This window comes from Kitasatospora setae KM-6054 (assembly GCF_000269985.1).
In the GTDB taxonomy this organism is placed as follows: domain Bacteria; phylum Actinomycetota; class Actinomycetes; order Streptomycetales; family Streptomycetaceae; genus Kitasatospora; species Kitasatospora setae.
In genome coordinates this window covers 57672-115342 of the sequence record NC_016109.1, presented here as the reverse complement: position 1 = coordinate 115342, position 57671 = coordinate 57672, and the positions used below count along the sequence as shown (strand labels likewise).

At 74.3% G+C, this 57671-nt stretch carries 50 protein-coding genes and 2 pseudogenes (2 of these 52 cut by a window edge); 32 read left to right on the top strand and 20 right to left on the bottom strand.

Translation table 11 applies throughout. The features are described from left to right. The 8 genes from KSE_RS00475 to KSE_RS00440 form a co-directional block, all read right to left on the bottom strand. Positions 1-1758: the 5' portion of a sugar phosphate nucleotidyltransferase gene (locus KSE_RS00475; RefSeq protein WP_014133270.1), read on the bottom strand. The gene continues 738 nt to the left of window position 1, outside the view; the window shows 1758 of its 2496 coding nt (coding positions 1-1758); its start codon is at positions 1756-1758; its stop codon lies off the left edge, out of view. Positions 1759-1907: 149 nt separating this feature from the next. After that, the gene (locus KSE_RS00470) at positions 1908-2249 is read right to left on the bottom strand and encodes an STAS domain-containing protein (protein WP_014133269.1); all 342 of its coding nucleotides are present in this window, start codon (positions 2247-2249) and stop codon (positions 1908-1910) included. Next, positions 2239-4362 (bottom strand): glycogen debranching protein, encoded by a 2124-nt coding sequence (locus KSE_RS45515; protein WP_014133268.1) that lies wholly within the window; start codon positions 4360-4362, stop codon positions 2239-2241. Before KSE_RS45515 ends, KSE_RS00470 begins: the two co-directional genes overlap by 11 nt. Beyond that, entirely contained in the window at positions 4359-6182 is a 1824-nt protein-coding gene (locus KSE_RS00460; RefSeq protein ID WP_014133267.1) for an AGE family epimerase/isomerase, read from the bottom strand. Before KSE_RS00460 ends, KSE_RS45515 begins: the two co-directional genes overlap by 4 nt. Continuing rightward, positions 6179-6790: a DJ-1/PfpI family protein gene (locus KSE_RS00455; RefSeq protein WP_014133266.1), complete on the bottom strand. Its 612-nt coding sequence runs from the start codon at positions 6788-6790 to the stop codon at positions 6179-6181. Before KSE_RS00455 ends, KSE_RS00460 begins: the two co-directional genes overlap by 4 nt. A gap of 127 nt (positions 6791-6917) precedes the next feature. Then, on the bottom strand, positions 6918-7367 hold the full coding sequence (locus tag KSE_RS00450; RefSeq protein WP_014133265.1) for a nuclear transport factor 2 family protein: 450 nt from the start codon (positions 7365-7367) through the stop codon (positions 6918-6920). Between the two features lie 104 nt (positions 7368-7471). Beyond that, a complete protein-coding gene (locus KSE_RS00445; RefSeq protein WP_014133264.1) occupies positions 7472-9169 on the bottom strand; it encodes a thiamine pyrophosphate-binding protein in 1698 nt (565 codons plus the stop codon). 47 nt (positions 9170-9216) lie between these two features. Next, positions 9217-10044 carry a type 1 glutamine amidotransferase domain-containing protein gene (locus KSE_RS00440; RefSeq protein WP_014133263.1) on the bottom strand — a complete coding sequence of 276 codons (828 nt, stop codon included), beginning with the start codon at positions 10042-10044 and terminating at the stop codon, positions 9217-9219. 275 nt (positions 10045-10319) lie between these two features. On the opposite strand from KSE_RS00440, the gene KSE_RS00435 reads away from it, so the two are divergent. The 4 genes from KSE_RS00435 (at position 10320) to KSE_RS00420 (ending at position 15429) form a co-directional block, all read left to right on the top strand. Then, positions 10320-11492, top strand: coding sequence for an acyltransferase family protein (locus KSE_RS00435; protein WP_014133262.1), 1173 nt, complete (start codon positions 10320-10322; stop codon positions 11490-11492). A 105-nt stretch (positions 11493-11597) separates the two neighbouring features. Then, positions 11598-13385 (top strand): maltose alpha-D-glucosyltransferase, encoded by a 1788-nt coding sequence (treS, locus tag KSE_RS00430; RefSeq protein WP_014133261.1) that lies wholly within the window; start codon positions 11598-11600, stop codon positions 13383-13385. Next, positions 13382-14815 carry a maltokinase N-terminal cap-like domain-containing protein gene (locus KSE_RS00425; RefSeq protein ID WP_014133260.1) on the top strand — a complete coding sequence of 478 codons (1434 nt, stop codon included), beginning with the start codon at positions 13382-13384 and terminating at the stop codon, positions 14813-14815. Before treS ends, KSE_RS00425 begins: the two co-directional genes overlap by 4 nt. After that, positions 14806-15429 (top strand): DsbA family oxidoreductase, encoded by a 624-nt coding sequence (locus KSE_RS00420; RefSeq protein ID WP_014133259.1) that lies wholly within the window; start codon positions 14806-14808, stop codon positions 15427-15429. The genes KSE_RS00425 and KSE_RS00420 overlap by 10 nt, the downstream gene beginning before the upstream one ends. 66 nt (positions 15430-15495) lie before the next feature. Here KSE_RS00420 and KSE_RS00415 read toward each other — a convergent pair whose 3' ends face one another. Next, positions 15496-15942, bottom strand: a complete 447-nt coding sequence (locus KSE_RS00415; protein ID WP_051055074.1) for a MarR family winged helix-turn-helix transcriptional regulator — start codon at positions 15940-15942, stop codon at positions 15496-15498. A gap of 204 nt (positions 15943-16146) precedes the next feature. Here KSE_RS00415 and galU point away from each other — a divergent pair, with 204 nt between their 5' ends. The 13 genes from galU to KSE_RS00350 all read left to right on the top strand — a co-directional run bounded on the left by galU (position 16147) and on the right by KSE_RS00350 (position 32187). After that, positions 16147-17061, top strand: coding sequence for a UTP--glucose-1-phosphate uridylyltransferase GalU (galU, locus tag KSE_RS00410; protein WP_014133257.1), 915 nt, complete (start codon positions 16147-16149; stop codon positions 17059-17061). 195 nt (positions 17062-17256) lie between these two features. Then, entirely contained in the window at positions 17257-18273 is a 1017-nt protein-coding gene (locus KSE_RS00405) for a ParB/RepB/Spo0J family partition protein (RefSeq protein WP_014133256.1), read from the top strand. Positions 18274-18362: 89 nt separating this feature from the next. After that, complete coding sequence (locus KSE_RS00400) at positions 18363-19811, top strand: MFS transporter (RefSeq protein WP_014133242.1); 1449 nt, start codon at positions 18363-18365, stop codon at positions 19809-19811. 92 nt (positions 19812-19903) lie between these two features. Continuing rightward, positions 19904-20701: an SDR family NAD(P)-dependent oxidoreductase gene (locus KSE_RS00395; protein ID WP_014133255.1), complete on the top strand. Its 798-nt coding sequence runs from the start codon at positions 19904-19906 to the stop codon at positions 20699-20701. Between the two features lie 50 nt (positions 20702-20751). Continuing rightward, positions 20752-21342, top strand: a complete 591-nt coding sequence (locus KSE_RS00390; protein WP_033260396.1) for a sigma-70 family RNA polymerase sigma factor — start codon at positions 20752-20754, stop codon at positions 21340-21342. Continuing rightward, positions 21342-22568, top strand: a complete 1227-nt coding sequence (locus KSE_RS00385; protein ID WP_014133253.1) for an MFS transporter — start codon at positions 21342-21344, stop codon at positions 22566-22568. The genes KSE_RS00390 and KSE_RS00385 overlap by 1 nt, the downstream gene beginning before the upstream one ends. Positions 22569-22646: 78 nt before the next feature. Further along, on the top strand, positions 22647-24314 hold the full coding sequence (locus KSE_RS00380) for an FAD-dependent oxidoreductase (protein ID WP_033260395.1): 1668 nt from the start codon (positions 22647-22649) through the stop codon (positions 24312-24314). Between the two features lie 141 nt (positions 24315-24455). Next, complete coding sequence (gene manB / locus KSE_RS00375) at positions 24456-25829, top strand: phosphohexomutase domain-containing protein (protein WP_014133251.1); 1374 nt, start codon at positions 24456-24458, stop codon at positions 25827-25829. 902 nt (positions 25830-26731) lie between these two features. Then, the gene (gene wecB, locus KSE_RS00370) at positions 26732-27928 is read left to right on the top strand and encodes a non-hydrolyzing UDP-N-acetylglucosamine 2-epimerase (protein ID WP_014133250.1); all 1197 of its coding nucleotides are present in this window, start codon (positions 26732-26734) and stop codon (positions 27926-27928) included. After that, the gene (locus KSE_RS00365) at positions 27928-28680 is read left to right on the top strand and encodes a hypothetical protein (protein WP_014133249.1); all 753 of its coding nucleotides are present in this window, start codon (positions 27928-27930) and stop codon (positions 28678-28680) included. The genes wecB and KSE_RS00365 overlap by 1 nt, the downstream gene beginning before the upstream one ends. 10 nt (positions 28681-28690) lie before the next feature. Next, positions 28691-29944, top strand: a complete 1254-nt coding sequence (locus KSE_RS00360; protein ID WP_014133248.1) for an FG-GAP repeat domain-containing protein — start codon at positions 28691-28693, stop codon at positions 29942-29944. Positions 29945-30049: 105 nt separating this feature from the next. Next, the gene (locus tag KSE_RS00355) at positions 30050-31309 is read left to right on the top strand and encodes an acyltransferase family protein (protein ID WP_014133247.1); all 1260 of its coding nucleotides are present in this window, start codon (positions 30050-30052) and stop codon (positions 31307-31309) included. Positions 31310-31401: 92 nt separating this feature from the next. Further along, the gene (locus KSE_RS00350; RefSeq protein WP_014133246.1) at positions 31402-32187 is read left to right on the top strand and encodes an alpha/beta fold hydrolase; all 786 of its coding nucleotides are present in this window, start codon (positions 31402-31404) and stop codon (positions 32185-32187) included. Positions 32188-32281: 94 nt separating this feature from the next. Here the strand turns inward: KSE_RS00350 and KSE_RS00345 are convergent, their stop codons facing one another. From KSE_RS00345 to KSE_RS00330, 4 genes are all read right to left on the bottom strand, one after another. After that, a complete protein-coding gene (locus KSE_RS00345; RefSeq protein ID WP_014133245.1) occupies positions 32282-33256 on the bottom strand; it encodes an LLM class flavin-dependent oxidoreductase in 975 nt (324 codons plus the stop codon). Between the two features lie 10 nt (positions 33257-33266). Further along, positions 33267-33827 (bottom strand): hypothetical protein, encoded by a 561-nt coding sequence (locus KSE_RS00340; RefSeq protein ID WP_231873103.1) that lies wholly within the window; start codon positions 33825-33827, stop codon positions 33267-33269. Positions 33828-33874: 47 nt separating this feature from the next. Further along, the gene (locus KSE_RS00335) at positions 33875-34720 is read right to left on the bottom strand and encodes an alpha/beta hydrolase (RefSeq protein WP_014133243.1); all 846 of its coding nucleotides are present in this window, start codon (positions 34718-34720) and stop codon (positions 33875-33877) included. Between the two features lie 245 nt (positions 34721-34965). Continuing rightward, a complete protein-coding gene (locus tag KSE_RS00330; RefSeq protein WP_014133242.1) occupies positions 34966-36414 on the bottom strand; it encodes an MFS transporter in 1449 nt (482 codons plus the stop codon). Positions 36415-36588: 174 nt separating this feature from the next. Between KSE_RS00330 and KSE_RS00325 the strand changes: the two genes are divergently transcribed. The 12 genes and pseudogenes from KSE_RS00325 to KSE_RS39515 form a co-directional block, all read left to right on the top strand. Next, positions 36589-37506 (top strand): helix-turn-helix domain-containing protein, encoded by a 918-nt coding sequence (locus KSE_RS00325; RefSeq protein ID WP_014133241.1) that lies wholly within the window; start codon positions 36589-36591, stop codon positions 37504-37506. Between the two features lie 384 nt (positions 37507-37890). After that, complete coding sequence (locus KSE_RS00320; protein ID WP_014133240.1) at positions 37891-38526, top strand: dTMP kinase; 636 nt, start codon at positions 37891-37893, stop codon at positions 38524-38526. Next, positions 38513-40195, top strand: coding sequence for a GH3 family domain-containing protein (locus tag KSE_RS00315; protein WP_014133239.1), 1683 nt, complete (start codon positions 38513-38515; stop codon positions 40193-40195). The genes KSE_RS00320 and KSE_RS00315 overlap by 14 nt, the downstream gene beginning before the upstream one ends. 167 nt (positions 40196-40362) lie before the next feature. Further along, positions 40363-41220 (top strand): class I SAM-dependent methyltransferase, encoded by an 858-nt coding sequence (locus tag KSE_RS00310; RefSeq protein WP_014133238.1) that lies wholly within the window; start codon positions 40363-40365, stop codon positions 41218-41220. 1 nt (position 41221) lies between these two features. Next, the gene (locus KSE_RS00305; protein ID WP_014133237.1) at positions 41222-42667 is read left to right on the top strand and encodes an NAD(P)/FAD-dependent oxidoreductase; all 1446 of its coding nucleotides are present in this window, start codon (positions 41222-41224) and stop codon (positions 42665-42667) included. Further along, positions 42664-43836, top strand: a complete 1173-nt coding sequence (locus KSE_RS00300) for a hypothetical protein (protein ID WP_014133236.1) — start codon at positions 42664-42666, stop codon at positions 43834-43836. Before KSE_RS00305 ends, KSE_RS00300 begins: the two co-directional genes overlap by 4 nt. Then, the gene (locus tag KSE_RS00295) at positions 43833-44621 is read left to right on the top strand and encodes a DUF6182 family protein (protein WP_014133235.1); all 789 of its coding nucleotides are present in this window, start codon (positions 43833-43835) and stop codon (positions 44619-44621) included. Before KSE_RS00300 ends, KSE_RS00295 begins: the two co-directional genes overlap by 4 nt. Further along, entirely contained in the window at positions 44618-45298 is a 681-nt protein-coding gene (locus tag KSE_RS00290) for a substrate-binding domain-containing protein (RefSeq protein WP_051055072.1), read from the top strand. The genes KSE_RS00295 and KSE_RS00290 overlap by 4 nt, the downstream gene beginning before the upstream one ends. After that, positions 45295-46068, top strand: coding sequence for an alpha/beta fold hydrolase (locus KSE_RS00285; protein WP_014133233.1), 774 nt, complete (start codon positions 45295-45297; stop codon positions 46066-46068). Before KSE_RS00290 ends, KSE_RS00285 begins: the two co-directional genes overlap by 4 nt. Further along, positions 46062-46916, top strand: coding sequence for a class I SAM-dependent methyltransferase (locus tag KSE_RS00280; protein WP_014133232.1), 855 nt, complete (start codon positions 46062-46064; stop codon positions 46914-46916). Before KSE_RS00285 ends, KSE_RS00280 begins: the two co-directional genes overlap by 7 nt. Before the next feature lie 92 nt (positions 46917-47008). Beyond that, entirely contained in the window at positions 47009-48340 is a 1332-nt protein-coding gene (locus tag KSE_RS00275) for a cytochrome P450 (RefSeq protein ID WP_014133231.1), read from the top strand. Positions 48341-48555: 215 nt separating this feature from the next. Then, a pseudogene (locus tag KSE_RS39515) lies at positions 48556-49302 on the top strand (NF041680 family putative transposase); the annotation flags it as partial. On the opposite strand, the gene KSE_RS37970 reads toward KSE_RS39515, so the two are convergent. The 4 genes from KSE_RS37970 to KSE_RS00255 form a co-directional block, all read right to left on the bottom strand. Next, a complete protein-coding gene (locus KSE_RS37970) occupies positions 49274-49465 on the bottom strand; it encodes a hypothetical protein (protein WP_014133229.1) in 192 nt (63 codons plus the stop codon). The pseudogene KSE_RS39515 and the gene KSE_RS37970 sit on opposite strands and share 29 nt — an antisense overlap. A 53-nt stretch (positions 49466-49518) precedes the next feature. Next, on the bottom strand, positions 49519-50094 hold the full coding sequence (locus KSE_RS41865; protein WP_051055071.1) for a hypothetical protein: 576 nt from the start codon (positions 50092-50094) through the stop codon (positions 49519-49521). Positions 50095-50251: 157 nt separating this feature from the next. Next, entirely contained in the window at positions 50252-51739 is a 1488-nt protein-coding gene (locus KSE_RS00260) for a hypothetical protein (protein WP_014133227.1), read from the bottom strand. 221 nt (positions 51740-51960) lie between these two features. Then, on the bottom strand, positions 51961-52476 hold the full coding sequence (locus KSE_RS00255) for a hypothetical protein (RefSeq protein WP_148283038.1): 516 nt from the start codon (positions 52474-52476) through the stop codon (positions 51961-51963). A 420-nt stretch (positions 52477-52896) separates the two neighbouring features. On the opposite strand from KSE_RS00255, the gene KSE_RS00250 reads away from it, so the two are divergent. After that, positions 52897-53316: a hypothetical protein gene (locus KSE_RS00250; protein WP_148283037.1), complete on the top strand. Its 420-nt coding sequence runs from the start codon at positions 52897-52899 to the stop codon at positions 53314-53316. Between the two features lie 820 nt (positions 53317-54136). Here the strand turns inward: KSE_RS00250 and KSE_RS41860 are convergent. Further along, a complete protein-coding gene (locus KSE_RS41860; protein ID WP_148283036.1) occupies positions 54137-54733 on the bottom strand; it encodes a hypothetical protein in 597 nt (198 codons plus the stop codon). Between the two features lie 298 nt (positions 54734-55031). Here KSE_RS41860 and KSE_RS00235 point away from each other — a divergent pair, with 298 nt between their 5' ends. Next, positions 55032-56078 carry a hypothetical protein gene (locus tag KSE_RS00235; RefSeq protein WP_014133222.1) on the top strand — a complete coding sequence of 349 codons (1047 nt, stop codon included), beginning with the start codon at positions 55032-55034 and terminating at the stop codon, positions 56076-56078. A gap of 23 nt (positions 56079-56101) precedes the next feature. Here the strand turns inward: KSE_RS00235 and KSE_RS43740 are convergent, their stop codons facing one another. Next, positions 56102-56623, bottom strand: a complete 522-nt coding sequence (locus tag KSE_RS43740) for a VOC family protein (RefSeq protein WP_033258915.1) — start codon at positions 56621-56623, stop codon at positions 56102-56104. Between the two features lie 91 nt (positions 56624-56714). Here KSE_RS43740 and KSE_RS46285 point away from each other — a divergent pair. Beyond that, positions 56715-57287 (top strand): annotated as a pseudogene (locus tag KSE_RS46285) (choice-of-anchor D domain-containing protein); the annotation flags it as partial. A gap of 29 nt (positions 57288-57316) precedes the next feature. On the opposite strand, the gene KSE_RS41855 reads toward KSE_RS46285, so the two are convergent. Next, a protein-coding gene (locus KSE_RS41855) for a DUF7927 domain-containing protein (protein WP_033258914.1) crosses the window boundary here: on the bottom strand, positions 57317-57671 show its 3' end. Its footprint extends 1751 nt past the window's final position; 355 of the gene's 2106 nt are visible here — the last part of the coding sequence; the start codon falls outside the window, past its right edge — the gene reads right to left on this strand; the stop codon is at positions 57317-57319.

Sequence of the window (57671 nt, the reverse complement as noted above, 5' to 3'; positions counted from 1 at the left end):
CGGCATCAGGCCGCTGTTGACGGTGAGCGCCTCGACGCCGATGCGTCCCAGGACCGAGGGCAGGACGAGCGCGGCGCTCCCGCACGCGGCGTCGACGACCACTTTCAGCCGCCGTTCGGCGATCGCGGACACGTCGACGCGCTCGGCGAGTTCGCGCGCGTAGTCCTCCACCGACGCGGGCGAGGTGTTCAGGCAGCCCAGCTCCCCGGCCAGCACCCGCCGGTACTCCCGGCGCCCGAAGACGCGGTCCAGGGCGCGCTGCGCGCCCTGCGGCAGGTCGGTGCCGTCCGCGCCGAGGAACACGATGTCGACGCTCTCGGGCGTGCCCGGCGTGGTGGTCACCACGATCGCGCCGTCGCAGCCGGCGGCGCTCTCGCGGCGGGCGACGGGCAGCGGCACGTGCCCCAGGTCCCGCACCCCGACGCCGGCGGCGCGCAGCGCGCAGATCATCGCGGGTGCCAGGACCTGCGCGGGTGTGCCGTGGTCGCGGGCGATGGCCACGTGGGCGCCCAGGGACAGGGTCGTGGCGTACGCGCCGGCCAGGCGGACCGCGAGTTCGGTGGTGATCTCGGTGTTCAGCGTGCCGCGCACGCCGCGGGAGCCGAACACGGACTTCGCGCGGCGGGAGTCCCAGATCAGGCAGTCGCTGACGACGGTGCCCGCCTCGACGCTCTTGCCCGGGTAGACGAGGACGCCCCCCGTGACGCAGGAGTCCTCCTCCAGCACGCAGCCGGACCCCAGGACGGCGCCCTCCTCGACGCGGGTGCCGCTGTGCAGGACGGCGCCGCGCCCCACGACCGCGCCGCGCAGGGCGGCGCGCGGGCCGACGTAGGCGTGCGGGTGCACCACGGCGCGCTGCAGGACGGCGCCCTGCTCGATGACGGCGTGGCTGCCGACCACCGTGTGCTGGCCCAGCCGGGCCCCGGCGCCGACCTGGGCGTGGGCGCCGATGTAGAGCGGCCCCTCCAGGACGGCCGCCGGGTCGACCTGGGCGGTGGCGGCCACCCGCACGCCGGGGGCGACCTCGAAGCCGGGCAGGTCCACCCGCACGCGTCCCTCCAGGACGTCGGCCTGGGCCTTCAGGTAGCTGCCGTGGGTGCCGACGTCCTCCCAGTAGCCCTCGGCCACGTACCCGTACACCGGGTGGCCCTGCGCCAGCAGCCGGGGGAACACGTCGCCGGCCCAGTCGACGCTCTCCCCGGCGGCCACGTGGTCCAGGACCTGCGGCTCCATCACGTAGATGCCCGTGTTGACGGTGTCCGAGAACACCTGCCCCCAGGTGGGCTTCTCCAGGAAGCGCTCCACCCGGCCCTGGTCGTCGGTGATGGTGATGCCGAACTCCAGCGGGTCGGGGACCCGGGTGAGGCACACGGTGACCAGGGCGCCCTTCTCCCGGTGGAACCGGATCAGGTCGCCGAGGTCGATGTCGGTCAGCGCGTCGCCCGATATGACGACGAACGGGGCGCCGCCCAGCTGCTCCTGGGCGTTCTTCACGCTGCCGGCGGTGCCCAGCGGGCTGTCCTCCCGCGCGTAGGTCAGTGACATCCCGAGCGCGGAGCCGTCCCCGAACTGCTCCTGGACGAGCGGGGCCAGGAACTGGACGGTCACCACCGTCTCGCGCAGGCCGTGCCTGCGCAGCAGCCGCAGCACGTGCTCCATGATGGGACGGTCGGCGACGGGAAGCAGCGGCTTGGGCAGGTCGGAGGTCATCGGCCGCAGCCGTGTCCCCTCACCGCCCGCCATCACAACAGCCTTCATTACCGGAGTTCTCCCTCGGTCGTTCGGTCAGGACGATCAGGACGGTCACGGTCACGGTCGGGACGGGCGTCGCGGCGGGGTGGGCCGGGCGCCCGCCGCCGCCGGGCGGGCCGGGCGGGCCGCTGCGGCGGGGCGGCGTGGGCGGGGGGTCAGGCGCCGGCGGGGCCGGTGGTGTGGGTGGGGTCGTCGGTGAGGGTCATGGCGGTGTCGAGGCCGGCGGCGGTCAGGGCGCGCCGTACGGCCGTTCCCGCGCCGTCGACGGTGATCTGCGCGCCCCGGGGGAGGAGTTGCTGGGTGTGGGCGAGGCAGCGCACGCCGCCGGCGCAGATGGAGCGCAGGCCGTGTACGCGCAGGACGAGGCGGTTCAGCGGGCGTTGCAGGGCTTGTTCGACGAGGCCGCGCAGGGCGGGTACCCGTCGTTCGGGCAGTTCGCCGGTGAGGTGGATCGTCGCGGTGGAGCCGGTGATGCCGTAGTAGGCCTCAAAGGTCACGTTCGTCACCTGTCTCTGCGGGGTGCGCCACGAGGACCGTGACGCTGTGGCCGGCCAGTGTCAGGGGGCCGGCGAGGGCGGGGCCGGGGGGCGCGCCGGGTGGGTTGATGTCCTGGCCGGGGGGTGCGGAGGTGTCGGCGAACAGGTGCCAGCGGGTGCCGGCGGGGGGCGGGGGCGGGTGGACGGCGCGGGTGTGGCCGCGGGTGTTGGCGGCGAGGAACACGGTGTCCGCGGTGGTCGTCGCGTCGTCGTCCTGGTGGTGTGCCAGCAGGGCGAGCAGGCCCTCGGCGGCGGGGTCCTCGCCGCGCCAGGGCAGTTCGCCGTGCCGGCTCAGCGCGGGGTAGGGCCAGCCGGGGGGTGTGTCGCCGGGCGCGCGGGCGGGGCGGCGCAGGACGGGGTGGGCGGCGCGCAGGGCGAGGCAGGCGCGGACGAAGGCGAGTTGGTGGGCGTTGGTGTCGGCCAGTGTCCAGTCGAGCCAGCCGGTGGCGTTGTCCTGGCTGTAGGCGTTGTTGTTGCCGTGCTGGGTGCGGCCGAACTCGTCGCCGGCGGTGAGCATCGGCACGCCGGGCGCGGTGAGCAGGAGCAGCAGGGCGTTGCGGATCTGCTGGGAGCGCAGCCGCAGGACGGCGGGGTCCTCGCTGGGGCCTTCGCAGCCGGCGTTCCAGCTGGCGTTGTCGCGGGGGCCGTCCTCGCCCCGTTCGCCGTTCGCCTCGTTGTGGGGGTGGTCGTAGGAGGTCCAGTCGGCGAGGGTGAATCCGTCGTGGCTGGTGAGGAGGTTGACGGAGGCGCGGTGGCCGCGTCGGCCGTAGAGGTCGGGGGAGCCGGCCATCCGGTGGGCGAGTTCCTCGCCCCCGTCGCCGGTGCCGGTGAGGAAGCGCCGTACCGCGTACTGGAAGCGGCTGTTCCACTCCATCCACCGTCCGTGGGAGGGGAAGCGGCCGACCAGGTCGAGTCCGCTGGCGTCGAAGGGTTCGGCGATGAGTTTGCAGTGCGCGAGGACGGGGTCGTGGGAGATGGCTTCCAGCAGGGGCGGGTTGTCCAGTGGCCGGCCGTCCTGGCCGCGGGTGAGGATGGGGGCCATGTCGAAGCGGAAGCCGTCGACGCGGAACTCGCTCGCCCAGTGGCGCAGGCAGTCCAGGAGCAGGGCGCGGGTGACGGGGTGGTTGGCGTTGACGGTGTTGCCGGTGCGGGTGAGGTTCAGGTAGGAGCCGTCGTGGTCGTGGAGGTAGTACGCCGTGTCGTGGAGCGCGCGCAGGGACAGGGTGGGGCCGCGGTGGTCGCCCTCGGCGGTGTGGTTGAGGACGACGTCGAGGATCACCTCGATGCCGGCGCGGTGCAGTTCCCGGACGAGTTCCTTCAGTTCGCGCACGGGGCCCGGTCCCCAGGGGTCGGCGGCGTAGGCGGCCTTGGGGGCGAAGAACGCGACCGGGTTGTAGCCCCAGTAGTCGGGCAGCGGCGCTCCGGTGGCGGGGTCGGTGAAGGGGTTGTCGGTCTCGTCGAATTCGAGGACGGGCATGAGTTCGACGCAGTTGACGCCCAGGGCGCGCAGGTAGGGGATCTTCTCGCGCAGGCCGGCGAAGGTGCCGGGGTGTCGCACGGCGGCGGAGGGGTGGCGGGTGAAGCCGCGCACGTGCAGCTCGTAGACGACCAGGTCCTGCGGGGCGATGCGGGGGTGCGGCACGTCCTGCCAGTCGAAGTCGTCGTGGACGATCTTCGAGCGGTAGGCGGGCCGCTGTCCCCAGTGCTCGCCTCCGGCGAGGGCTTTGGCGTAGGGGTCGAGCAGGAGCGGTCCGGGCGGGGTGCCGGGGGAGTGCTGGGCGCGGAAGGCGTAGTGGACGGCGCGCGGGTCCAGGCCGGGGACGGTCATGGTGAAGACGTCGCCGGTGCGGTACTCCTCGGGGAAGCGGATCTCGCGCAGGATCCCGCCGTGCGCGGCGTCCAGCAGGACCAGCCACATGGCGTGCGCGGTCGGCGAGTTGACCGTGAACGTGACGCCGGCGGCGGTGGGGGACGCTCCCGGGCGCAGCGGGTCGCCGGGCAGGACCGCCGGCGCGGGCGGCGCGGGCGGTGCGGGGCGCGGTGGCGGCGTGGTGCGGGTCGGGGGGGCGTTCACGGGCGTTCCGTCGGGCGCAGGCGTACCCGTACCGTCATCGCCCTGTCGTGCGCGGGCAGGCGGACGGTCATGGCCTCGGCGTCGAAGTCGCTCCAGGGGGCTCCGTCGATGAGGACGTGCTGCAGTTCGACGCGGCCGGGCGGCAGCAGGTCGGGGGCCACCCGCAGCAGGGCGCCGGGGTAGTCGGCGTCGCCGCGGGGCCTGAACCAGAGGTCCAGGCTCTCGCCGCGGACCAGCAGCCGGGTGTAGACCTCGGCGAGGTAGCAGAGTTCGGCTTTGTGGTACATCGCCATCGCGTGGTTGCCCTTGAGGCGTTCGTCGCCCATGAGGAAGGGCATGCCGTCGGCGAGGACGGTGAAGTGCACGCCGCCCTCGTCGTGGTCGAGGAAGAAGGCGTTGTAGAACGCGGCGGCCTCGTGGGCGTGGTGCAGGTAGTGGTCCTCGCGGGTGTGTCCGGCGAGGACCAGGTAGGCGAGGATGGCCTGTTCCTGCTGCCACCAGGTTTTGCGGTTGTGCCAGACGAAGGCGTGCCGGCCGTTGTCGGCCTCGCGTTGCAGGAGGTCGTACCAGCCGCCGCGCTGGCCGTCGCGGCCGACGGCGGGCATGGTGTGGGCGAGTTGTTCGGCGAGGCGGCGGTATTCGCGTTTGGGCAGGGCGGCGCCGGTCCGCGTCAGGTTCCAGGCGATCTTCAGGTTGTGGCCGACCACCGCGCGGTTCTGCTGCCAGCCCCAGGTGTGGTCGGGGGTCCAGTCGCCGTGGAAGCGCTCGTTGACGAACGGGCTGGGGTCGGGGCCGCGGTCGGGGAGGTGGACGGCGATCATGTCGCAGGTGTGTTCCAGCATCCGCCGGTAGCGGTCCTCGCCGGTGGCGAGGTACAGGTTGATGAGGTAGGCGGGGGCGTGGTCGCCGACGGAGTTCCAGTTCTTGCGGGAGCGGTTGGGGCCGAGTCCGTCGTGGTGCGGGCTGAGGGTGACCGGGTCGATGTGGGAGTAGTAGCCGCCCAGGCGGGGGTCGTGGAAGTACTTGTCGAAGAGTCTGACCGTTCCTTCGATGTCCGCCTTGATGACGGGGCTGCCGGTGACGCGGTAGGTCTGGGCGAGGCCGACGAGGGCGTAGATCTGTTCGTAGGCGGGGATCGCGCGGTAGTCGTCGCCGAACTCGGAGGCGAACAGCTTGCGCTCCCCGCCGCCCTCGACGTCGACGCCGTGGTACCAGTAGACGGTGTCTTCTGCCTCGTCGTGGAAGCGCAGGTGGTCGTGGAGGTACTGGGAGCCGCGCTCGGCGACCTCCAGGTACTCCTCGTTGCCGGTGAGCATGTAGGCGGTGGCCATCCCGTAGACGAGGCGGGAGATGGTGTCGCTCTCCTGGACGTGGTGCGCGGTGCGGTGCCCGCAGCCGCGGACCTGGGTGCGGTAGTGGGCGAAGTCGGCGGGGCCGTCGCCGAACTGGGAGCGGCGGTAGAACTTCGCCAGCTGGTCCAGCTGGCGTGTCCACCAGCCGGGTTCCTGGTAGGGGTGCGCGGTGGCGGCGTCCCCGGCGAACACCAGCCGGTCGGCCTGGAAGTACAGGTCCGCCCCGTCCGGGTAGACGGGGCCGTGGGCGAAGACCAGGGCTCCGGGGGACAGGTGTTCCCCGATCCGCGCGCTCACGTCGTGGTAGGGCTCGCCGAGGTTGCGCAGCCGCTGGGCGGTGGTGGTCTCGGTGAGGTGGAGGGTGACGTCGCGTCCGTCCAGGGTGCGCAGGGTGAAGCGGGAGCCCTGGTGGCCGGTGACGTAGCCGGCGGTGAGGTCGGAGAAGGAGAAGGGCAGGGCGGTGTTCACTCGGTGCTCCGCGCCGGGACGGAGAGCCGTTCGATGACGGTGCGGGCCAGCAGGTGGCAGTGGTCGGCGGTGCGGGAGGTCACCAGGTCGCGGTCCACCACGAGGTCCTGGTTGAGGTAGACGCCGCCCATGTTGCGTACGTCGGCGGCCAGGTTGTTGTGGCAGGTGACGGGCCTGTCCCGGATCAGTTCGGGTGCGGCGGCGAGCAGTTGCAGCCCGTGGCAGGAGAACGCCTTGACCAGGCTGGGGATGCGGAAGGCGCGGCGCAGGAGTTCCAGCGCGGGGGGTGTCTGCTCGACGTCCTCGCTGAAGCGCAGCCGGTCCGCGACGCTGCCCGCGGGGACGATCAGCGCGGAGTACTGGAGCAGTTCGTGGTAGTCCGCGCCTTCCAGGTCCCCGTCGACGTCGAGCGGGGCGTGGTGCTCGTGGCCGGTGAAGGTGAGGGAGGGCTGCCCCCACAGCCGGGTGAGCAGGCGGACCTCGGCGCCCTCCTCGGCGAAGCGCCGCCGGTAGTAGGCGATCTCGTCCTCGACGAAGTCGCTCTCCATCAGGACGCCTATGCGTTTTCCGGCCAGCCGGCCGGTCGGCAGGGGTTTCACGGTTCTCACGGGGGACTCTCCCGGAAATTGCGTCGTTGCCGGACAGGGGGAGGGCGGGGGACGGGGGCGCGGACGCGGCGCGGGCGGGCGCCGCGGCCGCGGCCCCGTTCCCGGTGGGGGACGGCGACGGCGGCTCTCAGAGCCCGGCGGAGCCGGGCATCGGAGTCAGGGAGTCGACGGTGTAGGCGCGGATGCGGGGGGTGCCGTCCTCCAGGACGACGCTCCAGCTCTGGTGGGCGTCGAAGCCCAGCCAGGTGCTGGTGGCGTCCGGCGCCTTCCACGTCCTGGTCTGCCAGTTGACGAGGACCCGCACCTCGGCGGAGGCGGCGCGGATCTCCTCGACGTCCACGGTGAGCACGGTGTGCGCCTCGTCGAAGAACCGGTGCGTCACCGCGTCGTACCAGGAGCGGAAGCCCTCGTGCCCGTGCGCGGTGCCCTCGGGAAAGCGCATGACCAGGCCGTCGGCGGCCAGGTGGGGCAGGACGTCCTCGACGGGGTCGTGCCGGTCCAGCGCGCGGTACCAGTCCTCCACGAGCCGGCGTACGGCGGCCTCGCTGAGCTGCTGCTGAATCTGGGGCGTGGGCATGGCGCGGTGCTCCTTCGGCTGGTCGGGCGGTCGGTCGCGGGGTCGGGCGGGCGGTTGGTCGGGGGAGTCGGGCGGGCGGCCGGTCGGGCGGGCGGGGCGGTCTCTCATCCGGTCACGAGGTCCACCAGGTACGGCCCGTCGTGGGTGAGCATCGCGTGGACGGCCGGCCCGACCTGTTCCGGCGCGTCGACCCGCTGCCCGGCGACGCCGAGCGAGCGGGCCAGGTCCGCGAAGCGGATCTCGGGGCGCGACAGGTCGAAGGCGTCCGGGTAGGCGTGCGGGGCGATGCCCTGCTCCTGCCAGTACCGTTCGATGTTCAGGTCCAGCAGCCGGTAGCGGCGGTTGTTGCAGACGACGAATCCGGCGCTGACGCCGTAGCGGGCCGCGGTCCACAGGGCCTGGACGGTGTACATGCTGGCGCCGTCCCCGGTGAACCCGACCACCTGGAGGTCCGGGCGGGCCAGTTTGACGCCGATCGCTCCGGGGATGCCGACGCCCAGTGATCCGCCGCGGGTCTGGAAGTAGGTGCCGGGCACCCGCGGCGGCAGGTGGCGGGTCAGCGCGGGGGAGGCGGTGAGCGCCTCGTCGAAGACGGCGAGGTTCGCCGGGGCCCGCGCCGCCAGCTCCCGGGCGAACGCCTCCATCAGCCCCTCCCGGCCCTGCCGGCCGTCCCGGCCGTGCTGGCCGTGCTGGCCGTCCCGGCCGTCCCGCCCCTGCTGGCCGTCCCGGCCGTGCGGGCCGTGCGGGCCGTGCGGGCCGTGCGGTCGCCGCGGGGCGGCGGGCCGGGCCGGGGCGGCGCCGCCGCGGGACGCCAGTTCGGCGCCCAGCGCGCCGAGGGCGAGCGCGGGGTCGCCGGCCAGGCCGAGGTCGACGGGGAAGTTCTTCGCGATCTCGTACGCGTCGGCGTCGATGTGCACGATGCGGGCGCCCGGCGCGAAGGGGTTCGCGAGGCTGGGGAAGACCTCGGGGAACACGTAGGTGCCCGCGATCAGGACGGTGTCGGCGCCGCCCACCACCCGGGCGCTGTCGGCGCCGGACATGTGGCCGAGGTTGCCGGCGAACAGCGGGTGCGTGGTGTCGAAGTTGACCTCGGAGGAGTTCACGCCCCACACCGGCGCGCCCAGCCGCTCGGCGACGGCGGTCAGCTGGCGCTGGGCGCCGCTCGCGGCGATCCCGTCGCCCATCAGGACCAGCGGGGCGGTGCCCGAGGTCAGCAGGCGGGCGGCCTCGGCCACGGCGGCGGGCTCCGGGACGGCGCGCAGGGACGGCACGAGGGTGGCGACGGCGCTCTCGGCGGTGTCCTGGTCGAGGACGTCGGCGGGCAGGACCACCAGGACCGGTCCGCGCGGCGGCGTCATCGCGATCTTCACCGCGCGGCGCAGCACCCGCAGGACGGAGGAGGGGTCGAGTACGCGGGTGGCGTACTTGGTGACCGGGGCGGCCATCGCCACCAGGTCCGCCGCCATCTGGGCGTCCATCGCGTCGTAGCGCACGCCGGCCTCCCCGACCAGGGCGACCAGCGGCGAGCCGCCGCGCTTGGCCTGGTAGAGCATGCCGGCCGCGTTGCCGAGCCCGACGCCGCTGTGCAGCTGGACCACCGAGGGGCGCTGCGCGGCCCGGGCGTAGCCGTCGGCCATGGCCACCGCGACGCTCTCGTGCAGGGCCAGGACGTAGCGGGTGGCGCCGGCGCCGGCGAGGTCGAGGAAGCCCTGCTCGACGGTCCCGGGGTTGCCGAACATGTGGGTGATGCCGTCGGCGGCGAACTGCTCGAACAGGGCGGCCTTGCCGGGCCTTGCGGGCATGGTGGCTCCTCGGGGTCGCGGACCGGGGACTGTGCCGGCCGCTTCGGCTACCAGCCGAAGCGGCGCAGGCCGTTCTCCAGCACCTCGGCGAGGAGTTCGCCGGCGAGGACGGAGTCCGGGGTGGAGCGGGCGGTCACGAAGGGGAAGTCGACGACGACGGAGGTCTCCTTGCCGACGTTGCCGTGGAAGGCGCCGTCGGGGCCGGTGGCGTCGCGCAGGATGTACTCCAGCGGGTACGGCGGGGGGCCCATGTTGAACTCGACGCCGACGAAGCCGGTGCCGTCCTTGTAGTCGTACTCCTTGGGGTGGCCGGTGACGTGCTTGCCCCGCAGCAGGCTGGCGCGGGACTCCGCGTCGCGGGCGAAGGCGAGCGCGGCGACGCCGTAGCACTCGGCGAGGATGGGCTTGCCGGCCGCGACGAACGCCAGGATCAGCTCGTGCAGGCGCTCGTTGTTGGCCAGGTCGACGATCGGACCGCTGCCGCCCACCACGACCATCGCGTCGAAGCTGGCGAGCAGCTCGCCGGTCGCCGCGCCGAGCCGGCGGTTGTACTCCTCCAGGTCGCGCAGGTGGTTGAGCGCGCTGTAGTAGGGGCGCTCCGGGAGCATCTCGGCGAGGCTGAGCGGGTTGTCGAGCCGGCTGGAGTCGTCCATGGCGCGGGCCCGGCGGGCCATGTCGCGGGTGGTGACCGCCCGGCCCAGCGGCGGGTCGATGTACTCGGAGTCGAGGCTGGGGGGCAGCGCCTGGGGGCGCTTGCCGGTCGGGGTGATGAACGCCGTCCGGTAGCCGCGCGCGTCGAACACGTCGAGCGGCCCGACGAGTTCCTCCCCCCAGTACCCGAATTCGGACAGCACCACCAGGACGCGTTTGGACACGGATGTCTCCCCTGTGACGTAAGGACGAGGGCTGTCCCGTCGGCGCGGCCGCCGGCGGCGGGCCGCGGGCCGGGGGCTGGGGACGCCACCGAGTCAAACCCCTGCCCCGGGAGCGGGCAATGACCGCGGGCACGATCGCGGCGACTCTCCCAAGTTGCCCCAGTCGCCGCGAAAGCCCCGCCCCGCGGCCGCCCCCGGCGTTCGTTCTGGTGTTCTGGGACGCCCGCAGTGCGCAGCGCTGCCAACCGCCGCCCGCAGCCGAGGAGCGCCCCTTCATGGCACCCGCAGCCGCCCCACCGGAGCGATTGCCGTCACTGACCGGAACGCGGTTTCTCGCCGCCCTCCTCGTGCTCGCCTTCCACGCCTCCTCCGAGGGGCTGTTCGCCGACCGGGGCACCGCCGGGGTCCTGGCCGCCCTCCTCGGGAAGGCCGGCTGGGCGGGCGTCTCGTTCTTCTTCGTGCTGAGCGGCTTCGTGCTGGCCTGGTCCGCGGGCCCGCACGGGGCGCGGCCCGGTTTCCGCCGGCGCAGGATCGCCAGGATCCACCCGGCCCATCTCGTCACCACCCTGACGGCGATGGCCCTGCTCGTGGCGGGCGGCACCGGCCTCACCTGGGCCGAGGTGGTGCCCAACCTGCTGCTCGCGCAGGCCTGGTTCCCGCAGCCGGAGATCTTCGTCAGCGGGAACCCGGTGAGCTGGTCGCTCTCCTGCGAGCTGCTGTTCTACCTGTCCTTCCCGCCGATGTGGCGCGCGCTGTGCCGCATCAGGGCCGGCCGGCTGTGGTGGTGGGCGGGGGCGCTGGCCGCGGCCGTCGTGTGCGTGCCGCCGCTGGCCGGGCACCTGCTGCCCGGCGGCCCGGTGCTGACGATGCCGGACGGCACCGTCACCCTCCACCAGTACTGGTTCGTCTACGTGCTGCCGCCGGTGCGCGCCCTGGAGTTCGTCCTGGGAGCGGTGATGGCCAGGGTCGTGCGCGAGGGGAAGTGGATCGGCCTGCGGCCGCTGCCCGCCACCGCCCTCGCCGCCGCCGGGTACGCGGCGGCGACCCGGGTGCCCTACCTCTACGGCCTGGCGGCCGCCACCGTCGTGCCGATCGCCCTGCTGGTCGCGGCACTCGCCCACGCCGACCGTACCGGGCGCCGCGGCTGGCTCGCCGCCCGCCCGGTGGTGCGGCTCGGCGAACTGTCCTTCGCCCTGTACCTGGTGCACCGGCTGGTGCTCGGCTACGGCCACCGGGCGCTGGGCGCCGACCGCGGCTGGTCCACCCCGGTGGCCGCCCTCCTCGTACTCGCGGCACTCGCCGTCAGCCTCGCCCTGGCCTGGCTGCTGCACACCCTGGTGGAGATCCCCGCCCTGCGCCGCTGGGCCCGCCCCCGCCCCCGCCCCGCGCCGCCGCGCCCGCATCCCGCCGCGCCCCCCGGCCCCGCCGGCCACGCCTCGCCGAACTGAACCCCGCCCCGCGCCACCCCCGCCCCGCGCCACCCCGGCCGGCCGGCGCCGGCGACCGACCCGGCCGCCGGCCGCGCCGCGGCGCGTCTTCACCTGGAGGAACACGTGAGCACGGACCGCACCCCGTCCGCCGCCCCCGTCCGCCGCCCCGCCCCCGTCCGCCGCCCCGCCCCCGTCCGCCGCCCCGCCGACGCCCGGCGGGCGGCCCCGCCCGGCGGCCTCGGCGCGGCACCCGACTGGTTCAAGACAGCGGTCTTCTACGAGGTACTGGTCCGCTCCTTCCAGGACAGCGACGGCGACGGCGTCGGCGACCTGCGCGGCCTGACCGCCCGGCTGGACTACCTGCAGTGGCTCGGCGTCGACTGCCTCTGGCTGCCGCCCTTCTTCGCCTCCCCGCTGCGCGACGGCGGCTACGACGTCTCCGACTACAAGTCCGTCCTGCCGGAGTCCGGCACGCTCGAGGACTTCACCGCCCTGGTCACCGCCGCCCACCAGCGCGGCATGCGCGTCATCACCGACATGGTCATGAACCACACCAGCGACCAGCACCCCTGGTTCCAGGCCTCCCGGCAGGACCCCGACGGCCCCTACGGCGACTTCTACACCTGGGCCGACGACGACAGCCGCTACCCCGACGCCCGGATCATCTTCGTCGACACCGAGACCTCCAACTGGACGTACGACCCCGTCCGCAAGCAGTACTTCTGGCACCGCTTCTTCTCCCACCAGCCGGACCTCAACTACGACAACCCGGCCGTCCGCGAAGCCATGCTGGACGTCCTGCGGTTCTGGCTCGACCTCGGGATCGACGGCTTCCGCCTCGACGCCGTCCCCTACCTCTACACCCGCGAGGGCACCAACTGCGAGAACCTCCCCGAGACCCACGACCTCCTCAAGGAGGTCCGCGCGCTCGTCGACCGGGAGTACCCCGGACGCGTCCTGCTCGCCGAGGCCAACCAGTGGCCCGAGGACGTCGCCGACTACTTCGGCGACCACGAGCGCGGCGGCGACGAGTGCCACATGGCGTTCCACTTCCCGCTGATGCCGCGCATCTTCATGGCCGTGCGCAAGGAGTCCAGGTACCCCGTCTCCGAGATCCTCGCCGCCACCCCCAAGATCCCGGCCGGCTGCCAGTGGGCGATCTTCCTGCGCAACCACGACGAACTGACCCTGGAGATGGTCACCGACGAGGAACGCGACTACATGTACGCCCAGTACGCCCAGGAACCGCGGATGCGCGCCAACGTCGGCATCCGCCGGCGCCTCGCCCCGCTGCTGGGCAACGACCACCGCCAGATCGAACTGCTCACCGCCCTGCTGCTCTCCCTGCCCGGCTCCCCGGTCCTCTACTACGGCGACGAGATCGGCATGGGCGACAACATCTGGCTCGGCGACCGCGACGCCGTGCGCACCCCCATGCAGTGGACCCCCGACCGCAACGCCGGCTTCTCCCGCGCCGACCCCGGCCGGCTCGGCCTGCCCCCCGTCATGGACCCCGTCTACGGCTACCAGGCGATCAACGTCGAGAGCCAGCGGGACAACAACGCCTCCCTGCTGCACCGCACCCGCCGCCTGCTGGCCGCCCGCCGCCGCCACCCCGCCTTCGGCCTCGGCGAGTTCGAGGAGATCCCCTCCTCCAACCCCGCCGTCCTCGCCTACCTGCGCCGCCACACCCGCGACGACGCCACCACCTCCACCGTGCTGTGCGTCAACAACCTCTCCTCCCGCCCCCAGCCCGTCGAACTGGAACTGCGCGCCCACCGCGGCATCGTCCCCGTCGAGGTCACCGGAGGCGCCGCCTTCCCCGCCATCGGCGGCCGCCCCTACCAGCTCAGCCTGCCCGGCCACGGCTTCTACTGGTTCTGCGTCTGCCCCCAGGAGGAGCCCCGGTGAGCGGCCAGCCCCTGCCCTTCGAGCGCGCCGCCACGGAACGGGCCCTCACCGCCTGGCTGCCCTCACAACGCTGGTACGCGGGAAGGACCCGCCCCCTCGACCACGTGTCCGTCATCGCCGCGCACCCCTTCGGCGGCCCGCCCGGCCCCCGCCGCGGCCCGGCCCGCGGACTCCTCCTGGTGGCCCGCGCCCACTTCGCCGACGCGGGCGCCCCCGAGCACTACCAGGTGCCCATCGGCATCCGCCCCGCCCTGCCCGGCCCCCGCCCCCAGGACCCGCCCCCCATCGCCGTCATCGGCGACACCGTCGTCCACGACGCCCTCGCCGACCACGCGCTCGTCCGCGACCTCCTCGCGCCGCCGGCCCCAGACGGCGCCCCCACCCCCCTCGCCCTGCGCGCCGAGAACACCACCCCCGGCCACCGGCCCCCCGCCGGCCCGCCCGCCACCAGCAGACTCCTCACCGCCGAACAGAGCAACACCTCCGTCGTCATCGACGACCGCTACCTCCTCAAGTGCTTCCGCCGCCTGCACACCGGCCCCAACCCCGAGGTCGAACTGCGCCGCGCCCTGGCCGGCCACCCCGGCCCGCCCCTCACCCCGCCCCTGCACGCCGTCCTCCACGGCCACCTCGGCGAAGCCCCCGTCACCTACGCCGTCCTGCAGAGCTACCTGCCCGACGCCGTCGACGGATGGACCGCCGCCCTGCACCACCTCCGAACCCGACCCGGACAGTCCTTCGCCCGCGACGCCCACGCCATGGGAACAGCCACCGGCGCCGTCCACACCCGCCTCGCCGCCGCCTTCGGCACCCGCCGCCCCACCCCCGGCGAAGCCGCCCGCCTCACCGCGCGCCTGCTCACCGCACTGGAGGACGCCCTGCGCGCCGTCCCCGAACTGGCCCGCCACGAAACCGCCCTGCGCCACGCCTACGCCCAGGCCGCCGACCCCACCCCCGCCACCACCCTCCAACGCGTCCACGGCGACCTCCACCTCGGCCAGCTCGTCCGCTGCGGCCGCACCTGGCAGCTCATCGACTTCGAAGGGGAACCCTCCGCCCCGATGGCCGAGCGCACCGCCCCCCGCCCCCCGCTCGCCGACATCGCCGGCATGCTCCGCTCCTTCGACTACGCCGCCCACCACGCCGCCTGGCAACCCGGCCCCGCCGACCCGCGGGACCTGCGCCGCTGGGCCCGGGACAGCCAGCACGCCTTCTGCGACGGCTACGCCCTGGCCACCGGCCACGACCCCCGCGACACCCCCGCACCGCTGCGCGCCCACATCCTCGCCAAAGCCGTCTACGAGAGCGCCTACGAAGCCCGCAACCGCCCGCACTGGCTGCACATACCGCTGGAAGACGTCGAACGGCTCCTCGACCCCGCGGCATGGCCGCCGCACCGGCCCCCCGGAGATGACACCCCATGGAACTGACCGCCACCAAACCCATCATCGACATCTGGTTCGACTACATCTGCCCCTTCTCCGTGATGACCCGCAAAGTCATCGACGACGTCACCGCCCGGACACCGGCCGACGTCCGCTGGCACCCCTACGAACTCCACGAGAACGGCGTACCGCCCACCGGCAAGACCGACTACCCCGAACACGTCTGGGAGAACTCCGTCCTGCCCATGGCCGAGCGGCTCGGCATCCGCTTCGGCCCCGTCCCCGCCATCGCCCTGCCCCGCACCGCCCTCGCCATGCACGGACACCGCTACGCCCGGGAACACGGCCTCCAAGAAGCCTGGGACACCCGCGTCTTCGACGCGCACTTCCACCACGGCCGCGACATCTCCGACCCCGCCGAACTCACCGCCACCGCCGCCGGCCTCGGCCTGGACCCCGAGGAGTTCCGCGCCCGCATCCTCTCCCCGCAGGCCGCCCTCGACCACCACGACTCCCAGCAGCACACCCGCCGCGCCCTGCGCGTCCACACCGTCCCCACCATCGCCATCGGACCATGGCGCACCGAGGGCGTCCCGCAGGCCGGGCGGCTGCTCGACGTCATCGCCGCGCTGAGCACCCGCCGCCCCACCCGCGCCTGACCCCGCCGCGCCCGCGCCCCCGCCGGCCCGGGCCGGCGGGGGCGCGGGCGCGGCGGCGCGCACCGCTCACCACTGCGGCGACTCCAGGGCGTCGACGGCCTGCGCGAGCAACGCCGACAACGCGTCCACCACCCCGGGCGGAAGCCGGCGCAGCACCCGCGCGTGCACCGCGTCCACCCCCTCCTGCACCGCCCCGACCACCCGCAGCCCCTCCACCGTCAACTGCGCCCACGAACTGCGCCCGTCGCGCAGGTCCGCCTCACGCACCACGTAGCCCGACTCCGTCATCCGCCGCAGGACGTTGCTCGTCCCCCCGGAGGACAGCCGGCACAGCGCCGACAGGTCCATCGGCCGCAGCCGGTGACCGGGCCCCGCCCCGCGCAGCGCCGCCAGCACGTCGAAGTCGGCACGGGTCAGCCCGTGCTCGGCGATCCGCTCGCTGGTGGTCGCGTCCATCACCGCGCACAGCCGCGCCGCCAGGGCGGCCAGCTCCGCCGCGGCCCCGGGCGCCACGGCGTACCCGCTCCTGTCGACCGCCCCTGACGCCACGTCCGCCCGCCCCCCGATCGCCGGCCCCCCGATCCGCGCACCGCAGGGGCCAGCAAAGTCTAGACGGGCCCGGGCGGCCCGTGCCAGATCAGCCGGAAAATGCCCAAGTCGCGTTGCCCCGACGGCATATTCTTCCCCGCGCAATACCGGTCGAATAGCTTTCTGGCCATGACCTCCACGTCTGCCCGCATAGTCAAGGCAGTGGTACCCGTCGCCGGTCTCGGAACACGGTTCCTGCCGGCCACCAAAGCCACCCCGAAAGAAATGCTCCCGGTGGTGGACAAACCCGCGATCCAGTACGTCGTCGAAGAGGCCGTCGCCTCGGGGATATCCGACGTCCTCATGGTCACCGGCCGCAACAAGCGCCCGCTGGAGGACCATTTCGACCGCAACTACGAACTCGAGGCCGAACTGCTCAGAAAGGGCGACACCGACCGCCTCGCCCGGGTCTGCGCCCCCACCGAACTCGCGGACATCCACTACGTGCGCCAGGGCGACCCCCGGGGCCTGGGACACGCCGTCCTGTGCGCGGCCCCCCACGTCGGCTCGGAACCCTTCGCCGTCCTGCTCGGCGACGACCTCATCGACCCCCGCGACCCCCTGCTGAGCCGGATGATCGAGGTCCGCGAGCAGCACGGCGGCAGCGTCGTCGCCCTGATGGAGGTCGACCCCTCCCAGATCCACCTCTACGGCTGCGCCGTCGTGCGCCACGACCGCGACGGCGACACCGTCCAGGTCACCGACCTGGTGGAGAAGCCCGCGCCCGGCACCGCCCCGAGCAACTACGCGGTGATCGGCCGCTACGTGCTGGACCCGGCGGTCTTCGAGGTCCTGCGCCGCACCGAGCCCGGCCGCGGCGGCGAGATCCAACTCACCGACGCCCTGCGCGAACTGGCCCACACCAACGAGGGCGGCCCGGTGCACGGCGTCGTCTTCTCCGGCCGGCGCTACGACACCGGCGACCGCTCCGACTACCTCAAGGCCACCGTCCGCATCGCCTGGGAGCGGGAGGACCTGGGCCCGGAGTTCCGCACCTGGCTGCGGGAGTTCATGGCCGCCGACGTCCTCGCACCCGCCCACTGACCCCGGTTGCGCAACCGGGGAACTCCCCGGTTGCGCAACCGGGCCCCGCCCGGGGCGACTTGCCCAGATCGCCGCGGGAGTCCCGCGCGACCAAGAAAACCGAACGATCGTTACGTAATCTCGGTGGCGACCCGGCCGATCCACCCACACCGCCGGCTTCCGCGACGACCGGTACCCCAGGAGGTGCGCCCGACCATGGACACCGTCCAAGCCGACACCCTGCCCGCCTCCGGCGGCGACGCGGGCCGGCCGCCCGAAGCGGAGGACCAGGGCGTGCAACGGGTGCCGATCGGCATGCTCCTGCCCGCCGACTCGCCGCGCATGTCGGGGGAGAACCTGGACCACGCCCGCGCCCTCGGCGCACTGGACGGGAACCTCCCCCCGATCCTGGTGCACCGCGCCACGATGCGCGTCATCGACGGGATGCACCGGCTGCGCGCCGCCATCCTCCAGGAGCGGGCGCTGGTGGAGGTGCTGTTCTTCGACGGGACGCCGGAGGACGCCTTCGTCGTCGCCGTCCGCTCCAACTGCCGCCACGGCCTGCCGCTGACCCTCGCCGAGCGGGCCGCGGCCGCGGCCCGCATCATGATCTCCCACCCCCAGTGGTCGGACCGCGCCATCGCCTCCGTCGCCGGGCTCTCCTCGAAGACCGTGGCCGCCCTGCGGCGCCGCGCCGGCGCCGGGAACCTCGCACCGCGGGCCCGGGTGGGCCAGGACGGCAGGGTCAGGCCGCTGGACAGCACCGCCGGGCGCCTGGCGGCCAGCCGGCTGATCGCGGCCACCCCGCAGGCGTCCCTGCGCGAGATCGCCCGCCAGGCCGGGATCTCGCCCGGCACCGTGCGCGACGTCCGGGCCCGCCTGGAGCGCGGCGAGGACCCGCTGCCGCGGGCCCGCGGGCGAAGAGGCGCCGGCGCCCGGGCGTCCAGGGCCCGCCCGCGCGAGGACGCCGGGAAGGCGCCCGGCCCCGCCGCCGGGCCCCCCGCCGACCTGGGCCGGGTCCTCACCAGCCTGCGCAACGACCCCTCCCTGCGCCAGACCGAGACCGGACGCCTGCTGCTGCGCATGCTCGAAACGCACCTGCCCCACCAGTGGGACCGCCTCGCGGAATCGGTTCCGGCCCACCGGACCGAAACGGTCGCCCTCGCGGCCCTCGAATGCGCGAAAGCCTGGCAGGAATTCGCGGCCAGAATGCGCCGCGCCCCGTCGCCGTAGCGGCCGGACGCGGCAGGGGCCTCCCCTCCCGGAACACGGGGGCGGGGAAGCCCGACAGATGAAGAGAAACGATGGATGAGGAGTGTGTGATGTCGGTAGTTGATGAGGCGTCGGTTTCGGGCGGGGTGCGGGGGGCGGGGTCGCCACCGGCACGGATGACGGGGCGCCTGCGGCTGCTGCTGGTGGTGCTGCTGGTCGCGCAGTTCATGCTCGCGGTGGACTTCTCGATCCTGAACGTGGCCCTGCCGGTGATCGGCAAGGGCCTCGGGTTCTCCCTGTCGAACCTGCAGTGGATCGCGACGTCGTTCGCGCTGTGCGCCGCCGGGTTCACCCTGTTCTTCGGCCGCGTCGCCGACCTCTTCGGACGCCGGCGCCTGTTCCTCGCGGGCCTGGCCCTGCTCGGCCTGTCCTCCCTGGTGGGCGGCCTGGCCACCTCCCCGGGCATCCTGATCGCCGCCCGCATCGCCCAGGGCCTGGCCACCGCCGCCGTCACCCCCGCCGGCCTGTCCCTGCTGACCACCTCCTTCCCCGAAGGCCCCCTGCGCGACAAGGCCCTCGGACTCAACGGCGCCCTCATGTCCGCCGGCTTCACCACCGGCGCCATCCTCGGCGGCGTCCTGACCGACCTCCTGTCCTGGCGCTGGTCGTTCTTCATCAACGTCCCCGTCGCCCTCGCCGTCCTGCTCATCGCCCCCGGCGTCATCAAGGAATCCCGCCCCGACCAGCGCCCCCGCCTCGACATCCCCGGCGCCCTCACCGTCACCCTCGGCCTGCTCGCCCTCGTCTTCGGCCTCACCCGCGCCGGCGAGAACGGCTGGAGCGACCCCACCGCCCTGATCTCCCTGGCCGCCGGCCTCCTGCTCCTCATCGCCTTCTACCTCGTCGAGAGCAAGGCCCCCGCACCCCTGGTCCCCGTCACCATCCTCAAGCGCCCCACCGTCATCTGGGGCAACATCGCCGGCCTCATCGCCTTCCTCACCGAGACCTCCCTCGTCTTCCTGATGACCCTCTACCTCCAGGAAGTCCTCGACTTCTCCCCCCTGGCCGCCGGCCTCTCCTTCGGCGTCCTGGGCATCGGCACCGTCATCGGCGGCTCCCTCGCCGCCAAGGTCATCGCCCGCATCGGCACCAAGGCCACCCTCATCACCGGCGGCCTCCTCCAAGCCGCCGCCACCGCCGCCCTGCTCACCCTCGGCGACACCCGCACCTCCATGGCCGTCCTGCTCACCGCCACCTTCCTCGGCGGCATCGGCAACATGCTCGTCATCGTCGGCTTCATGGTCACCGCCACCTCCGGCCTGCCCGACCACGAACAGGGCATGGCCACCGGACTGGCCACCATGACCCAGCAGATCGGCATCACCATGGGCACCCCCATCATGAGCGCCATCGCCACCACCCAGATCACCACCCACGCCACCCACACCACCGTCCTCGACGGCGTCACCCTCGCCGTCCTCGTCAACACCGCCCTCGTCCTCGCCGGCACCCTCACCACCGCCCTCTTCCTCCACACCCGCAAAACCCCCACCCCCTGACCCACCCGCGACGCGGCCCGGGCCGCCGGCCACCCCCGGCGGCCCGGGCCGGGCACCACCCACCCCTGCGACACGCAAAGGACGCCGAACCGATGGACCTGCAACTCGCGGACAAGGTCTTCCTCGTCACCGGGGCCTCGGCCGGAATCGGGCGGGCCACCGTGCGGGTGCTCGCCGCGGAAGGGGCGACCGTCGTCGGGGTGTCCCGCAAGCCCGCCGCCGGCCCCGCCGACCCCGCCGGCCCCGGCGCCCGGGTCAGCACGGTCGCCGCCGACGTGACCGCCCCAAACGCCGCCCGCCGCGTCGTCGACACCGTCCTGGAGCGCCACGGGCGCCTCGACGGACTGGTCAACAACGTCGGCGCCCTGCACTCCCGCACGGGCTTCCTGGACGTGAGCGACGAGCAGTGGCAGGCGACCTTCGACACCAACTTCCACTCCGCGGTGCGGATGACCCGCGCCGCGCTGCCCGCCCTCCTGGAGCGGGGCGCCGGCTCCCTGGTGCACCTGGCCAGCGAGGCCGCGCGCTTCCCCGACCACCCGCTGGTCGACTACGCGGCCTCCAAGACGGCCCTGCTCTCCCTCTCCAAGTCCCTCACCGCCGAGTTCGCCCGCCGGGGAGTCCGCTCCAACGTCGTCTCGCCCGGCCCGACCAGGACCGCCCTGTTCGACGCCCCCGGAGGCTTCGCCGACCAGCTCGCGGAGCGCTTCGCGCTGCCCGCCGACGAGGCCGTCGAGCACTTCGTCCGCGAGGTGCGCGCACTGCCCACCGGGCGTATCGGCACCCCCGACGACGTCGCCCGCGTCATCGCCTACCTCCTCTCCCCGCTCGCCGCCCAGGTCACGGGAGCCGAATGGGCCGTCGACGGCGGAGCACTGCGCCAGATCTGACCCGCGCCGCCCGCGCCGCGGCGCTCGCCGGCACCGTAGAAGGACGCCTGATGACGGACACGATCACCGCCGCGCCGCAGACCCGCGCCCAGCGCTCGGAGCGCTTCGAGCGCGACGCGCTCGGCCACCGGGACCGGCTCCACGCGCAGGCCCTGCGCCTGACCCGCAACCCCGCCGACGCGGAGGACCTGGTGCAGGAGACCTACACCCGCGCCTACCGCGGCTACCACGGCTTCCGCCCCGGCACCAACGCCGGCGCGTGGCTGTCCCGGATCCTGCTGAACACCTACCTCGACGCCTACCGCAAGAAGCAGGCCGCCCCCCAGCTCTCGGGCGCCCCCTACACCGAGGACCGCGGGCCCGCCCGGCCCGGCCCCGTGCCGTCCGCCGAGTCACAGGTCCTGGACCGGCTGCCCGGCCCGGCGGTCACCCGCGCGATGCTGGGGATACCCGGCATCTTCCGCACCGTGGTCTACCTCGCCGACATGGAAGGACTCTCCCACGAGGAGATCGCCGCACTGGTCGGCGTCCCCTACGCCACGGTCAACACCCGCCTGCACCGGGGCCGCAGGCGACTGCGGGCCCTCCTGGAGGACCACCGCGACGCGGGCGCCCGCGCGCACCGGGAAGAGGTGCGGTGATGCCGCTGGCCCTCATCGCCCTGGCCCTGGGCGCCTTCGGCATCGGGACGACGGAATTCGTCATCGTCGGCCTGCTCCCGCAGATCGCGGGGGACTTCTCGGTCTCCATCCCCTCCGCCGGGATGCTCGTCACCGGCTACGCCCTCGGCGTGGTCGTCGGCGCCCCGCTGATGACCGCCGCCGGATCCCGGCTGCCGCGCAAGACCATGCTCGCCGTCCTGATGGCCCTCTTCATCGCCGGCAACCTGCTCTGCGCCTTCGCGGGCAGCTACACCCAGCTGATGACCGGCCGGCTGGTCGCCGCGCTCACCCACGGAGCGTTCTTCGGCATCGGGTCCGTCGTCGCCGCGGGCCTGGTCGCCCCGGCCCGCCGGGCCAGCGCGATCGCCCTGATGTTCACCGGCCTCACCGTCGCCAACGTCCTCGGCGTGCCGCTGGGCACCTTCCTCGGACAGCACTTCGGCTGGCGCTCGACGTTCTGGGCGGTCACCGCCTTCGGCGTCGTCGGCCTCTGCGGCATCACCGCCCTCGTCCCGCGCCAGGAGCGCGAGCGCGGCGCCGGCCTGCGCGGCGAACTCGCGGTCTTCCGCCGCCCCCAGGTATGGCTGGCGCTGCTGACCACCACCCTCGGCTTCGCCGGGGTCTTCGCCTCCTTCACCTACGTCGCGCCGATGATGACCGAGGTCGCCGGATTCCCGCCCGGCGCCGTGACCTGGCTGCTGGTGCTCTTCGGAGCGGGCCTGTGCGTCGGCAACGTCCTGGGCGGGCGCGCGGCCGACCGCAGCCTGATGCCCAGCCTCTACGTCATCCTCGCCGCCCTCGCGGGCGTCCTGCTCCTGTTCGTCGCCACCGCCCGCACACCCGTGTCGGCGGCGATCACCCTCGCGGCACTGGGAGCCGTCGGCTTCGCCACCGTGCCGCCGCTGCAGATGCGGGTCATGCAGAAAGCCGAGGGGGCTCCGGCCCTCGCCTCGGCGGCCAACATCGCGGCGTTCAACCTGGGCAACGCCGTCGGGGCCTGGCTCGGCGGCCTCACCATCAGCCACGGGCTCGGCTACACCGCCCCCAACTGGGTCGGCGCCCTGCTGGCCGTCGCCGGCCTCGCCGTCGCCGCCCTCGCCGGACTGCTCGACCGCCGCACCGCCGCGGACGGCCCCCCGCCCCCGCACGACCCGCCCCCGCACGACCTGCCCGCGAGCGAGCAGACCTCGCCCGCGGCGGCCTGACCCACCGCCCCACCGCCCCACCGGGCGCGCGGCACGCCCGCCCGGACACGACAACCAAGGAACTCGAGGTAGCTGACGATGAGTGGTGTGGATCGCCGGACCGTACTGGGACGCGGCGCGGCCGTGGCCGGCGCAGCGGTGGCCGCCGCAGCCCTGGGCGGGAGCGCCGCGGCGGCTCCCGCCGGGGCGGCCCCGGGAGCCGCCACCGGCCCGACCATCCGCCCCGACGACCCGCGGTACCCGCTGCTGACCAGCGGCAACAACCAGCGGTTCGTCGCCCGGCCCGACTACGTCAAGATGATCCGGTCCTCCGCCGACGCCGAGCGGGCCCTGGAGAGCGCCTTCCGGGCCGGCAAGCGGGTCTCGGTCCGCAGCGGCGGCCACTGCTTCGCCGACTTCACGGCCAATCCCGGCGTCGAGGTCATCCTCGACTTCTCCGAGATGACCGAGGTCGGCTACGACCCCGGCCACCGCGCCTTCGTCGTCGAGCCCGGCGCCCGCCTGATCAACGTCTACGAGGCGCTGTACAAGGGCTGGGGCGTCACCATACCCGGCGGCATCTGCTACAGCGTCGGGGCCGGCGGCCACATCGCCGGCGGCGGGTACGGCCTGCTGTCCAGGGCCCACGGACTGGTCTCCGACCACCTCTACGGCGTCGAGGTCGTCGTGGTCGACGGGCGGGGCAAGGCCCGCACCGTACTGGCCACCCGGGAGGAGAACGACCCGAACCGCGAACTGTGGTGGGCCCACACCGGCGGCGGCGGCGGCAACTTCGGCCTCGTCACCCGCTACCTGTTCCGCTCCCCGGGCGCCACCGGCAGCAACCCCGCCGACCAGCTGGTCTCCCCGCCCTCGACGGTCCTGGTCAGCGCCATCGAACTGCCCTGGGACCAGCTGACCGAGGCGAAGTTCACCCGCCTGCTGAAGAACTTCGGCGCCTGGCACGAGGCGAACAGCGCCCCGGACTCCGAGTACCGCCACCTCAGCAGCCTCTTCAACGTCAGCTCCCGCGCGCACGGCAGCCTCGGCATGTTCACCCAGGTCGACGCGACCGTCCCCGGCGCCCGCCGGCTCCTGGACGACTACCTGACAGCGGTCCTCGCCGGCACCGGCGTCACCCCCAGGGCACTGGCCCGCGCCAACGGCGAACTGCCCGCGATGCCCGAACTGCTCGCCCCCCGCGAACTCCCGTGGCTGCAGGCCACCCGCCAGGTGGGCACCAACAACCCGACCATCACCAACCCCACCTCCCGCGGCGCCCACAAGTCCGGCTACATGCGCAGGAACTTCACCGACCACCAGGTCGCGGCCGTCTACCGGCACATGACCCGGCCGGACTTCAACAACCCGGACACCATGCTGGTGCTCTTCTCCTTCGGCGGACAGGTCAACGCGGTGGCCCCCGACGCCACCGCCAACGCCCAGCGCAGCTCGATCTTCAAGATGTGCTTCCAGACCTTCTGGGCCGACGCGAGCGAGGACGACTTCTACCTCGGCTGGGCCCGCGGCATCTACGAGGACTTCTTCGCCAAGACCGGCGGCGTGCCCCTGATCGACGACGCCACCGACGGGTGCTACATCAACTACCCCGACCGCGACGTCTCCGACCCCCGCCACAACACCTCCGGCGTGCCCTGGCAGACCCTCTACTACAAGGGCAACTACCCGCGCCTGCAGCAGGTCAAGAAGCGCTGGGACCCGACGAACTTCTTCCGCCACTCACTCTCCGTCGAACTGCCCCGCTAGGGCCCCGGCCCCGGGCGCGCCCCCGCGTTCCCCGCGGGGGCGCGCCCGCGCCCGTGCCGGGCCCGCCCCGTCCGGCCCCGCCCCGCCGAGAACCACCGGGCCCGACAGCGGCCCCCCGAGCACGCACCCGGAGGAACACCCATGCCGCTCAGCCGGCCGCACAGCCTCGACCTCTCCCCACTCGTCAACACCCACGACCTGCGCGGAACCGTCCCCGACCAGTGGGACGAACGGATCGCCGAACTGTTCGGCGCCGCCTTCGCCCGCGTCACGAAGGCCCAGGCCCTCGTCGTCGGCCACGACACGCGCTCCTGCGCCCCCGACCTGGCACTCGCCTTCGCCCAGGGCGCGGCCCTGTACGGCACGGCGGTCACCGACATCGGCCCCTGCACCAGCGACCAGCTGTACTTCGCCTCGGGAGAACTCGCCCTGCCCGGGGCGATGTTCACCGCCCCGCACGGCCCCGCGGGCTACCACGGCCTCACCCTGTGCCGGGCGGGCGCCGCGCCCCTGGGACAGGACGCCGCCCTCGCCGAGATCCGCGCCCTGGTCGAGCGGTGGGCCGTGCACGGGGCCCCGCCCTCCTTCGTCCCCGTCGGCACGATCAGGCGCCGCGACGTCCTCGGCGACTACGGGGCCCGCCTGCGCGCCCTGGCCGGCCTGCGGGGCATCCGCCCGCTGACGGTCGTCGTGGACGCCGGCGACGGCCCGGGCCGGCACAGCGCCCCCGCCGTCCTCGCGGCCCTGCCCCTGCGCGTGGTCCCGCTGCCCGCCGGCCCGGACACCGCCCCCGCCCACGCCCGGGCCGACCCGCTCGCCCCGGCCGCCACCGCCGCCCTGCGGGCCCGCGTGGTCGCCGAGGGCGCCGACCTCGGCCTGGCCCTGGACGGCGGACGCTGCGCCGTCGTCGACGAACGCGGCGAGAGCGTCCCCGCCCCGGCCCTCGCGGCCCTGCTCACCGCCCGCGAAATGGACAGGCACCCCGGCGCCACCGTGGTCCACGACCTGGCCACCTCCCGGTCGGTCCCCGAAGCGGCCGCCGAATACGGCGGCAAGGCGGTCCGCACCCGGGTGGGGCACACCTTCGTCCGGGAGGAGATGGCCGCCACGGGAGCGGTCCTGGGCACCGGACGCGCGGGGCACTACTACTTCCGCGACTTCTGGAACGCCGACAGCGGCCTGCTCGCCGCCCTCCACCTCCTGGCCGCCCTGGACGACCGCTCGGGCCCGCTCTCGGCCCTGGTCGCCCCCTGGGACCGCTACCGCTCCTGCGACGAGACCGACATCGCCACCGACGACCCGCAGGGCCGCACCGCGGCGCTGCGCGCCGCCTACGCCCGCCACGAGGACGTCATGCTCGACGACCTCGACGGCCTGACGGTGACGGCACACGACTGGTGGTTCAACCTGCGCCCCTCCACCACCCGGCCACTGCTGCGCCTCAACGTCGAGGCCCGGGACGCGGCGACGCTGGGCAGCGTCCGCGAGGAGGTCCTGCGCCGCCTGCGGGCGTGAGGGCCGGCGGGCCGCCCCGCGGGTCCTCCTGGCCGGGTTCTGGCCTGCCGGGGTGTCCCGTCGTCCGCCAACTGCCGCCTTGGGCCCCCGTGTTCGCCGTCCGCGAGCGCGGGGGCTTCGTCGTGCCCGCGCTGTTCGGGTGGGGGAGGTCCTGCGTGGCCTGCGGGCGTGAGGGCCGGCGGGCCGCCCCGCGGGTCCTCCTGGCCGGGTTCTGGCCTGCCGGGGTGTCCTGCCGTCCGCCAACTGCCGCCTTGGGCCCCCGTGTTCGCCGTCCGCGAGCGCGGGGGCTTCGCCGTGCCCGCGCTGTTCGGGTGGGGGAGGTCCTGCGCCGTCTGAGGGCGTGAGGGCCGGCGGGCCGCCCCGCGGGTCCTCCTGGCCGGGTTCTGGCCTGCCGGGGTGTCCTGCCGTCCGCCAACTGCCGCCTTGGGCCCCCGTGTTCGCCGTCCGCGAGCGCGGGGGCTTCGCCGTGCCCGCGCTGTTCGGGTGGGGGAGGTCCTGCGCCGTCTGAGGGCGTGAGGGCCGGCGGGCCGCCCCGCGGGTCCTCCTGGCCGGGTTCTGGCCTGCCGGGGTGTCCTGCCGTCCGCCAACTGCCGCCTTGGGCCCCCGTGTTCGCCGTCCGCGAGCGCGGGGGCTTCGCCGTGCCCGCGCTGTGCAAGTCCCGGGATGCCTTCGTTGACGGACAGATAGCTCACGGGAAAGATATCTATCAGCCGAAGGGAGCCCGCCAGGGCCCACCGGCGAAAGACCCCGGCTTCCACGAAGACGTGAGCCACCGAAGGCCCTCCTCTCGGGCCGCCCGGCACCGGGCCGGCCGAGGAGCCTCCGAAGAACATCGCGCCGACGCGGCAACCGCCCCTGGTTCCGCATGCCCTGACCAGACCACAGCAAAGGAAAAAGACATCATGCGGTCCGTAGCAGTAGTCCTCGGGACCCGGCCGGAGGCCATCAAGTTCGCGCCGGTCATCCGGGCACTCCAGGCCGACCCCCGCTTCGACCCCGTCGTCATCTCCACCGGCCAGCACCGGCAGATGCTCGACGACACCCTGGAGGCGTTCGGCCTCAAGCCGGACATCGACCTGGAGATCATGGCCCCCAAGCAGACCCTCTCCCAGGTCACCTACCGCTGCCTGCGCGGCCTGGGCGAGCAGTTCGGCAAGCTCTCCACCGAGGCGGTCCTGGTGCACGGCGACACCGCCACCACCCTCGCCGCCGCCCTCTCCGGCTTCCACCACCAGATACCCGTCATCCACGTCGAAGCCGGCCTGCGCAGCGGATTCCTGGGATCGCCCTTCCCCGAGGAGGGCAACCGCCGCCTCGTCGCCCAGATCGCGGCCCTCCACCTCGCGCCGACCCCCGGCAACCACGCCAACCTGCTGCGCGAGGGCATCGCCGAGGAGACCATCGTCGTCACCGGCAACACCGTCATCGACGCCCTCCAGTGGGCCAGCGGACGCTCCGACTCCTACGGGGACCCGGCCCTCGCCGACCTGGACACCGACCCGCGGCGGGTCATCCTCGCCTCCGCCCACCGCCGCGAGGCCTGGCCGCACCTGCCCCAGATCGCCCAGGCCCTGGTCGACATCGCCGACGAGCCCGACGTACGCGTCATCGTCCCGCTGCACCGCAACCCCGTCGTCCGCGAGGCGATGCTCCCCCGGATCGGCGGACACCCGAACATCACCGTCGTCGACCCGCTGCCCTACCTCAGCTTCAGCAAGCTCATGCGCCGCGCCGACATCATCGTCTCCGACAGCAGCGGCTCCCAGGAGGAAGGCCCCGCCCTGGGCAAGCCCACCCTGGTCCTGGGCAGCGTGACCGAACGCTCGGAGGCCGTCGTCGCCGGCACCGCCCGGCTGGTCGGCACCACCACCGAGGGCATCGTCGCCGCCACCACCGAACTGCTGCGCAACCCCGCCGAGTACCTGCGCATGGCCACCGCCGCCAACCCCTACGGCGACGGCTGCGCCACCGAGCGCACCGTCGGCGCCATCGCCCACTTCTTCGGCGACGGCCCCGCCGTGGACCCCTTCGTCCCCGGCGTCGAGGTCGACGAGTTCGCCGTGGAGCTCGCCCGCCGCGCACCGTTCGCGAGGGCCTGATGCCCCGTAACGCCGAGACCCCGCTCAACTTCAGCGGCCCGCGCGTCCAGGCCCTCCTCGTCCAGGACGTGAAGGACTACCACGTCAGCGGACCGGCCGTCGTCGTCAACACCGGCACCAGCGACGTCCACCTCGCCCGCACCCCGCGCAAGGCCATCCCCCCGCTCTCCTCCACCATCCTCACCGGCGTCCGGATCGAGGAGGCCGCCTCCCTCCTGATCCTGCGCGTCAAGGACGACACCGACATCGCCGGCATCGCCCGCGAACCCGGCTGGGACCTCCTGGGAGACCTCCTCGGCGACAGCACCACCCCCACCGAGGACGCCACCCTGCCCTTCCCGCGCGACACCCCGCTCTGGAAGAGCCCCCAGGACCACGCCGGCCTCATCGAACTGGACCCCGCCCACCTGCTCGCCGAGCGCGCCGAACCCCGCCGCCTCCAGCCCTTCGAGATCAGGGCCAACCTCTGGTTCGCCCCGGCCGGCACCGACTGCTTCATCCACAACCAGCACGACTTCATCGAGGTGCACACCCAGCTCCACGGCCTGGGCCGGATGCAGAAGTTCACCGAGCAGGACCACAGCACCCTCTACGAGGACCTGCCGATGAGCCCTGGCTACACCACTTCCCAGCCCTTCTGCTCCACCGGCCCCGACGGCACCTACCTCTACCCCTGGCACCAGTACCGCGCCGACACCGACTGCGTCTGGCTCGCCGTCGAGTACCACCCCATGCCCCACCGACACCCGTAGGAGAAGGACCATGACCGCCAACGACGCATCCCACCTGCGCGCCCCCCGCTTCGCCGCCGAGATCGTGGCCGACCAGCTGCGCGACGGCTACTGGCTGGAGGCCCCCGACATCGACAACGACAACAAGCCGGACCTGTTCGGCTACGGTCTGCGGCTCGGCGAGATCTACTGGTACCAGAACGGCGAGAAGTGGACCCGCCGCCTGGTCGCCGACAAGATCAAGATGCCGGTCGGCGCGGACTTCGCCGACATCAGCGGCAACGGCCACCCCGACATCATCGTCTGCTACGACCTCTACGGCCCGATCGGCACCATCCAGGACGCCAACACCGCCGGCGGGAAGATCGACTGGCTGGAGAACCCCGGCAGCCCGGACAAGGACGAGTCCCGCTGGAAGCGGCACTACGTCGGCCGCGCCACCGGCATGCACCGCCTGCGCGTCGGCCACTTCACCCAGACCGAGCGCCTGGAGATCATCGGCCTGCCGATCGTCGCCAAGGAGGACGTCCACGCGGTCCTGCCCGTCGTCCTGTTCACCCAGCCCGACGACGTCCAGAGCGCCGAGGAATGGCCGATGACGGTCATCGACGACAGCCACTTCCGCATGATCCACGGCGCCGAGAAGAAGCCGGGCCTCATCCCCGGCTCCGACCGCGACTCCCTGCTCCTGGCCTCCGACGAGGGCGTCACCTGGCTCTACTGGGACGACTCCGCCAAGGAATGGGTCCGCAAGCTCATCGGCACCGGCGAACTCACCCAGTTCGAGCAGACCGGCTTCCGCGGCAGCGGCGACCTCAACGCCGGCCGCATCGGCGACGACCCGATGGCCTACGTCGCCGCGATCGAGCCCTTCCACGGCAACACCGTCGCCGTCTACACCAAGACCACCGACGGCCCGGCCGGCGAGGCCGAGTGGAAGCGCACCCTGCTCGACGTCTACGGCGACCCCAACGAGAACGGCGAGGGCCCCGGACACCAGATCGTGTGCGCCGACTTCGACGGCGACGGCGAGGACGAGTTCCTGGTCGCGCTGCGCGGACCGTGGCCGTGGCAGGGCGTCATGTACTACAAGGCGATCGACCTGGAGAACGGCGTCTGGGCCAAGTGGCGCGTCTCCGACGAGTCCGTCGCACGCATCGCCACCGCCGACTTCAACGGCGACGGCCGCCTCGACTTCGCCACCATCGCCTACTCGGTCCAGCACTACTACGTGGCCAAGGACGCCAAGCTCATGCTCTACCGCAACGAGATCGAGCAGCAGTAGCCCGGCCCCCGGGGCGGCCGTCCAGGACGGCCGCCCCCACCCCCGCCCCCACCCCCGCCCCGCGCCCGCCCCGCGCCCGCGACGATCCCGGAAAGCAGCCCCGCCATGTCCTCGACGCCCCCTGCCACCCCCCGCGCCGCCGCCGGCGCCAAGCCCGCCGCCCTGGCCAAACTGCCCTCACTGACCGGACTGCGGTTCTTCGCGGCGCTGGCGGTCTTCTTCTTCCACTCCACCCTGAGCAACTCCCCGATCCCGCCCAACGCCCCCATCAACCCCTTCGCCGACAAGGGCCTGGCCGGCTTCCTGGAGACCGCCTTCAGCAAGTCCGGCTACCTCGGAGTGTCCTTCTTCTTCGTCCTCAGCGGATTCGTCCTCGCCTGGGCCTCACGCCCCGGCGAGCGCGTCACCGCCTTCTGGCGCCGCCGGATGCTCAAGATCTTCCCCAACCACCTGGTCGTCTTCGCCGCCTCGATCGTCCTGTTCGCCGGCGCCGCCGTCACCGGCACCGCCCAGTGGCTGCCGAACATGCTGCTCGTCCACACCTTCTTCCCGCAGCCGGACATCAACCTCAGCGTCAACCCCCCGAGCTGGTCCCTCGGCAGCGAACTCCTCTTCTACGTCCTCTTCCCGCTGCTCATCATCCCGATCCGCAAGATCGCCGGTAAGGCGCTGTGGGCCTGGTCCGCCGTCATGGTCGCCGGCACGGTCGCCGTCCAGCTCGTCTCCACCTACCTCGTCCCCGCCACCCCGAAGTCCGCCATCACCCCCGTCTCCGACCTGCAGTTCTGGTTCGGCTACCTCTTCCCGCCGGGCCGCGTCTTCGAGTTCGCCCTCGGCATCCTGCTCGCCCGCATCGTGATGAGCGGCAAGTGGCCGCGCCAGATAGGCATCGGCGTCTCCTTCGCGCTGACCGCCGTCGGCTACGGCGTCGCCCTCCTGGTCCCCTTCCAGTACAGCTTCGTCGTCGCCATGATCATCCCCGTCAGCGCCCTGATCTGCTCCGTCGCCGCGGCCGACGTCGACGGCCGCCGCACCCGGCTGCGCGGACCCGTCATGCAGCTGCTCGGCGAGATCTCCTTCGGCTTCTACCTCGTCCAGGGCGTCACGATCTTCTACCTGCGCTCCCTGCTCGGCGCCCACACCTACAGCGCCCCGGTGGCCCTCCTCGTCGTCATCGGCTTCCTCGCCGCGTCCCTGCTGGGCGGCTGGCTCCTGTTCCGCTTCGTCGAGATGCCGGCCATGCGCCGCTGGAGCCGCAGCCGCAGGCCCGCCACCGCCACGCTCCCCGCCGCGCTCCCCGCCCAGGACACCGACCAGGACACCGACCGCAGCGCCCGCCCCGTCACCGCCGCGAGCCGCACCTGACCGGCCGCCCCCGACCCGCACCAGCCCCCGACCCGCACCAGCCCCCGACCCGCACCAGCCCCCGACCGCCCCCGCCCAGGAAGACGCCGACCATGCCGACCGTCCACGCAGCAGGAACAGACGTCCACTACCGCACCGAAGGAACCGGCCCCGGCCTGCTCCTCGTCCACGGCTCCACCGCCGACTCCGAGACCAACTTCGCCGACCTGCGCCCCCGCTTCACCGCGCGGCACACCGTCATCACCCCCGACTACGCCGGCAGCGGCCTCACCGCACTGCCCGAGGGACCACTGACCCTCGACCACCTGGTCGCCCAGGTCACCGCCGCCGCCCGCGCCGCGGGAGCGGACCGCTCCGCCCCCGTCGACGTGGTCGGCCTCTCCCTCGGCGCCGTCGTCGCCGCGGCCCTGGCCGCCCGGCACCCGCACCTCGTGCGCCGCCTCGTCCTGGTCGGCGGCTGGGCCCGCAACGACGACCCCCGCCAGGAAGCGCTCCTGGGCCTCTGGCGCCGCCTCGCCGACCTCGACACCGAGGCCTACCAGCAGTTCATCACCCTGCTCGCCGTCTCCCCGGCCGGCCTCGCCGGACTGGACCGCGCCGCCCTCGCCAAGGCCGCCTCCACCGCCGTGCCCTCCGAGGGAGCCCGCCGCCAGATCGACCTCGACCTCACCGTCGACATCCGCGACCTCCTGCCCGCCATCCACACCCCGACCCTGGTCGTCGGCGCCACCCAGGACCAGGTCATCCCCGTCGGACACTCCCGCGAACTCCACCGCGCGATCCGCGGCAGCCGCTACGCGGAGATCGACAGCGGCCACAACATCCCCTACGAGCGACCCGCCGAACTCACCGCGCTCATCACCGACTTCCTGCGCTGACACCACCGCCCCGACCACGAAGTGGCCCCTCCCCGCGAGAACGGGGGAGGGGCCACACGTGGTCGGGGCGAGCGGGCGCGGCGGACCGGGAAGGTCACACCACCGCCGTCGCGAGAGCGCCACCGCGCTCCGTCAGCCCGAAGGCCTGCGCCAGCAACTGGAGGGACCGCAGCCGGTCCTCGGGATCGTGCGTCAGGGTGTTCACCACGATCTCCCCGACCCCGTGCTCCGCGGCCAGGCCGGTGAGCACCTCACGCACCCGCTCCGGCGTCCCCGCCACCAGGGCCCGGCGGTTGACCGCCGCCCGCTCCGCCTCCGCCCCCGTCCACCGGTGGCGACGCGCCGTCGCGGGCGAAGGCAACGGCAGATCCTGCCCCAGGTCCTTACGGCTGCGCCACAGCAGCAGCCCCTGCGCCAGCTCCTGCGCCTTCGCGTCGGTGTCCGCGGTCACCACCCGCACGGCGAGCACCCCCTCGGCCGGCGGCCGGGCCCCCGAGGCGGCGTACTCCCGCCGGTAGTCCTCCAGCGCCGCCCGCCCGGGAGCGGGAGCGAGGAAGTGCGCGAAGGCGAACGACGTCCCCAGGCGCCCGGCCAGCGCCGCCGAACTGCCCCCCGCCCCCAGCAGCCACATCTGCGGCCCGGCCCGCCGCGCGTCCTCGGCGCCCGAACCCGGCGCCGACATCCCCAGCAGCCGCCGCAGTTCGTCGAGCTGCTGGGGGAAGCGGTGCGCCGGACCACCCGCGCGCCCGATCCCGAGATCGACCCGGCCCGGATACACCGACGCCAGCACGGTGAACACCTCCGCCACCTTCAGCGGCTCGTAGCGGGGCAGCAGCACCCCGCCCGTCCCCACCCGCAGGTGGCGGGTGCGCGCGAGCAGGGCCCCCGCCAGGATCTCCGGCGCGGTGCCCGCGAAACCCGGCGAGTTGTGGTGCTCGGCCACCCAGTAGCGGGTGAAGCCCAGGCGGTCGGCGGCCTCGGCCAGGTCGACGGAGGCACGCAGCGCCTCCGCGGGGGAGAAGTCCTCGCCGACCGGGGTCTGGTCGAGGACGGACAGGCGAATCGACATGGCGGATACCTCAGTTCGTGTGGTCGGAGCCGACCGCGGCCATCGTGGCGGGCACGATCCGGAAATCCCGCTGGAAGACGAGATTGTGCAGGTCGGCGGTGATGATCGCGCGCAGGGTGGGAAGTTCGGCCTTCGCCTGCGCCGGAGTGAAGACGTTCAGCGGCCACTCGCCGACCGTGGCCCCCCGCAGGTGCGGGTGGTGGAAGTTGCGCCCGTAGTGCGCCGCCAGGGTGATCGGCTCGATGCCCTCCGAACGCTGCTCCGGCCAGGACAGCGTCCACAGCGCGGCCACCCCGCCGTCCGCCGTGCGCCGCACCCCCGTCCCCTCGACCTTCCCCGTCCCGTTCAGCAGGTGGGCGTTCACCTCCTCCAGCGCCTCCAGCGCGTAGGGGGCGAGCAGGGCCACCGCCGAGAGGAACAGGTCCTCCTTCCCCCGGCGGCTCGTCGCCTCACCGTGCGAACCGTCCCGCAGGTCACCGAAATGCCGCAGCAGCGCGGTGACATGGGGCAGGGCGGCGGTGCCGGCGCTCGCCGGGACGGTGCCGGTGGCGCTCTCGGGGACGCTGTTCACGGGCTTCTCCTTCTGGGACGGCCGCCGGTACGGCGGCACGGACAAGATCAACTGGCACTACTGCTACTGCTACTGCTACCGCTACCGCTGCGGCTCGGGCCCGACGCCAGCAGCCGCAGCCGCAGAGCCGCCCCCAGCCACTGCCGCAACTGCCCCTGGGGCAGCAGGAAAGCCGCGTGGAGCATCTGCGGGAACTCCTGGAACACCACCTCGTTGCCCGCCGCCCGCAGCCGCCGCGCGAAGTCACGGACGTCGTCCGCCACCGGATCCAGCGCCCCGACACTCAAGATCGCGGGCGCCAGCGCACCGAGGTCCTCGACCTCGAACGGCGTACTGGGGTAGCCGCGGCCGCCGTCGCTCCCGCGGAAGTCCTCCCACGCCGAGACCAGCGACTCCCGGGTCGGGAAGTTGTCCAGGTACCGCGTGTACGACGGGGCACGGCACTCGGGATCCAGCGGCGGATACGCCAGCACCTGGGCACTGAGCGGCTGCCCCCGGTCACGACGCACCAGGGCCGCCAGCGCCGCGAGCGTGCCCCCCGCGCTGTCACCCCCCACCGCCACCGGCGGCAGGCCCTCCTCCTCGGCCCGCTCCTGGGCCCAGTCCAGCACCGCCAGGACGTCCTGGAGCGCGGCGGGATGCCGGTGCTCCGGCGACAGCCGGTAGTCGACGCTGACCACGGTGCACGCCGCCTGCACGGCGAGGTCCGCGCACGCCCGGTGCCAGCCCTCCGCCGAACCGCTGCGCCAGCTCCCGCCGTGCGCCCAGACCAGCCAGCCGCGGTGCCCGGCGGCGGGGCGCAGGATCCGCACCGGCACCGGGTGCTCCCCGCCCGGCACGAGAGCCGATTTCCACACGATCTGTCCGGGGGTGCCGGTGGCCGAACCCGTCATGATCCTTCTCCGTTTCGCAGACCTGTCGGGAAGAGAGAGCCCGTGCTCGTACGACGGCGGCCGGCCCCGGGGCGCACTCCCGCGCCCGCGACCCCCGGCACCACCCGCCGCGCGGTACCCGCCACCCGGCGGGTACCGCGCTCGGGGCCCGGCCCGGGGGAAGCCGGGAGCCCCACCCTCCCGGCGGCCCCGCGGGGGCGGCAACACCGACCTGGCCAGATGGCGGCCGTCTGGTGCCGGGTGGGTCAGGGGGTGGGGGTTTTGCGGGTGTGGAGGAAGAGGGCGGTGGTGAGGGTGCCGGCGAGGACGAGGGCGGTGTTGACGAGGACGGCGAGGGTGACGCCGTCGAGGACGGTGGTGTGGGTGGCGTGGGTGGTGATCTGGGTGGTGGCGATGGCGCTCATGATGGGGGTGCCCATGGTGATGCCGATCTGCTGGGTCATGGTGGCCAGTCCGGTGGCCATGCCCTGTTCGTGGTCGGGCAGGCCGGAGGTGGCGGTGACCATGAAGCCGACGATGACGAGCATGTTGCCGATGCCGCCGAGGAAGGTGGCGGTGAGCAGGACGGCCATGGAGGTGCGGGTGTCGCCGAGGGTGAGCAGGGCGGCGGTGGCGGCGGCTTGGAGGAGGCCGCCGGTGATGAGGGTGGCCTTGGTGCCGATGCGGGCGATGACCTTGGCGGCGAGGGAGCCGCCGATGACGGTGCCGATGCCCAGGACGCCGAAGGAGAGGCCGGCGGCCAGGGGGGAGAAGTCGAGGACTTCCTGGAGGTAGAGGGTCATCAGGAAGACGAGGGAGGTCTCGGTGAGGAAGGCGATGAGGCCGGCGATGTTGCCCCAGATGACGGTGGGGCGCTTGAGGATGGTGACGGGGACCAGGGGTGCGGGGGCCTTGCTCTCGACGAGGTAGAAGGCGATGAGGAGCAGGAGGCCGGCGGCCAGGGAGATCAGGGCGGTGGGGTCGCTCCAGCCGTTCTCGCCGGCGCGGGTGAGGCCGAAGACGAGGGCGAGCAGGCCGAGGGTGACGGTGAGGGCGCCGGGGATGTCGAGGCGGGGGCGCTGGTCGGGGCGGGATTCCTTGATGACGCCGGGGGCGATGAGCAGGACGGCGAGGGCGACGGGGACGTTGATGAAGAACGACCAGCGCCAGGACAGGAGGTCGGTCAGGACGCCGCCGAGGATGGCGCCGGTGGTGAAGCCGGCGGACATGAGGGCGCCGTTGAGTCCGAGGGCCTTGTCGCGCAGGGGGCCTTCGGGGAAGGAGGTGGTCAGCAGGGACAGGCCGGCGGGGGTGACGGCGGCGGTGGCCAGGCCCTGGGCGATGCGGGCGGCGATCAGGATGCCCGGGGAGGTGGCCAGGCCGCCCACCAGGGAGGACAGGCCGAGCAGGGCCAGGCCCGCGAGGAACAGGCGCCGGCGTCCGAAGAGGTCGGCGACGCGGCCGAAGAACAGGGTGAACCCGGCGGCGCACAGCGCGAACGACGTCGCGATCCACTGCAGGTTCGACAGGGAGAACCCGAGGCCCTTGCCGATCACCGGCAGGGCCACGTTCAGGATCGAGAAGTCCACCGCGAGCATGAACTGCGCGACCAGCAGCACCACCAGCAGCAGCCGCAGGCGCCCCGTCATCCGTGCCGGTGGCGACCCCGCCCCCCGCACCCCGCCCGAAACCGACGCCTCATCAACGACCGACATCACACACTCCTCATCCATCGCGGTGCTTACGGAGAAGAGCCTGCCGCCGCCGGCGCGGCCTACCCAGACCTCTGAGGTGAGTACCCAGCCCACGACTGGTCGCCCGGAGACTACTCATCACAGGGATACCTTTGAACACCCCGCCCGCCCGCGGCGCGGGGCACACTGAGAGCCATGGACACACCATCCGTGCTGGGAGACTTCCTGCGCAGCCGACGAGCCCGGCTCCAACCGGAGGACGTGGGCCTGCGGGCCTACGGAGCCCGCCGACGCGTCCCGGGACTACGACGCGAGGAGCTCGCCCAACTGGCCGGCGTGAGCGTCACCCACTACACCCGCCTCGAACAGGGCCAGAGCACCAACGCCTCCGACGCCGTCCTCGACGCGATCGCCCGCGCGCTGCGCCTGAACACCGACGAGACCGCGCACCTGCGCGACCTGGCCCGCCCCGCCGCCCCCGCCCGCCCCGCCCCGCTGCGACCGGACTACGCCCGCCCCGCCGCCGCCCAGCTCATCGCCGCCATGACCGACGTGCCCGCCGTCATCCTCGACCGCCGCAACGACGTCCTGGCCTGGAACCCGCTGGGCCACGCACTCCTCGCCGGCCACATCGACTACACCGCCCCCCAGTCGCCCTCGGAACGCCCCAACCTCACCCGCATGCTCTTCCTCGACGAGCACACCCGCGAACTCCACACCGCCTGGGAGGACGAGGCCAAGACATCCGTCGCGGCACTGCGCCTCACCGCCGGCCGCCACCCCGACGACCGCCGCCTCGCCGAGCTGATCGGCCAGCTCGCGATGAAGAGCGACGAGTTCGCCGGGATGTGGTCACGCCACCCGGTCCGCAGCTGCACCTTCGGCACCAAGCTGCTGCACCACCCCTTCGTGGGGGCACTGGAGCTGTCCTTCGAGAGCATGCAGCTGGCGGACGACTCCGGGCAGCGGATGCTCGCCTACAGCGCGCCGGCCGGATCGCCCTCGCAGGCCGGACTCCAGCTCCTGGCCGGAACCCTGCTGAGCCACCCGCCGCACGGCGCCCGCCCCGCCGCCCGCGGACACCTCGCCGGCGAGAAGCCCCGCGACAGGTAGACCCGCACCACCGCGCCACCGCGCCACCCGGAACGGGACGGACGGCCTTCGCCGTCCGTCCCGTTCCCGTTCCCGCTGCCGTTCCCCTTCCCGCTGCCGTTCCCGCTGCCGTTCCCGTTCCCGCTGCCGCGCCGCAGCCCCCGCCGCCCCCGCCGCCCCGGCGCCGCGCCGGGTGCCCCCGCCGTGTCCGAGCCGGCGGCCGCCGCGAAAGCGCCCCCCTTTCCGGCAGACCGGATACACCTCTGCCAAGTTGCCACGATCGCAGCGGGTTACCGCCCCGCAGACGGAAAACCCCCGCCCGCTCCCCTAACGTCGGCGCAGGGCCGCAGCCGTGCCGGCCGCGACGCGCCACGGGGAACCGTCCCTCACAAGGAGCGATGATCCATGCCGGAACACCACCCTGCCTTCTGCGTCCTCCTCGGGCCCGACTACGCGGGCAAGTCCTCGGCACTCTCCCTGCTGCGCGACACCGTGCCGTGGCGGACCCTCTCCGTCGACGACACCCACCTCGCACCGGAGCACACCCTGCTCACCAGCCTGCGCCGGGACCTGGTCCGCGAGGTCGCCGGACGGCCCGGCGCGTGGTCACCCGACTTCCTCGCCACGATGCTGCAGACGGCCGCCGTACACCTGCGCGACCGGCTCTGCGCCGACCCGCACACCCCGGCCGTCGTCGACTCCTACTACTACAAGCTCCTCGCCAAGGGCCGGCTGGCCGGCGCCGACGACCACGCCGGCTTCGCCTGGTGGCGCACCTTCCCCCAGCCGCGCCGGGTCGTCTACCTCGACGTGCGCCCCGCCACCGCCTGGCGCCGCAGCCACGACGGCCGCGACCTCAACCGCCTGGAGTACTACGGCCCCCAGCCGACCGCGGACGGCTTCACCCGCTACCAGGGCGATCTCGCGAAGACGATGCACGACGAGATCGCCCACCTCCCGGTGACGGTGATCGACGGACACGGCGACCCCGCGCAGACCGCGCAGGCCATACGAAAGGTACTCGCGCATGAACTCGGCTGAAGCCTGGACCGACCCCGACCGCCTGCGCCGCTACCGCGAACGGGTCTTCCACGAACGCGCCCGCCTGCGCGCCGCCCTCGCCGACGCCCCCGGCCGGCGCCGACACGTCCTGGCGGACCTGCTGGAGTTCAACGCCGGCACCCACTACGGCCGCGAGCACGGCTTCGCCGCCATCCGCACCCTGGACGACTTCCGCAAGGCCGTACCCGTCCAGGACTACACCGCCCTCGGGCCGTGGATCGAACGGGCGGCCGCCGGCGAGCACAACGTCCTGACCGCCGACCAGCCCGCCGTGTACTTCACCAGCAGCGGCACCACCGGCGCCCACAAGAAGATCCCCGTCACCCCGCGCTTCATGCACACCACGTTCTTCCCCTTCTACTACGCGGCCTGGGCCCCCCTGATCGAGCACTTCCCGGACGTCCTCGACCGGCCGGACGCCGTGCTCAACCTCAAGCACGACCCCCTGACGGCCCCGCCCACCACCGCCTCCGGACGCCCCCACGTCGGCGCCAGCCAGGTCGACTTCGGGACGAGGTTCGGCGAACCGCTCTCCGCGGAACCCGGCACCGGCGCCCCCTGGGCCGTCCTGCCCGCCCACGTCGACGCCGGCGCGCACCTGGAGAAGATGTACCTGCGGCTGCGCCTGGCGGTGGAGAGCGACGTGCGCTGCGTGATCGGCATCAACCCCGCCATGATCGCCGCCCTGCCGCACCAGCTGAACCTGTGGTGGCCCAGGATCCTCAAGGACATCGCCGACGGCACCCTCGGCGGCCTGCCCCACGGCGCCCCCAACCCGCGGCGCGCCGCCGAACTGGAGCGGATCGCCGCCCGCCACCACACCGTGCGCCCCGCCCACATCTGGCCGCGCATGCGCGCCCTGTTCTGCTGGACCACCGGACTGGCCTCCCTCTACCTGCCCCGGCTGCGCGAGGAGTTCGGCCCGGACGTGGCCCTCCTGCCCGCACCGGTCGCCGCCTCCGAAGGGCCGGTCGGGGTCGCGCTCGACCGGCACCCCAGCGCCGGGAGCCTGGTCGTCACCGCCGCCGTCCACGAGTTCGCCGACGCCGAGGACGACCTCACCCCCGACACCGAGACCCTCCTGCCCGAGGAACTCGAGACCGGCCGCGACTACCACGTGGTCTTCAGCCACGTCGGCGGCCTCTACCGGTACGCCGTCGGCGACGTGGTCCGCGTCGTCGACCGCGCCGGGGGCGCGCCCCGCCTGGAGTACACCGGCCGCAGCACCCGGTCCGACGCGGCCGGCGAGCGGCTGCGCGACGCCCAGGTGACCCGCGCCCTGGCCGTCGCCCTGGGCCGTACCGGCCTCGAACTGCGCAACGTCGCCTGCCGGGTCCGGCCCTCCGCGCCCGGCGCCGCGCCCGGCTACGAGTTCGCGCTCTCCCCCCGCGCGCCCTGGAACGAGGACGGGAGCCGGCGCTTCCTCCACCTCCTCGACGCGCAGCTGGGCACCGAGTCCGCCGGCTACCGCACCGCCCGCGCCGGCGGCCGGCTCGCACCCCCCACCCTCCTGCGCCTGGCCCCCGAGGCCTTCGCCGAGGACTGGCAGGCGGCCGTCGCCTCCGGCATCCGGCCCACCCAGGTCAAGGACCGGCTGTTCCGCCAGGACGACGCCCAGTGGGCACGACTGACCGACGGCCACCACTGACCGACGGCCACCACCGGCCGCACGGCCACCACTCACCGACGGGCACCACTCACCGACGGCCACCACTCACCGACGGGCACCACTCACCGACGGGCACCACTCACCGACGGCCACCACTGACCGACGGGCACCACTCACCGGCCGCACGGCCCGGGAAGGACACCCCCATGACCGCCTCACTCGACGCCGTCGAACGCACCGCCCTGCTCACCGCGGCCCTGCGGGCCGCCGAGACCCGGCGCCCCGACCGGCTCTACGAGGACCCCTACGCCGACGCGCTGGCCGGCGACATCGGCCCCGAACTCCTGGCCCAGGTGCGGGCCGCCACCTTCCCCGCCGACGGCGAGCGCACCCTGCCCAGCACCCCCGACTACAACGCGATCCGCACCAGGTTCTTCGACGACTACCTGAAGGAGGCGGCCGCCGACCCCGCCACCACCCAGATCGTGCTCGCCCCCGCCGGCATGGACTCGCGCGCCTACCGCACCGACTGGCCCGCGCGCGTACGGTGGTTCGAGGTCGACCGCCCCGCCGTCCTCGCCTACAAGCAGCAACGCCTCGGCGCCGTCCAGGCCCGCACCGACCACCGCAAGGTCGCCGTCGACCTGACCTCACCCGACTGGGAACAGGACCTCCAGAACGCCGGCTACGACCCGTCGGCGCCCTCCACCTGGCTGCTCGAAGGGCTGCTCTACTACATCCCCGAGGCCGACACCCACCGCATCCTCCAGCGGGTCGCCGCGATCTCCGCCCCCGGCAGCCGGATAGCCGCCGACATCGTCAACGCCGACGCCCTGACGCTCGCGCACATGCGCGGACTGCTGGACGTGTTCGAGAGCTGGGGCTGCCCCTGGCTGTTCGGCACCAACGAACCGGAAGCCCTCTTCGACCAGTACGGCTACACCACCCGGGCCCTGCAGCCCGGCGAGGACGGAGCCGACTTCGGCCGCTGGCCCGACCCCGTGCCGCCGCGCTCCGTCCAGGGCGTGCGCCGGGTGTTCTTCGTCCACGGCAGGCGGCGCTGACATGCCCGTGGCCGTCATCGCGGGAGGCAGCATCGCCGGCCTGGCCGCCGCCCTGGCCCTGCACGGCATCGGCTACCGCGTCCACGTCCTCGAACGCGGGGACGAGCCGCCACCGCGCCGGGCCGGCGAAGCCGCCCCGGACCGCCCCCGCCCCACCGCGCCGCAGGCCCTGCACTCGCACACCCTCACCTCGCTGGGCCTGCGCGTCCTGCGCGAACGCGCCCCGCAGGTCCTGGCCGCGGCCCGGGACGCCGGCGCCCACCTGCTCGACCTCACCCTGGCCATGCCCGCCGGCGCCACCGACGCCGCCCGCGAACCCGGCGACGACGAACTGGCCGCCCTCGGCTGCCGCCGCCCCACCCTCGAACGCGCCCTCCACGACACGGTACGCACCCTGCCCGGCGTCACCCTCCACCACCGCGCGACCCTCGCCGCCCTGGAACTCGACCCGGCGCGACGGGCGGTGCGCGCGGTACGCACCACCGCCGGCGAACGGCTGCCGGCCGACATCGTCGTCGACGCCACCGGCCGCACGGCCGCACACCGGGCCTGGCTGCGCGACGCGGGCACGCCCCCGCCCGAGGACCGCGCCGAGCCCTCCGGCCTGCGCGGCCACACCCGCGTCTACCGGCTCCGCTCCGCCACCGCCCCCGGCCCCCTCAACCGCGGCAACGCCGCCGGCGACATCTGGGACCACTACGCGGGCGTCCTGCACCCGGGCGACGGCGACACCTTCTCCATCGCCCTGGCCACCCTGCCCGGCGACCGCGGCCTGAGCGCACTGCGCACCGCGGCCGGCTTCACCGCCGCGGCCCGCGCCACCCCCGGCCTGGGCCCCTGGCTGGCGGACGGCGTCAGCGAACCCCTCTCCCCGGTCCGCGCCATCACCGCGCCGCCCAACACCCTGCGCGGCGCCGCCCTGGCCCCCCGGCCCCCCGTCACCGGGCTCTACCCGCTGGGCGACGCCGCCTGCACCACCAACCCCCTCTTCGGACGCGGCATGTCCCTCGCCCTGGAACACGCCTTCCGCCTCGCCGACCTGCTCGCCGCCCACCCCCGGCCCGGCGAGGAAGCCGCCCACGACGCGGCCCGGCTCACCACGACCCTCCTCCTGCCCTGGTACGAACACTCCGCCGCCGCCGACCGGGCCCGCATCGCCCGCTGGCAGGCCGCCGTCGACGGCGCCGCGCCCCCGCCGCCACCCCCGGCGGACCCGGCGGACCCGCCCGGCCCCGCCGCCCTCGCCGCGGCCGCCGCCACCGACGCAGTCGTCTGGCGCGCCCTGACCCGCACGCTGATGACCCTGGCCACCCCCGCGCAGGCCCTGGGGGACGACAAGATCCTCGCCAGGATCCGCCAGGCACCCCCGCCCCCCGCCCGCCCGCAGGCCCCGCCGCACGCCGAACTCGTCCGCCTCGTCACCCAGGCGGCCGGAGCCCGCCCGTGAGCGCCCGCCCGTCCGTGAGCGCCCGCCCGCCCGCACCGGCCCACCAGGACGCCGCCGCCCCCCGCACCCGCCGCGTCCTGCTCGCCCCCATCACCGTCACCCCGTCCAAACCCCTGACACCCAGCCACCTCAAAGGGCTGCTGTGGACCGACGTCATGTACCGGGCCACCCAGCCACTGGCCCACGTCACCTACCGCTACAGCCACACCACCTACCACCCCACCGAACAGACCCTGGGATTCTGGGAGTACCTCGACCGCACCCAGGGCGACACCGACTACGCCGACCTCAGCGAGGAACAGATCGGCGCCCACTACGTCGCCTTCCGCGCCGAACCCGACCGCCCCCCGGCCCACCACCTGCAGCCCTACCAGGACGCCGTCGAGCAGGGCTGGGTCCACCCCGCCTCGGCACGGATCCTGAGCCTGTGGGCCGGGCACTACCGCGGCCTGGGCCTGCACGACCCCGGACTCCAGGCCCACCAGCCCCCCGGCCTCACCCTCGACGAGGCGTTCACCACCCTGCGCGCCCACGGCATGTGCCTGGACCAGCGCCCCTTCGGCGGCCCCGTCCACCTCGACCTCACCCGGCACGGCCTGCCCCTGCGCCAGATCGTCACCCGCGACGGACGACCCAACTACCTCGCCTGCGCACTGCGCGAACTCATCCCCCTCGCCGGCGACTTCGACGAGATCGTCCTGCTCTACGACCCCGAACTGGACCCCGACTACCAACTGCTGGAACGCGTCCTGACCGCCCTCGGCCCCACCGTCCGCCGGATCCCCGTCGGCCGCGTGCCCATCGACGGCCGCATCCGCTCCGCCCGCCACGGCGGCGACCCCGGGCACCACGCCGCCGCGCTGCTCACCGCCGCCCACGCCGACCACGACGCCGACGCCGTACGCCTGGGCATGCGCCTCTACTTCATCGCCGTCCTGGGCCCCGGACAGCAGCAGTCCTTCCGCCCCGACCTGCTGCGCCAGTGCCTGGGCCGCGCCCAGCGGCTGCTGGCCGCCGCCGCCCCCGCCGACCCCGCCCACCTGGCCGGCCTCCTCGGCGGGCACCGCCGCGACCACACCTACGTCGACCCGTACCGGCTCACCTCCGCCCTGCTCGGCAAGCGCCGCGCCGCACCCGCCCGCGACCTCCTCACGGAGGTGTTCGTATGAGCCCGAGCCCGAGCCCGGTCCTGGACCCCGCCCAGGACCGGCTGCGCCACGCCGCGGCGGGCCGGGTCCGCCGCGCCCGACCGGACCTCGCCGCCCGCTACGACCTGGACACCACCGAGGGCCTGCTCGAAGCCCAGCAGGCCGTCGCCACCAGGGCGGGGGACGGGGCGGGGGAGGAGGGCACCCTGGCCGCCGTCGTGGTGCGCCACGTCGACCTCGCCGCCTGGGTACGCTCCACCTGCGAGTTCGCCCTCGCCCTGGACCCGGCCCTGGCACGGCCCTGGCGCCGCTCCTTCACCCGCACGGTCTTCCTCGCGGGCAACCCGGACAACCTGCGCGAGCGCTTCCCGTTCGCCCACACCGGCGCCGGCGCCGCCTGGACACCGCCGGGACCGGACAAGGACACCGCCGCCCTGCGCAGGCTCCTGAAGACCTTCGACGGGCCGGCCGGGCCGCCCGCCCGGCCCGCCACCGACATCCTCATCCCCGCCGGCCCCGGCCCCCACGGCCCCGGCGGCCGGGCCGCCCGCCACCGCGACCTCTACCTCGCCACCGCGGGGTGCACCCTCTCCGAAGCCCTGGTGCACCTCAACCACATCCTGGTCGAGGCGGTCCTGGACGGGCTGATCGCCCCGGGGGAGCGGCTGACCCTGCGCCAGATCCCCCGGCTCACCGGCATCGAAGCGCCGTTCGCCGCCCTGCGCGTCGTCGCGGAACCCCACCGCCGCGGCCGGCTCAAGGCCGCCGCCGCCCTCACCGAGGAGATCCCCCCGTGCCCGCAATGAGCGCACCGGCCACCGCCGCGACCGCCGCCCTCCCGGAACCCGCCGCCGCGACCGCCGCCGAGCCCGCCGCCGGGACCATCCGGCTCGGCTACCACGGCTCACCCGAGGTCGCCCACCGCGTCACCGCCCTCGCCGGCCTCCCCGAGGCCACCGTCACGCTCCACCCGTACGACATCACCGACCCCTTCCGCGGCCTGCGCGAGGGCGACCTCGACCTCATCATCGTCAAGTTCTCCCTCCGCGAACCCGACCTCGCCGTCAGCCGGGTCCTCACCCACGACGCCCGCGCCGTCGTCGTCGGCGCCCGCCACCCACTGGCCGCCCGCACCTCCGTCTCCGTCGAGGAACTCGCCGACCACGACGCCTTCCACCGCCCCGGCGACCTCCCCGCCTACGTCTGGGACGAAGTCGTCCCGCCCCGCACCCCCGCCGGCCGCCCGATCCGGCGCCGCCACCGCGTCACCGACATCCCCCGCATGATGGCCCTGGTCGCCGAGGGCGCCGCCGTGCACCTCTCCCTGATCTCCCTCGCCGACGTCGCACCGCCCACCGTGCGGATCGTCCCCGTCCACGACCTGCCGCCCGCCCCCGTCGCCCTCGCCTGGCACCGCGCCACCGGACTCCCGCCCCACGCCGCCCGCTACGTCACCGCGGCCGAACAGGCGGCCTCCCGGTGACCGCACCCACCAGAACCCCCGTCGTCCTGCTGCACGCCCTCTCCCTGCACGCCTCGATGTGGGACCACCACACCCAGGCCCTACGCGCCCGCGGACACCAGGTCATCGCCTTCGACCAGCGCGGATTCGGCACCACGCCCCTCGGCACCGCGCAGCCCTCCCTCGACGTCGTCGCCGACGACCTCGCACGGCTCCTCGACGACCGCGGCATCGACCGCGCCGTCCTCGCGGGCTCCTCCATGGGCGGCTACGCCGCCATGGCCTTCCTCGCCCGCCACCCCGGCCGCACCGCCGCCCTCGCCCTGCTCTCCGCCCGGGCCACCGCGGACACCCCCGAAGCCCGCGCCCAGCGCCTGCGCTTCGCCGACCTCGTCGAGGACGCGCCCACCCGCGCGACGGTCATCGACCAAACCACCCCGCTCCTGGTCGGCGCGACCACCCGCGCCCGCCACCCCGAGATCCTCGCCCGGCTGCTCGCCGACGCCCGGGCCGCGGACCCGAAAGCGCTCGCCTGGGCCCAACGGGCCATCGCCGCCCGCCCCGACGCCACCGCCACACTGCGCGCCACCGACGTGCCCGCCGTGGTCATCGCCGGCGACCAGGACGCCCTGGTCGGCTACGAGGAGTCCCGGCAGACCGCCGAGGCACTTCCCCAAGGCCACCTGGTCAGCATCCCGGACGCCGGACACCTGCAACCACTGGAGGCCCCGGCCGCCGTGGCCGACGCGCTGCACGGCCTCCTCGACCGGATCGGAGACACACCGTGCTGACCGAGGACCACCGCGCCTGGGGCCACACCGCCTCCACCGGCCTGGGCTTCACCCACCACGCCATCGTCGACACCCACTTCCGCGCCTGCCGCGACCCCTACCTCGACCTGCTCCGCCAAGCCGGACTCCAACCCGGCTGGCACGTCCTGGACGCCGGCTGCGGCCCCGGCGACTTCCTCCCGGCCATCGCCGGCCACATCGGCCCCCGCGGCCGGATCACCGCACTCGACCTCGCCCCGGAGAACGCCGCCCTCGCCGCCGAACGCGTCAGCGCCGCACCGCCCGGCTGCCCCGTCGACGTCCGCCAGGGATCCGTGACGGACCTGCCCCACCCCGACGACACCTTCGACGCCGTCTGGTGCTCCAACACCGTCCAGTACCTCGACGACACCCAGCTCGACCGCTTCCTGGCGGAAGCGATCCGCGTCACCCGCCCCGGCGGCCTCCTCGCCATCAAGGACCTCGACGCCCACCTCATCACCCTCCGCCCCGGCGACCCCTACCTCTTCCAGGACTTCTTCCGGACGGCCGGCCGCACACCGGGCTACGCCCGCCAACTGCTCCGCTCACGCGAGCTGTACCGGCGGATGAGGCGCGCCGGCCTCACCGACGTCCGCCAGCGGACCGTCCTGATCGAACACCACGCCCCGCTGTCACCCGACGCGCTGGACTTCTACACCCAGGCCTGCGACCGGCTCGCCCGCCAGGCGGAGCAACTCGGCCTGAGCCAGGAGTGGCAGCGCCTGCGCCACGACAAGGACAGCCCCCAGCACCCGCTCAACCACCCCGACGGCTACATCAGCGAGGGCAACGTCCTGGCACTCGCCACCGTGCCACCCGCCCCCTGACCCACCCGCACCCGCACCCGCGGGCCCGCGCCGCCCGCCGGCCCGCGCACCCCCCGACCCAGCCCCCCGACCCGACGAGGAGAACCCAGCCGATGCCCGCCCCCGCCCCGTGCCCGCCCGCGCCCGGCCAGGTGCCCCTGCTCGGCCACGCCCCGGCCCTGCTGCGCCGCCCGCTGTCCTTCTTCGAGGCCACCCGGACCGCCGAACCGCTCGTCCGGGTGGGCTTCGGACCGATCCGCCTCTACCTGGCCAACGACCCCGCCCTGGTACACCGGATCCAGGTCGACACCGACTCCTTCGAACGCGGCCGCTTCTTCGAACGGCTCGCCAGCAACTTCGGCAACCCGCTCATCGCCTCCGACGGCGCCGAGCACCAGCACCAGCGACGCGCCCTCAAACCCGCGTTCAGCCGCCGAAGCGTCCGCGACCACACCTCCGCCATCACCGAGGAGACCGAACGGCGCATCGGCGCCTGGCGCCCGGGCACGGTCGTCGCCGCCGACGAGGAGATGTCGGACCTGGTCGCCGCCGTCGTCCTGCGCAGCCTCTTCAGCACGCGCCTGAGCCCCACCACCGTCCGCGACATCCGCGAGACGCTGTTCCTGATCGCCCGCCGACTCCTCGTACGCACCGTCTTCCCCGACATCGTCAGCTCCCTGCCCACCCCCGGCAACCGCCGCTTCGCCGCCTCCGTCGGCCGCTTCCACACCACCGTCGACGAACTGATCCGCGAGCGCCGCGCCAACCCCCGGCCGCACCACGACATCCTGCAGACCCTGCTCACCACCCGCCACCCCGCCACCGGCGCCCCGCTCAGCGACACCGAGATCCGCAGCGAGTTCCTGATGCTGCTGTTCGCCGCCCTCGAAACCACCAGCACCTCCCTCAGCTGGGCGGTGTTCGAGGTCGCCCGACGCCCCGACGTGCAGCACCGCCTGCAGAACGAAGCCGACACCGTGACGGCCGGCGGCCCCCTCGGCTACGACCGCCTCAAGAACCTCACCTACACCCGCCAGGTCATCGACGAGACCCTGCGCCTGCACGCCCCCATGCTCTTCACCCGCCGCGCCCGCCACGACGTCACCCTCGCCGGGATCACCGTCCCCGCCGGCTCCGAGGTCGGCTACAGCCCGCGAGCCGTGCACCGCGACCCCGGCCTCTACCCCCACCCAGCCGCCTTCGACCCCGACCGCACCGCCCCCGACAGCGCAACCGACCGCCCCCAGGGCGCCTACTTCCCCTTCGGCACCGGCCCGCACCGCTGCATCGGCGAACACCTCGCCCTCACCACCATGACCACGGCCCTGGCCACCCTCGCCACCAAGTGGAACCTGCGGATCGCCCCCGGCACCCGCATCCGCGAGACCAACAGCTCACTCCCGCACCTCAGCAGCCTCCCACTGCTCCCCACCCCCCGCGGATGACCGCCCCCGCCGGCCCCGGCAGGGCCGGGGCCCTCCGGTGCCGCGCCCACGCGGCACCCACCCGCGAGGAGACCGCCACGCCGTCCCGCCCCCCGCCGCGCACACCACCGCGGACAAGCCGGCCGAGGACCAGGCCGCCGAAGCCGCCGAGGGCGAGCAGCAGCCGGCCCCGCCCGAGTCGCCGATCGAGTCGCTGCGGATCAACGCCCGCCCCCGGCCCCGACCGCCGCGGGCCGAAGGGCGGGCGACCCCGTCGACACGGCGGAGTCCTCACCTTCGCCAGACCCGACACCTGGCACACCCCCGACACCGCCACGGCCACCGACACCGCCCGCTACGGCACCGCCCAGGCGACGGCCTGGGACCGGACGCACCCCCGGCTCACCCACCGCGGCCCCTGGCTGGACCACGCCGAGGAGGAACCACCCATCCCGCACGGCACGTTGATCCGGCTCGAGGTCGAGTGTCTGCCGGGCGACCGGGACTTGAAACCGGTCCGGCTGTGGTGCTCGGCCACCACGGCCACCGGCACGGACGTGGACCTGTGGTGGCAGTCCTTCCTCCGCCGTTTCGACCTGGAGCACACCTTCCGGCTGATGAAGCAGACCCTCGGCTGGACCGCCCCGAAGATCCGCCACGCCGACACCGCCGATCTGTGGACCTGGCTGATCATCGCCGCCCACACCCAGATCCGCCTCGCCCGGCCCCTGGCCGAAGACGTACGCCGGCCCTGGGAGCGACCGGCGACCGAACCCCGCCGTCTCACCCCCGCCCGCGTCCGCCGGGGGTTTCGCAACATCCGCGCGACAGCGGCCCGTCCGGCAGCCGCACCGAAACCGTCCCGGCCAGGCCCGGGACGGCCACCCGGCTCGAAGAACAAACAACGGGCCCCACGCCACAACGTCGGCAAGACGGCCAAACGAGCCGACTCGATCAAGGAACATCAAAGCCGACGAGGATAAACGCCGAGCTCAGGGACCGGAGGGCCAGCGCGGACGCGGTGGCGTCACCGGCCCCCCGGGCCAGCGAGAGGCTGATCAGCGAGAACCGCTGCGCGGCCCGGTGCTGGTCGTCGTCGAAGTTGATGAACGCGTACAGGTAGGTCAGCCGGGCGGCGACGGCCATCACCCGGGCCCGCGCGGCCGGTGGGCTCTGAGCCCTGAGCAGCGGGGCGACGGTCAGCGACAGGTACCCCCCCCGAGCGCGTGGCGGACCTGCCCGCCGCCGCTCGACAGGTCCAGGGCCGACAGCGCGGACAGCAGGGCCTCCGCGTGCTCGACCCGCCTCCTCACCTGGCCCACCGGGCGGCCCCCGTCCTCCCGGAACCCGAACCGGGGGACCGACAGCGGATCGGCCGACACGTCGAACCATGCCTGACCCGCGGAGGGGGAGCGCGCCGTCCGGAGCGGACCGGAGGTCAGCGCGGCCAGCTCCGCGACGGCCGCCCGGGCGTACTCCTCCCGCCCCCCCGGCGGCGCGGGGCCGTCCGGTGCGGCCAGGCCGGCCTGGGCGAGCGTGACGAGCCTCCCGAGCCGCAGCGACAGCACCGCGCAGACCAGGCCGGCCACCTGCGGCCGAGGCATCGTTCCCGCCAGCCACTGGGAGACCGAGCCCCGCTGGTAGTACAGGGCCAGGCCCGCTCGGGCCCCGGCCTCGTTGAGCGCGAGCGCGAACTCCGCCCCGCTCCAGGACGCCTCGCGCAGCAGGGCCCGCAACCGCTGGTTGGCCACTCGCCCGGCCGGCACGCCGCTCATGCCGGGATCGACCAGGGGCCCGGTACGTGCCACTGCCGTCGGCTTGCCCCGTACGTCACGCGCATGCGCGACTCCCGTCCTTCGAAAGGGAGTTCAGGACCACCGGTCTCCATTGGCGGCCCTCTCCGGGGGAAGCGCAAGGACGCCCGGCGGTCGGTCAGCCGATGTCCCGCAGTTCGGCGCCGGGGAGGTCGGGGACGAGGCCGTAGCCGAACGGGATCTTGGCGAGGTAGGTGCTCCTGGCCTTGCGGTCCTCCAGCTTGAGGACGCTGCGGTACTTGCCGGAGTCCTCCGGGACGCAGGGGCCGTCGGCAAGGTCGCAGAACCACTTGTCCTTGGGGTTCTCGCTGCCGGGGGCCGGGTCCTTGATGTTGCCGTTGAAGATGTTGTAGGGGATGTCCAGGGTGACGAGGGCGGGCTTGTCGGCGGAGATCGTGACCTGCTCGGAGGCGGCGAGGTCGCAGTGCAGGGTGTCGCCGGTGATGTTCGGGGTGGGTTCGACGTAGCAGCGCTTGTGGACGATCTTCCCGTCCTGCGCGATCCGCAGCGTGCCCTGGAGGTCCTCGCTGGTGCTGGTGTAGACCTGGGTCAGGCCGAGCAGGTCGATCCCGGTCAGCACGTAGGTGACCGGGTCGGTGTTGCGCTCGGCACCCTTCGTCCAGCGGGAGTTGAGCATCAGCTTCGGGTGCGCCCAGAAGTAGTCGGCGCCGGAGTCCTTGAAGTTGGTCATCTGCAGGGCGTACGCCACGTCCTTGCCCGCGTCCGGGCCGGTCCGGCGCCTGCCCAGGTGGGTCTCCCAGGTGAAGTCCGCGCCCTTCTCGACCAGGTCGCGCGGGTCGCCCGGCGGGTCCAGCCGCCAGTCGCGGTCCTTGGCGCAGAGCCAGCCCCACATCTTCTTGGCCACCGTGTACACCACCAGGCCCACGGCGATCACCACGCCGGCCGGGGCGCAGACGGTCGCGACCATGGCGCCGGCGACCGAGATCAGCGCGGTGACGCCCGACTCGACGTCGCGGTCGTTGACGGCGTTGGCGATCGACCAGGCGTCCCCGAGCACCGGCAGCGCGCCGGCCACCGCGGACATCACCGCGGCCGCGCCCTGCTGCGACAGCACGTCGTGACCGGTGTTCAGCTCGCCGACCTTCTCGGCGAAGTCGCCGATCGCGTCGATCACCTTCCGTCCGCCCGCCTTCGTGCCGGAGGGGGACGGCAGGGTCGTCTCCGCCAGTCGCCGGACGTTCGGGTCGCTGCTGCTGAGCGCGATGTCGGCGGCGATCCGCGACAGGTCCCGCGGGGTGTTCCGGATGCCGGAGCCGGCCCGGTGGACGCCCCGGACGAGGTCCGGCTTCGAGGTGACGTTGTCGCCCAGCTCCTTGGTCAGCCGTTCGATCCCGGGAAGCACGGAGTCGACGTCCTTCCCGCTCATCTCGCAGGACGGCCCGCCGGCGAGCATGCAGTGCTCCTCCAGCGCCTCCTGCCAGACGTCCTCGCCGAGGTTCTCCCAGAGGGCGAGCTGCTCCGCGCCGAGGTTGCCGGCGGCCGCGCGGGCGGGCGGGCGGTGGGCCGCGGCGCTGCTGGGGGCGGCCTGGGCGGTGACGGCGAGGGCGACCGCCGCGCAGGCGGCGGTGAGGAGTCGTTTGGTCACGGACGGCAACGTACCCGGAGGTGGCCGGTCATCCTTAGCGCGCCGCTGCGGACGCCGGTGCCGGGCGGTGGGCCGGGTCGGGCGCGGGCGGTGCCGTACCGGGCCGGGGCGTCCCCGGAGCGGACGGGGGCCGGGTGGAGGGGAGGTGTTCCGTCGGGTGGTTCCGGTGACGGAACCCGGGCGCGAGGCGGTTCGCGGACCAGCCGTCGGACGGGTCCGGCTCAGTCGTCGAAGGCGCGGGTCTGGCCGGGGTGCTTCAGGCGTCGGCGGATGAAGACCAGGGCGCTGTCCTTCGTCACGAAGAGGTCGACCTTCCGGTCGGTCGTCGACCACAGGCCGGTGCCGAGGTCCAGGACGGCCCAGGGGGCGCGGCCGTGGCGGTCCGGTGGCAGTTGTACCGGCTCGTGTCGCGCGGCCGGGCCGGGATGCGGGGTGAGCGTCAGGAGGTCGAGTACCGCGCGGACGTGGCGCACCAGGTGGGCGAGCTGTTCCCCGGTCAGGCCGTCGAGGTGGTGGACCGGTGCGCGCGGGGCGAGGAGGGCGAGGAGGGCGAGGAGGGCGGCCGCCTCCGCGCGGAGCGCGGGCGCCTGCTCGGTGCTCCTGCGCTCCCGCAGCGCGGCTTGGCGGCACGCCTGCGAGCAGTACAGGCTCGGCCGTCCGGTGGCGGCCCGGGACAGGGGGCGGGTGCACTTCACGGCGGCGCACTGGGGCGTGGCATTCGCGCTCTGTTTCGTCACATTCAAACTGTGACGCAACGTTCCAGGGTTGGCAACAGAGCGTGAGGCCGCCGGTGCGCCCGGCCGGTCGCCGGGCCCCAGGACGGTTCGGGTCGAGGAAGGCGCCGGATTGCCGGGTGGTCCGGTCGGCGGAGGCACGCGGCGCACGGTGCGCGCCGTTCCGCGTATCGCGCGCCGGTCCGTACGCCGTGCGCCGCGCTCGGGGGAGGCGGCGCCAGGTGGCTCGCGGTCGGCTGCGGTGCCGGCCGGAGGAGGCCGTCGCCCCATGGGGTCAATGGCCGTCCGTGTGCGTTCTTTCGGTGCTCCGGCGGTTCGGGGGATCGGTCCGGTCCGCCGGAGTACCCGCCCCCGGCGCTCGGCCGGTCCGACGTCGGAGGCCGGATTCTTGCATGCCGCCCCGGGTTGCATCACAGTGATGGCGTGACGAAAGGCGAGGAAGGCGCGGACGCGGGCGCGGTGTGCGCCGGTCCCGGTTGCCGGGAACCCCTGATCCGGGCCGCCACCGGCCGACCCGCCGTGTACTGCGGGCAGGCGTGCCGGCAGGCGGCGCTCCGCCGCCGGAGGCTGCGGGAGGCCGCGCCCGCGCTCCGCGCCGAAGCGCGTGACCTGCTGGGAGCGCTCGGCGCGGCCTCGGGGGTCCCGGAGAGCACCTACGAGGAGCACCTGGGGCGCCTCGGCGCCGAGGACCTCGACGACCTCATCCGCCACGCCCGCGCGGCCCGCGCGGGTCTGGACGGTGTGCGGGGCATCCTCGGCCGGGGCCGACCGCCGGCCCGGCCGGCTCCCGCCGCCTCCTGGTCCGGACTCTTCAAGGAACCCCCCGCCACCCGGAACGCCTGACCGGCCCGGGCCGGTCAGGCGTTCCGGGTGGCTCAGCGGTGCCGGGCGCCCCGGCGGCGGGACAGCCCGATGCCCGCGGCGCCTGCGGCCACCAGCACGAACGCGACGGCCGCCCGGGCCCGCAAGCCGTGGCCTCCCCCCGCCCCGGTCTCGGCGAGGCGGTCCCCACCGGGGGCACCCGACCGCCCCGGGACCGGGGTCGTGACCGGCGCGACGGTGACCGCCGGTGCCGTCGAGGACCCGCCGGTGGCGGACGGCGGTAGCGGATCGTCCGAAGCCGGCGGCGGGGAGGCCGCGCGGGACGGCCGTGCGCCACTCGGGCCGGGGGAAGCGGACGGTGGCGGAGGCGACAGGGCGACCGACGTCGGCGTGGGCGTCGGCGACGGGGCGGGGACGGTGGGCGGGGCCGAGGCGCCGGGGGAGGGTGACGGGGACGGGGCCGCCGACGCGCCGACGGTTGGGACGGCCGAGGCGCTGCCCGACGGCTCCGGGCCGGAGGTGGGCGTCGGGCTCGCGGACGGTGCGGCACTCGGCGTCGGGGTGGGAACCGTGGACGCCGCGGTGCTGGGCGACGGTGTCGACGACCGCTCGGGCATCGGGGTGGGCGTGGGGGACGGCGTGGGGGACGGAGACGGGGACGGGGACGCGGCCCGGCAGTCCACCTGCACCTCGCCCAGGCGGAGCGCGATGATCGGGCCCTGGTGCACCCGGTTCCCGTCGGTGTCGTCGAGCGTTCCGGAGACTTCGATGTCGAGCCAGGCGGAGGCCGTGTACTGCCGGGACTGCGTGGCCGGTTCCTGGTGCGGGGAGACGGTCACCGTCAGGGTGCCGGCGCCGATGCCGGGGACGCCGAGGTCCGCGCCGGTGACGGCGAGCCGGGTGGTCCCGGCGGAGAGCCGCCGGCCCAGGACGGTGATCCGCGCGGAGTCCGTGCGGTGGTAGGCGAGCGCCCACGGTCCGATCGGTGCGGGGACGCGCTCGACGCGTACGCGTCGAGCGAGCCGACCGCTCCGGCCTCCACCCGGACGAGCGAGCGGGAGTTGAACCGGACCTCCAGGCCGGTGAGCTGGGCCTGCGCGGAGTCCCGGCTCGCGGACACGGACGTGCGGGCCGTCCCCGAGCCGACCGCCACGTGTGCGAGCACGCCGTCCGGGTCGGAGAAGTCGCCCTGGTCGTCCGCGCCGTGACCGGGGCCGGACGCGGTCCCGTACGTGCCGCTGAACGCGGCCAGCCCGATCGCGGGAACGGCCGAGCTGTTCAGCCGGATCAGCCTGGCACTGGCCTGCGCCCCCGGGACGGCGGAGGTCGCCTTCGCCCGGGTCGGCAGCGGGACGAGCAGCGCGGCGGCCGCCGCCGCCAGCGCGGCAGCGCGCGCCACGGCGGACGGCGAAAAGCCGGGGGAGGTTTCGGTACGCACGGAGCGAGCCTTACCGGCCGCCCGGCGGAGTTCCGGGCGGCGCGCCACGCGCCCCGCCGAGCGGGGGCGGACCGCTCCGGCACCGTCCGTCCGCCCGCGCCCGGCGCCAGCGGTGGGCCGATCTTGCGTCGACGGCCGCGCGTGACGAAACGGGTCGGCTCCGCCGTGCCGTCGGGGCCCGCGTCGGGCCCGCATCACCCGTTCGCATGAGAGGCGCGACGCGCACGCGTCCGACCGCGCGGGGGACCCCGAAACTCGGGCACACACCCGGCCGCTACGCCTCCCAGGAGGACCACCGATGCACAGGACACGGCTGACGGAGTTCTTCCCGCTGCACCACCAGGTCGGCCCGGAGCCGACGGTGCCGCGCGGATTCGTCCACCCGGAGCGCGGCCGCGTCGCGTGTCCGGCCGCCCCGCTCGTCGAGGCGCACCTGCGCGCGGAGGGACTCCTGACCGGAGCGGGCGGCCCCGCGCCGGAGCTCCTGCCCGTTCCCGCCCAACGGGTCCGCGACGGCGGCGTCCTGGCGTGCACCACCTACATCGACCTCGACGGCTCGGTGACCGGGATCGCGGTCACCGCCCCGCGGGCGCTGGAGACCGCCGCCCGCGACGCCGTCCAGCGCTGGGCCGCCGTGCTGCGGACCCGGCGCATCGTCATCGCCCTCGGCGAGCCCTGCCGGCAGGCGGCGCGGTCCGCTCCCGGGCACGCCGGCTGCCCGAAGGCGGCCGCGACCCGGGAGCTGGTGCGGCAGTACCGGGAGCGGGGCGACACGGTCCTCGTGCTGGGAGCGGCGGGCGAGTGCGACAGCGCCTCCGCGCACGCGCTCCCCGACGTCGCGGCCGCCCTCCGCTTCGAGCCCGACGACGACACGAGGCTCTCCTTCGTCCTCGCCCCCTGCTCGCCGGTCGAGGCCGCGATGCCCGTGCTGCGGGTCCTGCGCGCCCGGTTCCCCGCGCTGCGCGGCCAGCACCCCGACCAGTGGTGCTACGCGGCCTCGGACGCCCGCCTCGGCGCCCGGATGGTGACGGAGACCAGCGACCTGGTGCTCGACCTCGGAGCCTCCGCCGCCCCGACCGACGGTGCGGACGCGCCCAGCCGCCGTACGGTCCGGCGCGTCCGCACCCTCGCCGACCTCCGCCCCGAGGAACTCGCCGCCGCCGCCACGGTCGGCGTCCTGCCGCAGCTGTCGGGACGGGAGCGGCCCGACGACTCGCCCACCGTCACCGACGTGATCGAGGTCCTGTCGGGCCTCGGCCCGCTCAGCGTCGTCCACCACCGCGCCAGCACCGACGTCAGCACCAACGTCTACGAACGCTCGGCACTCGCGCACTCGGCCCGGTAGCCGGCGCGGTGGGCCGCGGACCGTCAGCCCGTCGGCGTCGCCGCGCTCCGCAGGGTGATGCGGGCCGCCAGGGGGCCAGGCGGTTCCACCAGGACCTCTTCCACCGTGAGCGGGCGGGTTCCGACGTCCGCTCGGGCCAGGCGGCGGCACGCGCCTTCGAGGTCGTCGACCTCGAAGGCCACCGCGTACAGGCCCCGTCCGCGCCGCCGCAGGTGCCGCGCCACCGGCCCCTCGCCGCCGTCGGGGGCCAGCAGGCGCAGGTACCGTCCGTCCGGCAGGATCCAGCGGGCGGTGTCGGCGCCCGGCAGGGCGTCGTGGCCGGGCTCCGGTGGACCGCCGAGCAGGACGCCGTGAGCGGGAACCGCATCCGCCAGGCTCTCGGCGGCGACGTCCACCCCGGCCGCGCCCCGGACGGCGTCCGGGGAGCCCCCGTCGAGCGCCCACCGAAGAGCCGCCGCCGGATAGGCCGGCCGTATCCGGTCGTACACCTCGGCCACCGCGCCGAAGGAGAGGGCGAACCCGTCCGTTCCCGTTCCGCCCCGCACGACGCCCCCTCGGACACTCCCGATCCTCCGGACCGCCTTACCGCAACGCGGTCGAGGGAACGCGAGCGAAGCATGTGCAGGAATAAGGAATATGGGCCCAAAATCCACCGGAATCCATTCGTGTGCGCCACCCGCTGGTGACCGGGGTCCGACGGCGGGACACCGTTCCGGCGCCGGCACACGCCCACCGGCGGGCCAATGGCCGAGCGCGGTGGAACGCGCTGCGGATAGTGGGGCGGCCCGTTCCACCGAAACCGACCTCCGGGAGCCCCCCGTGTCCGTGAAGCGACAGCGAATCCTCCGTGCCGCCTGCGCCGCGGCCGTCCCCCTCGCCGTCCTGTGCTGCGCCGCCCCCGCCTTCTCCGCCGGGGCCGACCGCCCGGCCCGGGCCGTCGCCCTGCCCCGGGCACAGGGCGACGTGGTGCTCACCGGAGGGGACTTCGGGACGGTGACGGTGGGGAGCAGCGCGACGGTCACCCTCACGCTGACCAACGGCGGTACGACCTCGATCGGGTTCGACGGGGTCCCGCTCACGGTGCCCGCCGGGGTGACGCGGACCGGCGGCACCTGCGACCTGGACGTGGCGCTGCTGGCGGGCGAGTCGTGCACCGTCGTGCTGACCTGGACGCCGGGCGCCGAGGGGCCGTACGCGGGGACGGTGTCGCTGACCGCGGACGAGGACCCGCTGCCGCCCTACCAGGTGTCGGCCCAGGTCACCGGCAACGCGGTCGCGTCCAGCCCGAGCCCGAGCCCGAGCCCGAGCGTCAGCGCCAGCCCGAGCGCCAGCCCCAGCCCCAGCGCGAGCCCCACCGGGTCCCCGACTCCGTCCGCCTCCCCGGCGTCCCCGTCCTCCTCGTCCCCGGGCCGGCCGGAGCCGTCGGTCGGCACCGGCGGGTCCGGGCAGGGGCCGGAGCTGGCCGCGACGGGTTCCGCCGGCGGGCGGGAGGCGGGGCTCGGTGCGGCGGCCGCCGTGCTCGTCCTGTCGGGCGGGGCGTTGGTGCGGTGGCGTCGGCGGTCCGGCGCCCGGCGGTAGCGAACGGGCCGGGGC

What these genes read in the sequence shown, in the direction of transcription:
- KSE_RS00345 (WP_014133245.1), bottom strand. Translation starts at nt 33,256, where the DNA reads ATGTCGATTCGCCTGTCCGTCCTCGACCAGACCCCGGTCGGCGAGGAC.
- KSE_RS37970 (WP_014133229.1), bottom strand. Translation starts at nt 49,465, where the DNA reads ATGGCCGTCGCCGCCCGGCTGACCTACCTGTACGCGTTCATCAACTTC.
- KSE_RS00320 (WP_014133240.1), top strand. Translation starts at nt 37,891, where the DNA reads ATGCCGGAACACCACCCTGCCTTCTGCGTCCTCCTCGGGCCCGACTAC.
- KSE_RS00295 (WP_014133235.1), top strand. Translation starts at nt 43,833, where the DNA reads ATGAGCCCGAGCCCGAGCCCGGTCCTGGACCCCGCCCAGGACCGGCTG.
- KSE_RS00395 (WP_014133255.1), top strand. Translation starts at nt 19,904, where the DNA reads ATGGACCTGCAACTCGCGGACAAGGTCTTCCTCGTCACCGGGGCCTCG.
- manB (WP_014133251.1), top strand. Translation starts at nt 24,456, where the DNA reads ATGCCGCTCAGCCGGCCGCACAGCCTCGACCTCTCCCCACTCGTCAAC.
- KSE_RS00315 (WP_014133239.1), top strand. Translation starts at nt 38,513, where the DNA reads ATGAACTCGGCTGAAGCCTGGACCGACCCCGACCGCCTGCGCCGCTAC.
- KSE_RS41865 (WP_051055071.1), bottom strand. Translation starts at nt 50,094, where the DNA reads ATGAGCGGCGTGCCGGCCGGGCGAGTGGCCAACCAGCGGTTGCGGGCC.
- KSE_RS00435 (WP_014133262.1), top strand. Translation starts at nt 10,320, where the DNA reads ATGGCACCCGCAGCCGCCCCACCGGAGCGATTGCCGTCACTGACCGGA.
- KSE_RS00400 (WP_014133242.1), top strand. Translation starts at nt 18,363, where the DNA reads ATGTCGGTAGTTGATGAGGCGTCGGTTTCGGGCGGGGTGCGGGGGGCG.
- KSE_RS00355 (WP_014133247.1), top strand. Translation starts at nt 30,050, where the DNA reads ATGTCCTCGACGCCCCCTGCCACCCCCCGCGCCGCCGCCGGCGCCAAG.
- KSE_RS00360 (WP_014133248.1), top strand. Translation starts at nt 28,691, where the DNA reads ATGACCGCCAACGACGCATCCCACCTGCGCGCCCCCCGCTTCGCCGCC.
- KSE_RS00335 (WP_014133243.1), bottom strand. Translation starts at nt 34,720, where the DNA reads ATGACGGGTTCGGCCACCGGCACCCCCGGACAGATCGTGTGGAAATCG.
- KSE_RS00450 (WP_014133265.1), bottom strand. Translation starts at nt 7,367, where the DNA reads ATGCCCACGCCCCAGATTCAGCAGCAGCTCAGCGAGGCCGCCGTACGC.
- KSE_RS00275 (WP_014133231.1), top strand. Translation starts at nt 47,009, where the DNA reads ATGCCCGCCCCCGCCCCGTGCCCGCCCGCGCCCGGCCAGGTGCCCCTG.
- KSE_RS00350 (WP_014133246.1), top strand. Translation starts at nt 31,402, where the DNA reads ATGCCGACCGTCCACGCAGCAGGAACAGACGTCCACTACCGCACCGAA.
- KSE_RS00305 (WP_014133237.1), top strand. Translation starts at nt 41,222, where the DNA reads ATGCCCGTGGCCGTCATCGCGGGAGGCAGCATCGCCGGCCTGGCCGCC.
- KSE_RS00365 (WP_014133249.1), top strand. Translation starts at nt 27,928, where the DNA reads ATGCCCCGTAACGCCGAGACCCCGCTCAACTTCAGCGGCCCGCGCGTC.
- KSE_RS00330 (WP_014133242.1), bottom strand. Translation starts at nt 36,414, where the DNA reads ATGTCGGTCGTTGATGAGGCGTCGGTTTCGGGCGGGGTGCGGGGGGCG.
- KSE_RS00420 (WP_014133259.1), top strand. Translation starts at nt 14,806, where the DNA reads ATGGAACTGACCGCCACCAAACCCATCATCGACATCTGGTTCGACTAC.
- KSE_RS00380 (WP_033260395.1), top strand. Translation starts at nt 22,647, where the DNA reads ATGAGTGGTGTGGATCGCCGGACCGTACTGGGACGCGGCGCGGCCGTG.
- KSE_RS00235 (WP_014133222.1), top strand. Translation starts at nt 55,032, where the DNA reads ATGCACAGGACACGGCTGACGGAGTTCTTCCCGCTGCACCACCAGGTC.
- KSE_RS00390 (WP_033260396.1), top strand. Translation starts at nt 20,752, where the DNA reads ATGACGGACACGATCACCGCCGCGCCGCAGACCCGCGCCCAGCGCTCG.
- KSE_RS00445 (WP_014133264.1), bottom strand. Translation starts at nt 9,169, where the DNA reads ATGCCCGCAAGGCCCGGCAAGGCCGCCCTGTTCGAGCAGTTCGCCGCC.
- KSE_RS00290 (WP_051055072.1), top strand. Translation starts at nt 44,618, where the DNA reads ATGAGCGCACCGGCCACCGCCGCGACCGCCGCCCTCCCGGAACCCGCC.
- KSE_RS00385 (WP_014133253.1), top strand. Translation starts at nt 21,342, where the DNA reads ATGCCGCTGGCCCTCATCGCCCTGGCCCTGGGCGCCTTCGGCATCGGG.
- galU (WP_014133257.1), top strand. Translation starts at nt 16,147, where the DNA reads ATGACCTCCACGTCTGCCCGCATAGTCAAGGCAGTGGTACCCGTCGCC.
- KSE_RS00405 (WP_014133256.1), top strand. Translation starts at nt 17,257, where the DNA reads ATGGACACCGTCCAAGCCGACACCCTGCCCGCCTCCGGCGGCGACGCG.
- KSE_RS00325 (WP_014133241.1), top strand. Translation starts at nt 36,589, where the DNA reads ATGGACACACCATCCGTGCTGGGAGACTTCCTGCGCAGCCGACGAGCC.
- KSE_RS00310 (WP_014133238.1), top strand. Translation starts at nt 40,363, where the DNA reads ATGACCGCCTCACTCGACGCCGTCGAACGCACCGCCCTGCTCACCGCG.
- wecB (WP_014133250.1), top strand. Translation starts at nt 26,732, where the DNA reads ATGCGGTCCGTAGCAGTAGTCCTCGGGACCCGGCCGGAGGCCATCAAG.